Source organism: Chryseobacterium sp. SIMBA_038, assembly GCF_046535115.1.
Lineage (GTDB): Bacteria > Bacteroidota > Bacteroidia > Flavobacteriales > Weeksellaceae > Chryseobacterium.
On record NZ_JAWRXH010000009.1, the window covers coordinates 1 to 57671 of the forward strand.

The window sequence follows — 57671 nt, forward strand, 5'->3', positions numbered from 1 at the left end:
TGATTAATGTCTGAGAAAAAATCTATTACGAGAAAAAGTAATAAGAATGTACGATACCCTAGCCCGGATTGGAGCGGTATCCTTTTTGGGGGCGGCCGGAGCGAAGCGAAGGCCGTCACCAAAAAGATAGAGTGGAAAGCCGGATGAAGCTCCTAAGAAATGAGTTGGAGGGTTAATGCGTTGAGAATTGGAGAATTGGAGAGGGTTTGGAGAAAGATTGCTTCGGCGCTGCGCTTCTCGCAATGATAATTTAGGAAATAAAAAAGCCAGAGCAAAATGTCTTTGCTCTGGCTTGGTAGTTTAATTTTATCTGAATTGAACTTTCAGAAGTGATTAAAATCTGTAATTAGAATTTAATTACCGTTCTCATTCTTTCAGTTTCTTCAATTACTAACTCGTCATCTACAAGGATTTTCCCTGAGTGCTCATCAATAATGATTTTCTTTCTCTGAGCGATCTCCATTTGCTTTTGAGGCGGAATAGTGAAGAATGATCCTTTCGGAGCTCCTCTTTCTAATCCTACAACTGCCAAACCGGTAGGAGAACTTGTTCTGATTCTAGTATAAGAAGCTAGTAATCTCTCGTCGATTTTACCTGCGTATTCTTTTGACTGCTCGATCAAATAGTCTTCTTCTTTCTGAGTTTCAGAGATAAGACCATCTAATTCTTCTTTTTTGAATTTTAAGTGGTTTTTAAGATTACTGATCTTTGTATTCAGTTCACTTAAAGTTTCGTTTTTGTGAGCAATTTTAACTCCGAATTCTTTGATTCTTTTTTCAGCAAGCTGAATTTCAAGATCCTGGAATTCCATTTCTTTTCCTAATGCTTCAAACTCTTTATTGTTTCTTACATTGTCTTGTTGAGACTTGTATTTATCAATTAAAGCTTTTGCATGGTTTATCACTTCATGCTTGGTTTTGATCTGATCGTCCTGATCTTTGATATCAGCGTGAAATTTTTCAGCTCTTTTTTCAAGTCCTTCAATCTCGATTTCAAGATCTTCAACCTCAATTGGCAATTCTCCTCTTGTATTTCGGATTTCATCCAATCTTGAATCTATGATCTGTAAATCGTATAAAGCTCTTAACTTCTCTTCAACTGAAATATCGTTGGTCTTTGTTGCCATATCTAAAGGAAATAATTTACTGGGTTTGTTTTTTCGTTAGATTTCGAAATTGCAAATGTAGTGAATTTTTGTGACAAAATTTCAAATAATTGTTGAGTAACGAATTGCTCTGATTCATAATGACCTATATCGCAAATCAGCATTTTGGATTCTGCTAAGAAATAGTCGTGGTATTTGATATCTCCCGTAAGATAGGCGTCGCATTTCTTAGATAATGCAGATTTTATTCCACTTGCGCCGGAACCGCCCAACACTCCTACTCTTTTTATTTTTTTATTATTAAAATCTGAATGTTTAATGATTTCAAGGTTAAATTTTTCTTTTACAAACTTCAAAAAGTCCTTTTCATCCATCTCTTCATCGAATTCTCCGTACATTCCTAAGCCTGAATGTTGGTTTTCATTATCTAAATTATAGATCTGATACGCAACTTCTTCATAAGGATGTGCAGATTTCATCGTAGAAAGAATCTGACCTTGTTTATAACCTTCAAAAATGACCGAAATCATATTCTCATCTGCATTTTCACGGATATTTTGCTGTCCTGAAAACGGATTTGAGCCTTCAATTGGTCTGAAAGTACCGTTTCCATTCATAGTAAAACTGCATTCATCATAAAAGCCAATACTTCCTGCTCCTGCTGAGAAAAGTGCTTCTTTTACCTGTTCTAAATGATCTTTAGGAACGAAAACCGTTAATTGTTTTAAATTATTTTTCTTTGGTTGAAGAATTTTCAAGTTTTTTAAGCCTAAATGATTACAAATTCCTGCGTTCACTCCAAAAAAATCGTTATCCCAAGCGGTGTGAATGGCATAAATGGCAATTTTATTTTCGATCGCTTTTAAAACTGCTCTTTCCACATAGTTTTTTCCTGTCAAAGATTTTAATCCTGAAAAAATAATAGGATGAAAACATACAACAAGATTACAATTTCTCTCAATTGCTTCATCTATAACGTTTTCCAAGGCATCGTGACAAACTAAAATTCCGCTTACGTTACGAGTCGGAATTCCACACAGCAATCCAACATTATCAAAATCTTCTGCCTGCTGCAACGGAATACGCGTTTCTATTTTAGAAATTACTTCACTTATTGTCATTTTATTCTGTATGTTTGCTACGAAAATAACGATTATTTGTTAATTTAAAAAAAACATTAAAAAAATGGAAAGAGAGCACAACCTAGTTCCCGGAGACGCGCTCTGGAAAAGGCATCTTTACCGAATTATTTACCGTTCTGATACCAAACTCGGAAAATTATTCGACATTATTTTATTATCCTTAATTCTTGTAAGTACCTTCATCATTATGATGGAAAGTGTACCTAAACTTGATAAAAAGTTTCATTATACCTTTATTATTCTTGAATGGATCATTTCTATATTTTTTTCGGCTGAATATTTTAGCAGAATTGCTGTTGTAAAAAATAAAAAACAATATGTTTTCAGTTTTTTCGGAATTATTGATTTTCTGGCTCTGGTTCCGTTTTATTTGAGTTTTTTCTTTCCGGTGACGAAATATTTCCTAATTTTCAGAATGTTGAGAATGTTGAGGGTTTTCAGGGTTTTCAATCTTCTTGATTTTATGAATGATGGAACTGTTATTGTGAGAGCTTTAAAAAACAGTTCAAGAAAGATATATATTTTCCTTTTATTTTTAATTATTTTCTCTGTAATCGTTGGTTCTCTGATGTTTATGGTGGAAGGCGGAAGACCTGGATTTGAAACTATTCCGCAATCTATTTATTGGGCAGTGGTTACGGTGACAACGGTTGGTTATGGTGATGTTTCCCCGATTACTCCCATGGGTAAATTTTTTGCAGTTATTCTGATGTTGGCAGGTTATTCCATTATTGCAGTTCCTACAGGGATTGTAACTGCCGAAATGAGAAACAAAAGACAGAATCTTGAAAAGATATGCGAAAGGTGCGGAAATGAAGATATTGATGATGATGCAAGGTATTGCAAGCAGTGTGGCAAGAAATTAGCTTAATACTTTTTATAAGTTTATTCTATTAACCAAAATACCGCAAAATCATGGAACCAAAAAAGAAAAACAAGCCAAGCAGTTTAGTAATTATTCTTTTTGCTTTAATTGTATTAATGATCATTATTTATTTTATCCTCGTGATGTTTTTCCCGACAGTTTTTGAACATATGAATACGGGTGATATACAACCTGTTCCAGACAAATAATCTAAACATAAAACGAGACGACTTAATTGCCGTCTCGTTTTTATTTGAATTAATTGTAATTATTTTTTAATTGCTTTGATGGTTTGTTTAGAACCGTCTTTCAGTGTGAGTGTTATCAAATAGAGTCCGGATTTTAATTCTACTAAATGAATAACTGCCCCCGGATTATCAATAGTTTTCACTAATCTTCCAGACATATCAGAAATAATGACAGATTTCACTTTAGAAACATCTGAAATGTTTACTACATCAGTGAAAGGATTTGGATATACTTTAATACCGTTTTTAGCTCCGGCAACTTCAGAAGTTCCTAATGTTCCGTTAGTAATATTAATATTAAATGTTCCTTCAGGTTCATCTGAGAAACCGCTGTAATATCCTACGTTCACAAAATATTTATCTCCGGCAACTGTTGGTATCGAAATAGTTTCTGTACCACCCTGTCCGCTATTATCAACACGATCTACACAAACCAAATTACCACAAGTACCTGAATAAACACCAATTGCAGGATCAAAATTGCTTCCTGAAGGCATTGTTACCGTAATAACATGTGCATTACCATTACCTGAAAATGAGAACCATGTACCGTCATTCATGCTACTAGAACAAGCTGTAACAAATCCTGCATTATTGGTAGCACCTTCTCCATCAGATTGTGTATAATTATATGGGAAAGTAGTTGCCTGCAATGCTCCGGAGCACTCATCATTAGCTGGTGGCGGTGGAAATGTTCCAACACAGATATCAAAACTTTGGTTACTTCCTGCACCATAATAACTGTATACTCTTACATAATAAGTTCCTCCCACAGTAAGTCCTGAAACTGTAGATGTAGTATTATCTGAGCATAAAATACTGTTTAATGATCCACAAGATCCATCAAATACCTGGAAATAAGTATCTGTATCATCATCTGAGCCTACAGAAACAACATTGGAAAGCGAAACTCTATGAGAGGTAGCCGTAGCAACAAATTTAAACCAAACATCATCATCCGGATTACCATAACAAGGGTCAGGAATTAAACCTGAATCTGTAGCACCCAATGTATATCCTGAATTTACAGCGCCACAATTTAGATCAGTATTTACAGTTAAAGCAACTGCTGCCGAGCATTCGTTGTTTGCCGGTGGTGGAGGAACTGTTGTAAACATCGTATCAGAACAGCCTGAGGATTCCCCTGCTCCACTTACAGCTACAACTTTTACATAATAATTAACACCTGAATTAAGAGCTGTTGGAACCGTAAAACTGTTTACAGCTACTGATTGCTGATTAACAATATCTGTTCCTCCAGGAGTTGTACCGATAGAAATTTTATATCCTGTAGCTCCCGATGTATTATTCCAAGTGATTGTTGGTAGTAATGGAATAAATATAGAATTATTTCCAGGATATGTTACCAATGGACAAGCCGGAATTGGGCTTGGAGTTAATCCATTAAATGTAATCACAGATTTATAAGGTTCCAAGTTCCCGTCTGATGGAGAAAAAGGATCCGGATTTACATTATCATCTCTAAAATACAAGGTAGAATTTGGAGCTGAAGGATAAACATACATCACTTCATCATAATCATTAGAATCATAACCTGCAGAGTTTTCCTCGGCTGCAACTACTAAATTGCTGGTATTGTTGTAAGGAAATGGTGTGGCAAAAGTAATTTCCACTACTCCATTTGTGTTAGTTACGGTTCCGGAGAACACCTGTGTTAACTGACCGGCAGGAATCCAGTCTGATTCTGTAGCAAATGAAGTTTTTGCAGTTTGACCTAAATAAACCACCCAATCTGAAGAGCTGGCGATCGACATTGTAGGATCAAGATAAAACTTGAGCCCTGTAATATTTCCTGCCGCATTCGCATTAATTTCCTGTTTAGTGAAAATTTGCTGAACGTAAGAATATCCAAAATAGGTGCTTATTGGAGCGACTCCAACATCGGTACTTCCTGTACCCAAATTGATCTGGGCATTAAGCGTCATGCTTATCATTAATAAACATGAAAGTAAAAATTTTGTCATAAACGAATGTATTTTGCTGATTTGCCACTAAATTAATAATAATACCTTCATATCGCACTCTAAAATCTAATATTTAACTAAAAAAAATAACGGCTAAAAAATTTAGCCGTTATACAATTAATTATAGGTTATGAAATTTACTTCTTAATTGTTTTAATCGTTTGTTTTGTACCGTCTTTCATTTCTAAAGTTACCAGATACATTCCTGATTTTAATTCTCCTAAATGAAGAGTAGAACCTGGATTGCTGATCGTTTTAACCAATCTTCCAGAAATATCAGTTACTAAAACAGATTTCACTTTAGAGATATCTGAAATAGTAAGATCATCAGCGAAAGGATTTGGATATACTTTAATACTGTTTTTAGCACCAGAAGTTTCTGAAGTTCCTAAAACTGAAGCATCATAAGCTGAAATCTGGAACTGTCCATTTGTACTTGTTCCTCCTGCAGTTCCTGTATATCTCCATACACTAAAGTATAAAGTTGCTCCTGGAGTTTGCCCTGTTAATGACAACAATGAATAAACACCTCCCGCAGCACTATCATCATTACAACCTACTGAAGTTAATGATCCACATGTTCCGCTATGAGCAGAAAGAACTGTATCTAATAATCCTGATCCTGTAACCCCTTTAGTTTCTACTGTAATGCTTCCGCTTGCAGGCACCACTACTGAGAACCAAACATTATCTCCTCTACTAGTCTGACATGATGTTGTACCATCTGTCGTTGCTCCTGCATTTGAAGTTGTTAAAGGGCTCGCTGCAAAGTTATTACCAACTGTTAAAGCAACGGCTCCTGAACAAGTATCATTCGCAGGTGGCGGTGGTGGAGTTCCAACACAGATACTAAAGCTATTGCTATACCCTGAACCATTACTGTTATATGCTCTTACATAATACATTTGCCCCGGTGTTAATCCTCCAACAGTAGTAGAATTTGTAGTACCACAAGCAACACTTGCTAATGTTCCACAAGTTCCGCTAAACACTTGAGTATATAAACTTGTAGATGATGAGCTACCTGTAGAAACAACATTTGATAAAGTAATAACATGTGCAGTTGAAGTTGCAACAAAAGAATACCAAACATCATCATCAGCAGTACCTGTACAAGTACCAACCGCTACGTTAGAGTTAGTAGCACTTAGCGTAGTACCTGCAGTTGTAACACCACAAGCTAAATCTGGGTTAACTGTTAAACTTACAGCATTTACACACTCGTCGTTTGCTGGTGGTGGTGGTGGTGTTCCGATACAAATATTGAAACTTGCATTATATCCTGCACCTGCATAAGTATAAACTCTTACATAATATGTCTGACCAGCTGTTAAACCAGTTACAGTACCTGTATTTGGATCTGAGCACAATAAACTTGTCTGTGAACCACATACTCCGCTTAGTACCTGGAAGTACATGTCAGTAGTAGAAGTTGTTCCTGTAGAAACCACATTTGATAATGTAACAATATGTGCAGAACTTGTAGCTACAAATTTAAACCAAACATCATCATCAGGATTTCCTGAGCATGGTGCTGCTGCTAAAGAATTAGTAGCACCTAAAGTATTTCCTGCTGTTGTAGCACCACAAGCTGTATCTGGGCTTACAGAAACAGTCAAAGCATTAGCACATTCGTCATTTGCAGGAATTGCTGCAGTAGTCGTTTTAAAATTTCTTTCAGCACATCCTGTTGATACAGCACCACCGCTATAAGCAGTAATTGTATAGTAATACTGAGTATTTGGAGTAAGCTGTTGAGCAGTTGTTAATGTATACGTCAATACATTTCCAAGGTCAAAACTGTTTAATATATCAGTAGCACCTGCAGAAGTACCAATACTTAATCTATAACCAGTTGCACCAGCAATAGTAGACCAAGTAAATGTAGGTTTTACAGATAATCCTGTCTGGGCAGCAGTTGGAGAAGAAACTGAAGGACAAGCTAATGAAGCTGTTGTAAAGCTTCTTTCTGCACATCCCGTTGAGTTCCCTACCACATTAGTTGCATAAACTGTATAGTAATACTGAGTACTAAAGTTAAGAGCAGTCCCTAATGTATAAGTTGTTACGTTCCCTACATCCGTCATATTCATAACATTTGTACCACCTGGAGTAGTACCTATACTGATCTTATAAGATGATGCAGAAGCTGAAGCCGCCCAAGTAATGGTAGGCAAAACAGAAACGCCTGTTGCAGCAGCAGAAGGAGCAGAAACCACAGGACAAACCGGTGCTGAAGCTGGCAGAAGTCCTAAAAGAGTAACATTAGATAAAGTAGCTGCACGCCCTCCTGCAGCAACAGGTACTGCCGGGTTAAAATCCGTAGTGTCATTTCTATAATACATACTGCTGTTTGTAGTACCTGACGCAGATGTGTAAAAATAGTCTGATGAAGAATTAAAATCTGGCTTATTTTCATGTACTGCAATAACAAGGTTATCAGTATTATTATAAGCAAATGGAGTTGTAAAAGTAACTTCAACTACTCCTGCATTATTAGTGATAGTTCCTGTAAATACCTGAGTCATTGCTGATGTGGCAATCCAGCTAGCAGCTGTCGTTCCAGCAAAAGCAGTAAGAGTGGTATGCCCTACAAAAACCTCCCATTGATTTGACTTATCAAGTACTGCAGCGGCTGGTAAATAAAACTTTAAACCAGTAATATTACCCGCGGCGGCGGCGTTAATACTTGTTTTAGAAATAATTTGCTGAGTATAGTTATACCCCCAATTGGAAGCTATGGGATACGCTCCTGTAGTCGTTCCACTACCCAAAGTAATTTGAGCATTCACGATTGTGGCTATCATAAAGAATAGGCACGTGAGTAAAAGTTTTTTCATACGTAGTAAAATAAAAATTAGAGGGTAAATGTAGAAAATTTATTCAATTAATATCAAAAAATATCATAAATTTTTACATTAAGAAAAGTAATTTAACTAATTCATTATCAATAATTAAACAAACATTTGAACTAATTAAAATTATCCTCCTTATATGAATTATTTATTAATTATTAATTACCAAATAGTTAACGTAAAAAGTAGCGAATTTTTTAAATCAAACACAAGCAGATAAGTTGAAAATTATGAAGTATTAAATTTTAGTTAAAAACTACAATTCATTAATATTAATAACCAAAAAAAGTGACTTACGCCACTTTTTTAACTCTATTTTTATTCAAATTAGTTGAGATAAAACTCATATTTGTTGAGTAATTGTATTTCTTTTATCAAATCACCGTTGAGATCCACCGAATGTTTCATAGATTGTAATTCTAAATGAGAATCATCCTCAATATTTTTAATGAAAAATTTCAATTTCTGATCTCCTTTGTTTCTATCGAGTACTGTTCTGAAAAAATCAAGATCTTCAGGCCTGAAATCCATCACATCCATCACCAGCGAAATACTTTTTGCAAATCTTTCAAAGGCTTCCTGAAGCTCAATTACATCATTTACATTCACGAAAACACGTCCGTCTTTCACTTGGGCAAATTTTATTTTAAATATAACAAAACGCTGTACTTCAAGCTTCTCTTTCAAACGCATATAATCTCTGTCTCCCAATCGGAAAGAATACGATCCCGAATAATCTTCTAATGTAACAAAAGCTACTTTTTCACCACTTTTAAAACCATCTTTTACTACATATTCCGTGATCAAACCGGCAACCGTGTATTCTTTTCCGGCACCTCCATTTTCTCTTTCTTTTTGTAAAGTTTTCCAGTCTTTTTTCTTTTCCTCAAACAATTCTTCTCCCTTATTGGCAAAAGCCTGCTCTTTGTAAGCATCAACTTCATCAAGATTTAAGAATGAAAAATTACCTTTTGGCTCGGCTTTTTTGGTCACTTCTTCTATAATTTCCTCTTCACCGATAGACAATTCATCAGAAACAATTTCTATAAGATCTGCGACCTCATCAACAGTATCTTTTTCAAGGATCGGAACAACTTCTGCTACAACTTTTTCCTCTTCATCCTTTTCTAAAACCGCTTTTTTAGAAAGTTGCCCCTGCATGAATTGATAATGATATTTAAACTCATCCAAAGGGTGCGCAGAAAGATAGAAACCGATGATTTCTTTTTCTTTATTAAGCTTGTGCATGTTTGGCCATTCCGGGCAAGGTGCTAATTTGGGTTGTTCGATCTGAACTTCATCAGCAAAATCGGCAAAAAGAGAATGTTCCATCTCGTTTTTTCCTTCCTGGAAGCTTTGTCCATATCTTATTAACCGTTCCAAATTCGTTCTTCCAGCCATATCAATATCGAAATACTGACCACGGTGGAAAGAATCCAATTCGTCAAAAGCTCCGGCCAATACTAAACTTTCCGCTACTCTTTTATTCATTTGAGAAGGTAAAATCCTTTCAAAGAAATCATATATATTTTTAAATCTTCCGTTGGCTTTTTCTCTCGTAATTCCCTCACTTGGACCTTCTCCAATACCTTTAATCGCTCCCAACCCGAAACGGATCTGCCCTTTTTCGTTTACTGAGAACTTATATTGAGATTCATTAACATCAGGTCCTAAAACGTCCACCCCAATACTTTTACAATCTTCCATGAACATGGTAATCGATTCTGTATTGTTGATGTTGTTACTCATTACACTCGCCATGTATTCTGCGGGGTAATTTGCTTTCAAATAAGCTGTATGATATGCAATTAAGGCATAACAGGTAGAGTGAGATTTGTTGAAGGCATATTCTGCGAAGGCTTTCCAGTCATTCCAGATTTTATTTAACGGATCTTCGGCAAGGTTGTTTTTCTTACCACCTTCGATGAATTTCGGGTACATTTTATTCAATACATCGATCTGCTTTTTACCCATCGCTTTTCTCAATGTATCGGCTTCACCTTTTGTAAAGTTGGCCAATTTTTGAGACAGAAGCATTACCTGCTCCTGATAAACGGTAATTCCGTAGGTTTCTTTTAAATATTCTTCAGTTTCGGGTAAATCGTAAACAATTTCTTCAATTCCGTGCTTTCTGTTGATAAAGTTTGGGATATATTTAATAGGACCCGGGCGATAAAGGGCGTTCATGGCAATAAGATCGGCAAAAACTGTTGGTTTAAGCTCTCTCATGTATTTTTGCATCCCCGGACTTTCATATTGGAAAATCCCGACCGTTCTTCCTTCCTTAAATAACTGATATGTTTTCGTGTCATCAAGCGGAATTGTATCCGGATCGATATCAACATTATGTCTTTCTTTAATCAGCCTTAAAGCATCTCTAATGATCGTCAAAGTACGAAGACCCAAGAAGTCCATTTTCAGAAGTCCGGCACTTTCTGCCACCGAGTTGTCGAACTGAGAAACCAAAATATCGGCATCTTTAGCAGCAATCGTCACAGGAACCAGATTACTTACATCCTCCGGCGTAATAATAACTCCACAAGCGTGAATCCCTGTATTTCTGATACATCCTTCCATTTTTTTTGCACTCGCAAGTACATCAAAACGTGGATCTTCAGGACTGTCCAGAACATATCTCATCTCATCGACAAGCATCTGATCTTCAGGTTTTAATTTATCATATTTTGCTAAAGCTTTCGCAATATTCATCCCCGGTGTAGAAGGAATAAGTTTAGCAATATTAATCGTGTCTGGAATTGATAGATCTAAAACCCTTCCGGCATCTTTAATAGCAGATTTCCCCCCTAAAACCGAATAAGTAATAATCTGTGCTACCTGATTTTTACCGTATTTTTCAACAACCCATTTAATAATCTTGTCTCGACCTTCATCATCAAAATCGATATCAATATCGGGCATCGAAATCCTTTCCGGATTCAAAAATCTCTCAAATAGCAAATCGTATTTAATGGGGTCAACATTGGTAATTCCTGTACAATATGCAACGGCAGATCCTGCCGCCGAACCACGTCCCGGACCAACCCAGACTCCCATTTTGCGGGCTTCGTTACAGAAATCCTGTACAATCAAAAAGTAACCAGGATAACCTGTATTAGCAACAACTTCAAGCTCAAAATCAAGACGTTCTTTAATTTCGTCTGTAATTCCTGTATCGGCATATCTTTTTCTTGCTCCTTCGTAAGTTAAATGCGTTAAATACGCCATTTCACCACGTTTTCCGCCGTCAACTTCATCTTCTGCATAAATAAATTCTTCTGGAATATCAAATTTTGGAAGTAAAACGTCTCTTTTTAGAGTATAAGGTTTAAATTTTCCTGTAAATTCTTCATAAGCATCAAAAGCATCAGGATAATTTAAAAAAGCTTCTTTTATTTCATGAGAATTTTTAATAAAATATTCTCCAGAAACAAGACCTCTTCTCTTACCAAAACCTTTTCCTACAGGCGTTGTTTGTTTTTCTCCATCTTTAATACAGCTTACAATATCCTGAATATTGGAATCGTCTTTATCCGTATAATAAGTTTCGTTTTGAGCTAAAATTTTAACATCGTATTTATCTGCAAAATGCAATAAAACATCATTTAAATGCTCTTCTTCTGGAAGATTATGGTTTTGAATCTGAACATAAAAATCATCCTCAAAAGTTTCTTTCCACCATTTGAAAAGCTCCTCCCCTTTTTGTTCCCCTGTATTTAAAATTGCATCGGGAATATCTCCGTTGATTCCGGAAGTCAGGGCAATTAGCCCTTCTTTATATTGAGCAATCAATTCTCGGCTGATCCTCGGAACTCCAAAATAAAATCCTTTTAAAAATCCTATACTTGAAAGTTTTGCTAAATTTTTATATCCGTCAAAATCTTTAGCTAAAAGAACAACCTGCGTTCTTCTGTCCGGATCATCTTTGGTAAATTGCTTCTGTTCGTAACGGTCTGAAATATAAAATTCACAGCCAACAACAGGGATTAAAGGCTCAGAAATAGGTTCATCTTCATTAAATTCAGTTCCGTTTTCTTCCGCTTCCTGTTTTTTTGCTAAAAATTCTTTATGTTTTTTTGCTCTGTCTCCATTTGCACCTTCAACTGCCGAAACAAATTTGAAAGCACCCATCATATTTCCAATATCTACCATCCCAACGGCAGGGAAATTATCGTCAGAAGCTTTTTTAATTAAATCTGAGATACTCGAAGTCGCCATCAACGTTGAGAAAACACTGTGATTATCAAAATTGAAATATCTTCCAAGATCAATATCATCAATACTTCCAACGTCGCTTTGCTTTTTCTTATTATTGAAATCCGCAACCTGTCTTCTGATAACAATTCCGAAAGGTTTTATAGGATCGGGATATAACGTTTTAAAATACGCCAATTGATCCTCAGAAGTTTTCAGAACCTCAGCAGGAATGATCCCGATTCTCATCATTTCGAAGAAAACCTGAGCTGTTGCATTTACATCGGCTGCGGCATTGTGAGCTTCATCGAATTTATTTCCGTAGAGTTTTTCGTAAAGCTCCTCCAATTTCGGAGGTTTGAATCTTCCTCCACGGCCTCCTCCAAGTTGACAAAAGTTTGTACCTAAAATCATGGTATCCGCTTTTGGCTTTTCCTGAAGATTGTCTTTTATATTTTTTCTGAATAATTCTGCTCCAACAATATTGTAATCGAACTCAACATTGTGTCCGGAAACTACTCTTACTCTATCTAAAACTTTAGAAAATTCTTCTAAGATCTCCTGTAGATCACGACCTTCTTCATTAGCAATTTTTGTTGTAATACCGTGAATTCTCGCGGCGTTAAATGGTATATCGTAACCTTCTGGCTTTATTATATAATCCTGGTTTTCAATTAAAACTCCATTATCGTCATGTAATTGCCATGCGATCTGAACCATTCTTGGCCAGTTGTCTGAATCTGAGAGTGGTGCGTTGAAATTCTTTGGTAAACCTGTGGTTTCTGTGTCAAAAACTAAATACATGTAATTTTTCTAGCTTTTATTAAAAAAAGAGAATGTAAAGTTACTTCATTTTTTTGAAAATTTAAATCATTTGGGCAATGTCATTTAATTAATCAAATAACAGTTAAACAAATAAATTTTAAACATTTCTCATTTAAGCTCTAATTATTAGAATGATATAATTTTATGGTATTTTGAGTGTTTTCAAAACCTAACAATATTATTTTCAAATTAATTCATATAAAATGAATCCAAATAAATAATTTTATATACATTTGCTTGATATACCGTTTTTAAAAATTTACTAAAAAGTTATGAAGAAACATTTACTTTTGGTCGGCACTTTGGCAATTACATTATTAAGTGCGCAAAACAATGAAGGATTAAAAAGAGAGTTTGAAAAACAAAACAAAGAGAATACTGCAAAGTTTGACTCTTATGTTTCAAAGCATTTCGGAGCAAACAGGTCACCGGAAGCTTTAAAAGAAATTGAAGAGCAGAGAAGTAACTTAGCCGGATTTACGCCAAATGGATTACCATATTTTCTTAAAGCTGAGGATATGGATCAAATAAAAAACTCCAATTCTGATTTTCTTCAAAATGGTACAATAGCTGGTTTAACAGGTTCTTTTAACGGAGAAAATATTAAATTCACTATTTTTGATGGTGGTAGAGTATTTGGAGGACATGCATTCTTCGACAATCTTCCTAACAGGATAACCAATATGGAAGCCACTACTATGAATTATAGTGCACACTCTACTTCTGTTGCAGGGTTTATGGGTGCAAGAGCTCATACACAGACATTAACAATCAATGGTACTCCAAGATCGATAAATTTCCAAGGTATTGCTAAGAACTCAACTATGGATTCTTATGCTTTCTCAACGACAACTTTACCCGGCAATACTTCTACAAGTACAGTTTTCCAAAAAATTATAGCTGCACAACCAAAAATATCCAACCACTCTTATGGTGTAAATGCTGGGTGGTCTGATGCTTCAATAAGCGGAGCTTGGTTATGGACAGGTTATTATGATGCTGGTGAAACATATGATCTACAAGGTACTTATTATACAAATGATCAAACCTATGATCAGATCGTTTATAATAATCCTTCTTATATTATTGTAAAATCTTCCGGTAATTATTTCAATATGGGACCAACTGGAAATACAGCTCCCAAATATTATCGTAATTCTGCTGGAACTCCAGTTCTATTTGCTGCAACAGATACAGTTCCTGTAAATAACTGTTCTTTAGGATATGATTGTATCGGACCTGGTTCTTTAGCTAAAAATATTATTGTTGTTGGTGCAACAGATATCATTACAGCAAATAGTGGCAGATATGTAACTTCTGCTGATGTTGTGCATTCTGATTATAGTAGTGCAGGACCAAGAGATGATGGAGGTATCAAACCAGATATTTCAGCTGTTGGAACAAACGTAGGAAGCGGTTCTACTGCCGAAAACACTACAGGAAGTCAAAGTTTAACTGTTGGTAGCGGAACGTCTTATTCTGCACCAGTTGTAACCGGAGTAATTGGACTTTGGACACAAATCAACAAACAATTATTCAGTAATGCTGAACTGAATGCTGCTTCAGCTAAAACGTTAATGATACATTCAGCTGCAGAAGCTGGAAATATTGGACCAGATCCACATTTTGGATGGGGATTCATTGATGCTAAAAAAGGTGCTGAAATATTAGTTGCAAAATCTAACAATACTGTTATTTTTAACAACGAAACATTAACGAGTGGTACGCCTAACATGAAAAGAGTTACTGCATCAGGTACTGAACCACTAAAGGTTACAATCTCATGGACAGATCCTGAATATGTACTTCCTGCAAGTTTAACATGGGCTGCTGCGTATAACAACAGATCAACAAGATTGGTAAACGATTTAGATCTAAGAATTGTTGATACCGTAACAGGTACAATTTATCAACCTTGGAAACTAAACGCATTAGCTCCAATGACTCCGGCTATCAAAGGTGATAATACAGTTGACAATGTAGAACAGGTGGTAATTGATGCTCCGGTTCTAGGCAGAGACTACAGAATTGAAATCGGTAATAAAGGTACTTTGGTAAATAACGCAGGTGTAGCCGCTCCTCAAAACTATTCTATCATCGTTACAGGATATTCTCAACAAGTTTTAGCAACTGGTGAAACTGTTAAAGACAGTGGTATTGCAATCGCTCCAACAATTACTAAAGATATCGTAAACGTATTGAAAGCTCCTAAAAAATCTACTTTCACTATTTACGATCTATCTGGTAAAAGATTACAAAATGGCGTAATTAATAGCGACAAAGAAGCAATCGATATTTCTTCTTACACTAAAGGAATTTACATCATTGAAGTGAAAACTGATAAAGACGTAATTTCTAAAAAAGTTATCAAAGAATAATCAATACAATAAATAGATTACTACAAAACACTAACACTTGTTAGTGTTTTGTTTTTTTATGTATATTTGCTTCCTATGGAAAATACACTTCACGAAAAAGTTTCTCAGGATATTTTGCTAAAGGCTTACAACCATATGATGCTTGCGAAAGCAATGGCCGACATTTATGAAGAAAACAGAAACATCTGTAAATACGTTCATAGTACCTCTAGAGGTCATGAAGCTATTCAACTTGCAACAGCATATCAATTAAAAAAAGAAGACTGGGTTTCTCCTTATTACAGGGACGAAAGTATCCTTCTTGGGATTGGTTTTGAGCCCTACCAATTGATGCTACAGTTATTGGCAAAAGCTGACGACCCTTTTTCAGGAGGTAGATCATATTATTCTCACCCTTCGAGTAGGGATGAAAATATGCCAAAAATTATTCATCAAAGTTCTGCAACAGGAATGCAGACTATTCCGACAACCGGAGTTGCTCAAGGTATTAAATATATTCAGGATTTCGAATTACAACAATTTGAAAACAATCCTGTCGTAGTTTGTAGCCTTGGAGACAATTCCGTGACTGAAGGTGAGGTAAGTGAAGCTTTACAATTTGCAGCTTTACATCAACTTCCAATCATTTTCTTGGTTCAGGATAATGAATGGGGAATTTCTGTAACTAAAGAAGAAGCAAGAACTTGTGATGCGTACGATTTTGTCGCAGGATTTACCGGTTTAAGCAGAATGAGAGTTGACGGAACAGATTTCACAGAAAGTTTTGAAGTGATGAAAAAAGCCGTTGATTTTGTAAGAACAGAAAGAAAACCTTTAGTTGTTTGTGCAAAAACAGTTTTGATCGGTCACCATACTTCAGGAGTTAGAAGAGAATTCTATAGAGACGAAGAAGATTTAACAAAGCACAGAGCAAAAGATCCAGGAGAAATCCTTAGAAATCAATTGCTTGAATCTGGCGCTGACGAAGAATTATTAAAACAAATTACAAAAAAGGCAAGATTAGAAGCCGAAGAAGCCTTCCAAAGAGCTCAAAATGCTGAAGATCCGAAACCTGAAACTGTAATGCAACATATTTTCGCACCGACTCCAATTACAGAAGAAGTTGGAACCCGTGAGCCAGCAGGTGGCGAAAAAATTGTAATGGTTGATGCTGCGATTCACGCGATCCAAGAGATCATGTGGAAGCATCCAGAAGCTTTATTGTACGGACAGGATGTTGGTGAAAGAATCGGTGGAGTTTTCCGTGAAACGGTGACTTTAGGTAAGAAATTCGGAAGCAAAAGAGTTTTCAATACAGCGATTCAGGAAGCTTATATTATTGGTTCTACAACAGGAATGAGTGCAGTTGGCTTAAAACCGATTGTTGAAGTTCAGTTTGCAGATTATATTTATCCGGGAATCAATCAGTTAATTACTGAAATTTCAAAATCAAACTACTTAAGCAACGGAAAATTTCCGGTAAGCAATATCATCAGAGTTCCAATCGGAGCTTACGGCGGGGGCGGACCTTACCACAGTGGAAGCGTTGAAAGTATTTTAGCGAATATTAAAGGAATAAAAATCGCTTATCCAAGTAACGCAGCCGATTTTAAAGGTTTATTAAAAGCAGCTTATTACGATCCGAATCCGGTTGTAATGCTTGAACATAAAGGATTATATTGGAGCAAAGTTCCGGGAACGGAAGATGCAAAAACAATAGAACCGGCAGAAGATTACATTTTACCTTTCGGAAAAGGGAAAATCATTATCGAAGCTGATAAAAATGAAGTTGAAAAAGGTAGATCTTTATTGGTTGTAACCTACGGAATGGGAGTTTATTGGGCAAAAGAAGCTTCTAAAAACTTCAATGGAAAAGTTGAAGTGATCGACTTAAGAACCCTAATTCCATTAGATGAAGAATTGGTTTTCGAAAGAGTAAAAGCTCACGGAAAATGTATCGTTTTAACAGAAGAACAGTTAAACAATTCATTCGCAGAAGCCTTTGCACATCGTATTTCTAAAAACTGTTTCAAATATCTGGATGCTCCGGTAGAAACGATGGGATCTCTTGATACACCAGCCGTTCCGATCAACTTAATATTGGAAAAAGAAATGCTTCCAAATGCAGAGAAATTAGCCGCGAAAATCGAAGAAATGTTAAAAAACTAAACATAACAACAGAACCTCTAAATTTTTAGAGGTTTTTTTATGCTCTAATTTATTTTAATTAAAAAACTTGTCTTAAATTTAAATTGGTATTTATTTTGTTAACCTTATTTCCTCCACATTAAAAATTCACACAGATGATTACTACCAAATATGTCAATTACAAACAGGTCTTAAATTTATCCGGTCATCATTTGATATGGATTTCGGTCTGGTGTACATTGATCGCTGTTCTTTTCTATTTTTTCAACTGGCAATGGATGACAATTCCGTGGGTTCCGGTTGCATTGATCGGTACTGCGGAAGCATTTTTGGTTGGTTTTAAAAACAATCAGGCTTACGACAGACTTTGGGAAGCCCGAAAAATCTGGGGAGGAATTGTGAATTCAAGCCGATCATTTGCTTCGATGATCTATGCTTTTGATACTAAAAATGAAGAAATAGGCAGTTTTGATCTCGAAGATCGAAGAAAAAAAATCGTGTATCGTCATATTGCATGGCTTTACGCTTTCCGTGAACAGCTTTTGGTTCCTACAGAATGGGAGCATATCAGCCATGAAGATGATAGTTTTAAAAATGTTGATCATAAACGTAATAGACTGATCAAAGCTGGTTTTCCTGATTACGGAAGAACGCCGATTTTCCTGCATAAATACCTTTCAGAAGAAGAATTTGAACTGCAGTCTGATTATAAAAATTTCGCGACTTTCTTGATTTCAAAACAAGCAAAAGAGATCAACGAATTAAAAAATGATAAAGTTATTTCAGAATTCAACCAAGTTCAATTGCAAAATTGTTTAAACGAGTTTTATAATTTTCAGGGACAGGCAGAAAGAATCAAAAAATTTCCGTCGCCAAGACAATTTGCAAGTACTGCATTCGTTTTCAATATTCTTTTTATTCTCCTACTTCCATTAGGTTTGGTGAATGAATTTGCAAAACTGGGCGACTGGGGAATCTGGACTTCCATTCCTTTCTGTATTACCATCGGTTGGATCTATATTATCATGGAATTGGTAGGAGATTATTCCGAAAATCCGTTTGCAGGATTGATGTTTGACGTTCCGATGCTTTCTATTTGCAGAACGATTGAGATCGATCTTTTACAAATGACGGGAGAAACAGATCTTCCTGATCCAATTTCATCTAAAAACGGAGTTTTAGTTTAAAATTTAAAGAACAATCGCCGTCGTATTTTTCACCTCAGAGATCATAAAAGAACTGTGAGTACTTGCAATATGCTGTAAAGTAGTTAATTTGGTCAACATAAAATTACGGTAATCCGTCATGTCTTTAACACCGATTTTAAGGATATAGTCGTAATCTCCGCTTACATGAAAACATTCCGTGACTTCCTGTAAATTCATCACTTCACGTTCAAACTGAAGAACATATTCTTTTTTATGCTGACTTAATTTCACATGACATAAAATAATAAAATCTCTGTTAATTTTATTACGGTCTAGAATTGCTACATATTTTGAAATTACACCCGAATTTTCAAGCTTTTTAATTCGTTCATAAACGGCCGTTACCGACAGACCAAGCTTGTAAGAAAGCTCTTTGGTGGTTTGTTTAGCATCTTCCTGTAAGAAAAAAAGCAGTTTTTTATCAATTTCATCAAACGTCATAGATATATTTTTGGCAAAAGTTTATATTAATCAAATATAACAAACATTTTTTCGGTTTAAATTAAATTTAACAGTTTTATATTCTAATATTTTAAAATTCAGTTGTAATAATTCTGGAATTAATTCATTTTTAGCTCAACAAAATCGAAAACATCATGAAAGACTTTAACGCAGCAAATGAAATACAGGATTTACAATATTTTGGTGAATTTGGTGGAGTAAATCCATCGATTTCAGATAGTTCAACATATACTTTTCTTTCTGCAAAAACGATGTTCGATACTTTTGAAGGAAATGCAGAAGGTTGCTATTTGTATTCAAGACATTCATCTCCAATGAATCTTTATTTGGCTCAGGCACTAGCAAAACTTGAAAACACCGAAGCAGCCAACGTTACAGCTTCCGGAATGGGAGCCATTACTTCTGTTTTGATGCAGGTTTGCAAAAGTGGCGATCATATTATTTCGAGCAGAACAATTTACGGTGGAACGTACGCTTTCCTGAAAAATTTTCTTCCTCCTTTTCATATTGAAACTACATTTTTAGATATTAATAATTTCGAAGCTCTTGAAGCTTCTATTCAACCCAACACAAAAGTTATTTATTGCGAAAGTGTGAGTAATCCGCTTCTTGAAGTTGCCGATCTGAGAAGACTTTCCGAGATCTGTAAAAAACACAATTTAAAATTGATTGTTGATAATACTTTCTCTCCTCTTTCAATTTCACCAACATTGCTTGGAGCAGATATCGTTATTCACAGTTTAACAAAATTCATCAACGGAAGCAGTGATACTGTCGGAGGCGTATATTGCGGAACTCAGGAGTTTATCAATGATACAAAAAATGTAAATAACGGAGCTTGTATGTTACTTGGTCCAACAATGGACAGCTTCAGATCTGCAAGTATTTTAAAGAATTTAAGAACCTTACATATCAGAATAAAACAGCACAGCTACAACGCAATGTATCTGGCTGAAAGATTTGAAAAAGACGGATTAAGAGTCGTTTATCCCGGTCTGAGATCTCACAGAAATCATGAATTAATGAAAAGCATGATGCACGAGGAGTACGGATTCGGCGGATTATTGACCTTAGACGCAGGAACTACTGACAAAGCCAACGAGCTGATGGAGCTGATGCAACAGGAAAACTTAGGTTATCTGGCGGTAAGTTTAGGCTTTTATAAAACTTTATTCTCATGCTCAGGAAGCTCAACTTCTTCTGAAATTCCGGAAGAAGAACGCGCTGAAATGGGAATTTCCGATGGACTGATCAGATTCTCAATAGGACTGGATCACGATATCGAACGAACCTACGAAAAGATGAAGGAATGCATGCAAAAAACAGGCGTTCTCAACCATGAAACCATCTCTATATTCTAATTATTGTTGTAAAAGCTGTTGAATTTCGACAGCTTTTATTTTTTTATTTCGTTTAAATATTATTTTTTATGAAAATGTTTCGGGAAAGCGTCTTCCGGTTTCATTCTTAGGATATTTAATAAAACCCAAGATTTTAAAAATCCGTATCCGTAAGAAAACATTTGAATATAGGTTGAAATAACTGCCATTCCGGCAATGCTGATGTTTTTAGTCACTATTAAAGCATGGAAAAGAACCATAAAAGTGTATAGCCCATAAAAAGCGAGAATAATTCCTCTTCCGAGAATAAAATATTCAATAAAGCCCAAAATGTAACCCAACATAAATAAAGTTGGAAAAGCAAACGAAATCTTTACATAATTTGGATGTCTTTGATTAAGAATTGGTCTTGCACAACCAAATTGATAGACTTGTTTTGAAAATTTGCCGAAGTCTACCCTACGTTTGTGATATACTCCAATATTATCGAAAAAAGCTGTCGTAAAGCCATTTTCCCATAGTGTCATTGATAAATCCGGATCTTCACCGATTCGCATTTCAGAAAATCCGCCCACTTTTTCGAAAACTTCTTTCTTCACACCCATATTGAAACTTCTCGGTTGAAATTTTGAGACAGCCTTTTTACTTCCTCTAATTCCGCCCGTTGTAAAAACGGAGGTCATGGAATATGAGATTGCTTTTTGCATTAAATTGAAGCCTTTGTGCGCTTTATCTGCGCCACCAAAAGCATCACATGGAATTTCTACGATATCATTTTTAATATTTTCAATATAATCTTTCTCTACGATCACGTCGCTGTCAACAAAAACAAGCCATTCATTTTTAGCTCTTTTTGCTCCATAATTTCTCGATAAACCAGGCCCCGAATTATCTTTTCTGAAATATTTAATGTCTAAAATTTCTTCAAAATTCTTGATTGTCGGTTTAAGGTCAATCAATGAACCATCATCAACGATAATGATCTCAAAATCTTTATCTGTTTGTTGGGTAAGAGAATTTAATAACTCAAAAAGTTCATCTTTTCGGTTAAAAATAGCAACGACGATGGAAATTGTAGGTTTCAAATTGAAAATTTTTCAAAATTAATTATTCATGAAGGAACTCGCAAACTCTTTATCAGACATTATGATTTAATTATAAAAATATCTTGATTAATCATCTTTAAAAAATGACATTTTAAACAAAATAATTTGACATTTTAAACAAATTCAACCATGATTTTACCTCCTAATTTTGTCTCAACAAATTAAAACATTTAAAAATGGAACAGACAAATTTTCAGACAACAGTGCAACAACCTATCAATTCTGGCTTTATTACAGAATCAACAGCGCAGGAAGTTATTAATGGTATTGATCTCTCAGGAAAAATTGCCATCGTAACAGGAGGTTATGCAGGAATTGGCTTAGAAACTATAAAAACATTGGTTTCGGCAGGAGCAAAAGTAATTATTCCAGCAAGAGATCTTAAAAAAGCAGAGAAAAATCTAGTAGGAATTTCTAATATTGAATTAGAAAAATTAGATCTGATAAATCCAGAATCTATTGAAAGTTTTGCTGAAAAATTTCTTGCTTCTGGCAGACCACTAGATTTATTGATAAACAATGCGGGTATCATGTGGGTTCCGCTGCAAAGAGACAGAAGAGGAATTGAATCTCAACTGGCAGTTAATTATTTAGGTCAATTTCACCTTACTTCTAAATTATGGCCGGCTCTCAAAAAAGCGAACGGAGCAAGAGTAATCAATGTTTCATCTTTTGGACACCAGATGTCGCCTTTTGACTTTGAAGATCCTAATTTTGAGCAAAGAGAATATCAAACGCTTTTGGGCTACGGACAATCAAAAACCGCATGTAATCTTTTTGCTGTGGAATTAGACAAAAGAGCGAAAGAATTTAACGTAAGAGCTTATTCTCTACATCCAGGCTCTGTGTACGGAACCGATCTTGGAAGAGATGAACCGATTGATTTGTACATCCAAATGGGAACTCACGACGAAAATGGAAAGATAAAACCAGAAGTTGAAGCAAAATTGAAAACAGTTCCGCAAGGTGCAGCGACTACAATTTGGTGTGCAACGAGTCCTTTACTTGAAAATTTGGGTGGAGTTTATTGTGAAAATTGCGATATTGCTGAAATTGATTTAGGGCAAATCGAGCACAGATATGATGATCCATCAACAATAAGAGGCGTTCAACCTTATTCCATAGACAAAGAAAATGCCGAGCGTTTATGGAAATTAAGTGAAGAAATGCTGGGAATTCAATTTGATGTAGAATAATTTGTTTTAAATAAATAATTTTGTCATTAGAAATTAATCAAAATGGATTTCCAGATACAATATATCACACCAGACATCAAGCTTTCCTCTTATGAGGATAAGCTTTTCAAAACCGAAACCGTTTTTGAGTTTCATATGCTGGTGTGGTTTATTTCCGGTGAAACTAAAATCATTCAGGCTGACCAAACTTATGTTTTTAAAGCTGGCGATATTTTTCTGATTCCGAGAAATACGTTGGCAACTATTATCAATTACCCAAAAGATGGGCTTCCACACAAAGCCGTGGTTATGCATCTTACCACGGAACGATTGAAACAGTTCTACTCTACGATCGATTTACCACAAAACCTTAACAAGGAAGGCTCTAAAATTTTCAGTTTTGATAAACATCCGTTACTCGAAAGCTGTCTAGCTTCACTAATTCCTTATTTTGATTTAAAAGAGAACTTTCCTGAAAATATTGCTTCATTAAAAATTATAGAAGCCATCAGTATTTTAAGAATTATTGATAAAAATATAGATTCTCTGTTAGCCAATTTTGAAGAACCCGGAAAGATCAATTTAACCAACTTCATGGAAAAAAATTATATGTTTAATATGTCGCTGGAAAGATTTGGTTATCTCACAGGCAGAAGTCTTTCAACATTTAATCGGGATTTCAGAAAAATATTTAAAGTGACACCTCAACGTTGGCTTACCCACAAACGTTTAGAACTGGCCTATTATCATTTAACCGAAAAAAATAAAAAACCGACGGATGTTTTTCTGGAAGTAGGTTTTGAGGATTTATCGCATTTTTCTTATGCTTTTAAAAAGCAGTTTGGGTGCGCGCCGTCTGCTTTGAAGTAGATTAATTTATCAAAACAAAACAGATTTAAAATACAAAAACAAAACAGAAGCCGTCCACAATACAATCATCGAAGTACAGAAAAACAGCATTGACAAGAAACTTTTAAAGTAGAAAAATTCTAAAAGATATAAAGCAAAACAACATAAAAACGTAATTACCATACCAATCAGAATGGCAATACATACAGTTTGAAAAGAATTTTGAACTAATAAAGGATCTTTGAAAACGAAGAAAAGAAAAATACAACTTATCAATGTAAAAGCCGTACTGAACTGCTCTACAAGATATTTGGATTTCTTGCGTTTCAAAGGCTTTTCAGTTCCAGAATTTGATTCTGATGAATCACTACTCAAAAGACTCAAAGCATCAACTACAAACTCCACAACTTCAAAAATATTCCAAGACATATATTCGTTTTACATTTTAAACAAAAATTGAATTTTCAAAATAAAACAAAACCCTCCAAAATTGGAAGGTTTCATTTAAATATTTTTTATTGATTTTCAAGTTTATGAACTTTTTTCGTTCCCTCGTACATTTCGTATTGTAAAAATCTTGTTTCCAATTTTCCGTTGAAAAGTTTGATTTTTCTTGAAGGCCGAAGTCCAACTTTCTTCACAGCTTCTAAATCAGAAGAAATCAGCCAAGCCAATGTATTTGGATAATGCGTTTTGAAAGTATCTCCTATTTTCTTGTAAAAATCATCATCATTAATAGAAATTCTCTCGTCATAAGGTGGATTAAATACCATTAATAAAGGGAAAAGCTCTTTTTTAGTTTCAAAGAAATCCTGTCTTTTCACTTCAATGATATCTTCCATTTCTGCCGCTTCAATATTGGTTATTGCAGCGCTCAACATTCTTCCGTCGATGTCGTAACCTACAATTTTACCTGTAAATTCTTTAATTCTACCGATTCTAACTTCTTTAATTCTTGCAAATAATTCAGAATCATAATTTTGCCAGTTCTGGAAAGCAAATCTTTTTCTGAAAATCTGCGCAGGAAGATCTAAAGCAATCATTGCCGCCTCAATCAAAAGCGTTCCCGAACCACACATTGGATCCAGGAAGTTCCCTTTTCCATCCCAACCAGCTAATTGAAGCATTCCGCTTGCCAAAACTTCATTGATTGGTGCTTCACCCTGCTCTTTTCTGTATCCTCTTTTAAATAAAGCATCACCTGAAGAATCCAAAGAAATCGTTACCAACTCTCTGTCGATATGAAGGTGAAACTTGATTTGTGGACTTTTAGAATCCACATTCGGACGTTTTTTAACTTTTTCCTGAAAGTAATCAACGATTGCGTCTTTCATTTTCAAGGTTACAAACTGTGAATGTTTAAAAGTGTCAGAATTCACCGTTGAATCAATCGCAAAAGACTGATCCACATCCATGAACTGCTCCCAATCCACTTTAAACAATTTATCGTAAAACTGATGCTGGTTAAAAGCTTTAAATTCCAAAATAGGAACTAAAATTTTTAAAGCTGTTCTTGAAGAATAATTAATTTTATAAAGGAAACCCAAATCTCCCTCACAATTTACTGCACGATTTTTAATTTCGACATTACGCCCACCTAATTTTTTGATCTCTTCCGCCAAGATCGGCTCCAGACCGAAGAATGTCTTGATCTGAATCTTTAGATTTTCTATATCCATAATTTTATAATTAAAAGATTTAATGATTTAAAAACGAAAAGATTAAGGCTTCAATTCTACAATTTATTGAAATTATCAATCCTTTAATATTCAAATACATTTCTTTTAAGACCACAAATTTAGTTATTTTTGCATTATGGAATGGTTTGAATCTTGGTTTGATACACCTTATTATCATTTGCTTTACAGTAACAGAGATTATACTGAGGCAGAAAACTTCATTACAAAGCTTACTGAGGAGCTGCATTTACCGCCTTCTTCGAAGATCATCGATCTGGCTTGTGGCAAGGGAAGACACTCAGTTTTTCTTAATAAATTAGGCTATGATGTGTTGGGATTAGACCTTTCCAGACAGAGTATAGAATTTGATAAACAGTTTGAAAATCAGACCTTACTTTTTGATGTTCACGATATGAGAAATCCTATCGATGCGGATCCGATGGACGCAGTTTTCAATTTATTTACAAGTTTTGGATACTTTAATAACGAAAAAGATGATAAAAATGTATTCCAATCGGTTTATAATGTTCTAAAACCAGGAGGATATTTTGTTTTGGATTATCTGAATGAAGAATATGTAAGAAAAAACATCGTTCCAGAATCTATCATCACTCGTGGTGATATTGATTTTAAAATTTGCAAAAAAATTGAAGGAAGACATATTGTTAAAGACATTCAGTTTGAAGCGGACGGAAAACCTTTTCATTTCTTTGAAAAAGTAAAACTTCACACGTTGGACGCCATCAATTCTTACGCAACAGATTGTGGTTTTGAAAGAATTAAAATTTGGGGAGATTATCAATTGAATGATTTCAACAAAGACGTTTCAACTCGTTGTATCAATTTATTTAAGAAAAAAGCATGATAACCGTTTTTTTACTGATTTTAAGTGTAATTGTAGGCGTATTTCTTGGAAAACATTTTGGGAAAAAGGAAAAATTGGCGAAAAATTTATTGATTTTAAGCGCTGGTTTCCTGATCACGATTTGTTTAAATGAAGTATTCCCTCAGGTTTACGCTGTTGAAGGAAGTAGCAATTTGGGAATATTTGTCATTGCCGGCGTGCTTTTACAAATGATTTTGGAAGCTTTAACCAAAGGTTTCGAACACGGGCACGTTCATCATCACAGTGATCATAATATTCTTCCCGTTGCTTTAATGGTGGGACTTTTCGTTCATGCATTTATCGAGGGAATTCCTTTGGCGAACGAAGAACACGAGCTTTCACCTTATCTTTTGGGGATTTTATTTCACAATCTTCCGATCTCGTTTATTTTGGGAGCTTTTTTATTCAACAGAAAGGAAGGTTCTAAAGGATCGTCTTATCCATCGATGTTGATTGTAGCATTATTTGCTTTAGCTTCACCTTTGGGAATGCTGTTGGGTAACTATTTCAACCCTGATTTACAGCCTTATTTCCTAGCTATCGTGGGAGGAATCTTCTTACATATATCATCCGTAATTATTTTTGAGAGCAATAAAAACCACAATATTGACTGGTTGAAAATTGGACTGGTAATTTTAGGAGTTTCCCTAGCTTTATTAATGCATCTTTTCCACAATCATGACCATGTTGGACATCATCACTAGAATTTTTCATCTTTTTTCATCGTAAAAAAGAACGATATATTTTATAAAAAAACATCTTAGCCATTTTCTACAAATGGCTATTTTTTATTGATTTTCTTCTATCTTTTATTTAACATTTAATTATTTAAAAATATTCAGGAAATAAAAGATTAAGAATAATCTTAAGCAACAAATTTCAAAATATATCTCTTCATATTGATTTAAGTTATAATAAAAATTATTTTTAACATAAAAAACATTAACGTTAAGAAAGAAATAAGTTAAAATTCAATTTAATTATTTGTAAAAAAGTATTTATTTTACATTTATTTTTGATAATTAATTAATATTTAAACATTATAATTATTTATAATTTAATTAATTAACATAATTTAAGATTTAAAATGTAAACAATTTGACATTTTTTGTACATTAGCAATTATAAATAGCACATGTATGAAAAACCAAATCAAAAATTTTAAAAAAGTGGGAGTTTGCTTTTTCCTAATGTCCGGCATTGTAACCGCACAGACAGTAAAAGACAAAGATTCCCTAAGAGAAAAAGAAATTGAAGACGTAGTTATTATCGGCTATAAAGCACAGAAAAAATCGAGTCTTACTGCAGCTGTTTCCACAATTTCTGATAAAAAACTAAAAGATGCCAGCACTTCCGATGTAGCCAGCATGCTGCAAGGAAAAGCTGCCGGAGCTCAGGTTAACTTAGGTGGTGGCGCTCCGGGATCTACCGCTTCAGTAAAAATCAGAGGAACTTCTACGATCAATGGTCCAAGTCAGGCTTTATGGGTGGTAGATGGCGTAATGATGACTGGAACACCTAATTTAGATCCCAGCTAAATTGAAAGCATTAATATACTGAAAGACGCTACCTCAACAGCTTTATATGGATCCAGAGGTGCCAATGGTATTGTACAGGTATTCACAAAATCCGGAAACTCAGGAAAGGGTGCACTGAGCTTTTCAATGAATAAATCTTTCAACACATTTACTAACGGCCGTTTCAAGCTAATGAACGGAACGCAATTATACGATAACTTCACCTCATTAAAAAACGCTCCTCCTCTACCCGAAGAACTTAGAAAGGATGGTTATAACTGGTTGAAAAACGGTACACAAACGGGAGTTGTCCAAAATTATACTATCGATTTCAGAGGCGGATCTGAAAACTCTAAAACCTATATTTCCGGTAATTATTACAATGAGACAGGAACAGTTAAAACTTACGAATTCAACCGATTATCTTTCAGAATCAATCATGAACAAAAAATAAAACCATGGTTAACTTTAAAACCAAAAGTTAGCTTATCCTACACAACAGGGAAAGATAATCAAGGATCTCTTTACGAAATGTACCTCAATATGCCTTGGGATAATCCGAAAGACAGCAATGGAAATTTAATTAATCCAAATACTTATACAGGGGATTGGTACGGAAGAGATTACAGCAATTATCTATACGATCTGCAATGGAATTATGGTAAAAGTAATCAATTGGATCTCTTAGGAAATCTTGATGCAGAAGTTAAGATTACCGACTATCTGAAATTTATCACAACCAACAACGTCACGTATAAAAACTACGATGACATGTACTATACAGACCCAAGGTCTATTTCCGGGGAAAGCAACAAAGGAGGATTAACAGAATCATACGTAAAAGACATCAGTAAATTTTTTAATCAGATGTTGAGATTTGATAAAGATTTTGGCGTTCATAATGTAAATGCACTAGCAGCTTACGAATATTCGGACAGGTTTTATAAAATATCCCGAGCAGGCGTATATGGCGTAGTTCCGGGAACTGATATTTTTGATGACGGAGCTACAACAGGGCAAAAGCCTTCTGGGTCAAAATTTGAAAGAGCCTATAACGCTCTTCTATTCAATGCAGAATATGTTTATGATAAAAAATATTTTGTTCAGGGATCTTTACGAAGCGAATCTTCTTCCGCATTTGGTAAGGATCACAGAAATGGATTATTTTATTCTTATAGTTTAGGCTGGAATATTCATAAAGAAAAATTTTTCAATGTAAAAGCTATCAATGAATGGAAATTAAGAGCCAGCCGAGGGCTTGTAGGAAATACTCCATCACCAAATTACGGATGGCAGGATTTATATGCTTTGACACAAGTATACGACGGACAAATTGGAGCAACATGGTACCAACTAGGAAATCCGGATCTAACTTGGGAGTCTATTTATCAAAATAATCTTGGTACAGATATCTCAGCATTTAATAATAGATTGACTTTAAATGTTGACTATTTTAATAATAAGACTAAAAACTTACTAATATTAGCTACACTTTCTTCATTAACAGGGGTTGACAGACAATATTTGAATATTGGCGACGTGCAAAATAAAGGTTGGGAATTTAACTTTAATTATGCCATCATTAAATCTCCAACAGTGACTTGGGATCTGGGATTCAATATCAGCACTTATAAAAATGCTGTTCTTTCTACAAGAAATAATGCAATTCAACCTTTAAATAACAGTCAAGCAGCAACCGCAGGATATGATGTCACCTCCTTCTATATGAGAAAATGGATGGGTGTAAATCCTGATAACGGTGCAGGCCAGTGGGAAGTTGTAAATTCAGATGGAAGCAGAACTTTAACATCCAATTACAATCAGGCAACACCACAGATCGTTGGTCATGCTACACCTGATTACTATGGATCTTTCAACACTAATCTTACTGTGAAAAACTTCTACATGAATGCCAGTGTCTATTTTTCACAAGGAGGGCAGATCTACAATTCAGACAGAGAACGATTTGATTCAGATGGAGCTTATCCATATTACAACCAAATGGTGTTACAAGATGGATGGACAAGATGGGAAAAACCTGGAGATATAGCAACACATCCTGTAGCAAGCTATAACAGCAGCAGTTTAACCAACAGACCTTCATCCCGATATTTAGAAGATGCAAGCTATGTTAAATTAAGATCTTTAAGATTGGGATATAATTTCCCAACTTCTTTAACAGAAAAGATAAAAATTAAATCTGCAAGCATTTATATTATGGGTGAGAATTTATTTACGATCACTAAATTTTCAGGCGTAGATCCGGAAGTTGGAGCAGTAGGCGGCCAAACTACATATTCTGGTAGAGCAGAATCAATTTACCCTATTCCAAGAAGATTTTCTTTAGGCTTTAATTTCTCTTTTTAAAATTTAAAACATTATGAAAAAAATATTTATACCATTCATAGCATTAACATTAACTGCGTGTAATATAGACCGATCACCATTTGATTCTAAGGAGTCTGATGTAATATTAAATGACCCAACAGGACTGCAAACCATAACCTTAGGAAATTACGCTCTTTTGAAAGGCGACGCTAACGGAGGAGGATTTTTTAATAACTTATACAGAGTTGGAGAATACGGTGGAGATAATATCGATATTAGTGGTACAACATCCGATCAATTTTTCTATTATTACAATTACAGAAGCATTAAAAACAACGGGCGATCTAACGTAATATGGAATGCAGGTTACAAAGCTATTATAGGCTGTAACAGAGTTATATCTAAGTTTTCTGAAGGAAAAGATGCAGACACAGATCAATTAATTGGTGAAAATTATTTCCTAAGAGCCTATGTTTATTTCTCTTTAGTGAATGTGTTTGGAAAACCCTACAATCAAGGAACAGGAAACCTCGGAGTACCATTAAAAACTTCAGATGATGTGAATGAATTGCCACCAAGAGCAACAGTCGGAGCAATTTACGATCAGGTTATCAGTGATTTGAAAAAAGCAGAACAGTTAATGACGCTTGATAAAAAAAATATTTATGCCTCAAAAGAAGCTGCTCAGGCGTTACTTTCCAGAGTTTATCTTTACATGGAAAACAATGACAAAACCATTGAATACGCTGATAAAGTAATTAATTCCGGGAGATACATGATGCTTTCTAATTCTGAGCTTCCATCTTACGCAACCAAAACACCGGAAAATAATAATGAAACCATTTTTGCATTTAAATACAACAAAGACGGCGATTATAGCGATGGCTGGTACACAATAGGTTCGATGTACGCTAACATACAAAGTGTTGGTTGGGGTGAAATGTATGCGTCTTCTTCATATTTAGACCTGATCAGACAAAATCCTCAGGATGCAAGACTGAAATTTATTTCTCCTAAATATAGCAGTCCGCTAACTCCAGTTGCTTATTGGGTACAAAAAGGAACGAATGCAACGGGCGGAACTACTTATAGTTATGTTTTCCAGAAAACGTTTCAGCAAGGCGGAAACACTTATTTCACCATGAATAGCGTGAATTATCAGGTATACAGTGAGGTTTTACCCAATAAAACGAATTATTATTTTAATAATTCAAGTGGTGTAAAAGTCTACGTTACTTTAGATAACGATATGGATAAAAGAAACGGATATCCTAAGTTTTATATCCTAAAATGTTCATTACAGGAAGGTGTTGCACAACTATGGTCACCTGTTGTAATAAGATTGGCAGAAATATACCTGAACCGAGCAGAAGCCTACGCAAAAAAAGGAATGACAACTTCTGCATTAGCTGATGTAAATATCATTAGAACAAGAGCCGGAATTCCAACATATGCTTCTACCCCTGCAGGACAAACAATTTTAGATGCCGTTCTTCAGGAAAGAAGACTTGAACTAGCGTTTGAAGCACAGAGAAAATATGATGTATTCAGAAATAAATTAAACTTAAACATGGAATATCCGGGATCTCATTTAAATGGAACTAATCCGTTTTACACAATGCCTTATACCAACAACAGAATTATTGAATATATTCCGGAACAGCAGATTCAAATTCAACCAAATTTGATTCAAAATCCTGATTAATAATCAATTAAAATAAATTGAAATAAATTGAAATAAATTGAAATAAAAAGCTCCGAATCAAAGATTCGGAGCCTCAATTTAATCACTCATTACATATACCGGAGGAAATTAAAATTTCCATCCCAATGTAAGAAAGAAGTTATTTCTGATATTCTTCACATCCGAAACAATGAACGAATCACTCGCTACACTATTCGTTGCAGAGTAATAAGCAGAATTATTATTATCATCCAATACACCAAACATAAAAGGATTGGTATATTTTGAAGTTATATTCTGATAAGCAGCATCGATATAGAATGATTTGAAATCATATCCGATACCGAATGACAAGGCATTTCTGTTATTAAGAATAAGGTTACCATAAGACTGATCAACCTGATCTCCTCCATCCGTATATCTTCCGATAGTCAAAGCATCAAACGGTGTTGAAGCGTAAGAATACCCACCTCTCAATCTCACTTGTTTTACTCTGTATTCTGCACCAACTCTTAATTCAGATAAGTTTTTATAATTATCCTTGAAGAAATTATTGATGTCGGTTTCAGTCTGAGTATATACTTTATACTTAGGCTTTGTAAGCCCTAATGTATAATCTACGTCCAAAGAGAAATTTTTACTGGCTACAAATGCCGCACTCACCGTTGCTTTAAGAGGCGAAGTGAATTTATTGCTTTCAAGGCCAATATCATCTCCGTAAACAGGATCATTGTAGAAATTATAGCTTTTATCGATAGTCCAGAAAGTAGGCGTTTCAATAGAAGCTCCTAATCTAAAGTTCGGGCTCAATTTGCCAATCACCCCTAATGAAGCTGAAAAACCATTAGATCTTTCATAATAAGGTGTTCCGTTCTTGCTGAAAAATTCTGTAGAATTATTAGTTGTAGAATTTAAAGAAGCCGTATCTGATTGATCAAGCGATGCATTGAAGAAATTCAAACCCGCACCGATATACAAATTATTATTATAGTTTGCACCTACTCCAAAACTTGTTTTAGATAAATTACCATATCTATTGTACGCATGTCTACCGAATGATGACGAATTACTTGTATCTACATCAGTAAAAAGTATATTGCTGTTTCCAGAAGTTTCAACGTAATTATCAAGTGACTGATTCGAGAAATTTACCCCAACATTAATGAACTTCCAAGCGCTTTCTGTCATCAATTGGAAAGTCATTACACCACCAATATTTCCAAGATCGCCTTTCGTATTATTATAACTTGTTGAAGCACCTGCCAATGTTGAAGTATTTTTGTTACCCATAATTGACAATGTTCCGGAAACCTCACCAGAGATAGCAACTCCCAAACCTGCTGGGTTGGTTAATAAAGAACTGGCATCTCCACCCAAAGCTCCATTAGCTCCTCCCATCGCATTAAACTTGGAAGACCCGATCATTGGAGAATTAGAGTAAACATCAACAGAATTTCTTAATATAGAAATATCCTGAGCCTGCGCAAAAAATGCCGCAGAAATACTCATCATTACTAAAGATTTTTTTAACATTATTTTTTTGAATAGTTATTAAATTTTGAAATATTATCTACCGCCTCTGAAGCCACCGCCTCCTCCGCCACCGGAAGATCTGAAACCTCCTCCACCGCCAGAAGAACCTCCTGATCTGAAGCCACCGCCTCCTCCGGAATTGTAACCTCCGCTAGATCTGAAACCTCCACTATCATTGGATCTGAATCCGCCATCATTTCTTCTAGGTTGTGATTGTTGATTATAATTGTAGTTTGGTCTTGGTTGAGAATTTCCATTACGGAATCCACCAGCTTGCCCATTATTTCTAAATCCGCCGGCTTGTCCGTTGTTTCTGAAACCACCATTGCTTCCTTGCTGTCTGAAACCTCCGTTGTTAGATCCATTTCTGAAACCTACATTATTTCCAGTATTGTTTCTGAAAGCACCGTTGTTATTTCTAAAGCCGTTTCCACCGTTATTACCAGTTTTGAAACCGTTGCTCATTCTGTTAAAGCTGTTTCCGTTAGAACCGCTTCTTCTGTAAATACCTCTGTTGTAATAACCATTACCCCAGTATCCACCGCCGTACCAACCTCCATAACCGTACCCGTAAGGGTTTCCGTAGTATCCACCACCCCAGAAAGGATCATAGAAACCTCCGTATCCATAACCCCAAGGGCTATATCCCCAAGAACTTCCCCATCCCCAACCGAATGAGCTACCCCATCCGAAGGACATTCCCATGCCCCAACCTCTGTTCCAACCCCAATAAGGGCTGTAACCACCATACCATCCCCAAGGAGAACCCCAAGAATTGTCGTAATAGTTAGTTTGAGCGCCGGCAAAATTACCCCAGTCAGAATCTGTGGCATTTGAGTTCCAGTTATTGTCACTCCAAGAGTCGTATCTGTTATTTTGATCCTGAGAATTCTCCTGTGCATTTTGCACAATATTTGAATCCTGGTAATAATCATAATATTCACCTACTCTATTACCGTTATCATTATTAATAATAACGCCTTCAGGTAGTGTATCTTTATTCGGGTCATAGTAAACCCCATCTGTCTCCGTGTATCCGCCCATCTGAGCCCCACAAGACATAAGCAGTAACCCACCTGACACCGCCAAAATCCCTTTAGATTTCAACATACCAAGCAAATTTTTATGTATATTTCTTTTCATGATAACGTAAAGATTTTTAATTTAAATTATATTTGCAATCGGTACCAAAAATGTACCAAAATATCCACAATAAAATCTATTAAAAATAGATTTTATTTTTTAGATAACAATAATAGGGAAAAGTTAAAAAAAATTTTAAGAATAATGGCAAAATTAACCTCAAGAAGCGAAGATTACAGCAAATGGTATAACGAATTGGTTGTAAAAGCAGATTTAGCTGAAAACTCAGGGGTGCGAGGATGCATGGTTATAAAACCATACGGATATGCGATCTGGGAAAAAATGCGTGATGAAATGGATAAAAAATTCAAAGAAACAGGTCACGTTAATGCTTATTTCCCGCTTTTTGTGCCCAAAAGTTTGTTTGAAGCTGAAGAAAAAAATGCTGCCGGTTTTGCAAAAGAATGTGCTGTTGTTACCCATTACAGATTAAAAACAGACCCAAATAATCCTGCGAAACTTATCGTAGATCCGGATGCTAAATTGGAAGAAGAATTGATCGTTCGTCCAACATCAGAAGCAATTATCTGGAGTACTTATAAAAACTGGATTCAATCTTACAGAGATCTACCTATATTAATTAACCAATGGGCAAATGTTGTACGTTGGGAAATGAGAACCCGTTTATTTTTAAGAACGGCAGAATTCTTATGGCAGGAAGGTCACACCGCTCACGCTACAAAAGACGAGGCGGTTGAAGAAGCTGAAAAAATGAACAAAGTATATGCAGATTTTGCAGAAAACTTTATGGCAATGCCCGTAATTCAGGGGGTAAAAACGCCATCTGAAAGATTTGCAGGAGCTGATGAAACGTATTGTATCGAAGCATTAATGCAGGACGGAAAAGCTCTACAGGCAGGAACTTCTCACTTTTTAGGTCAGAATTTCGCGAAAGCTTTTGATGTAAAATTCACCAACAAAGAAGGTAAGATAGAACACGCTTGGGCAACATCTTGGGGAACTTCAACCCGTTTGATGGGAGCTTTAATTATGACGCACTCTGATGATTTAGGATTGGTATTGCCTCCAACTTTGGCGCCAATTCAGGTGGTGATTGTTCCTATCTTTAAAGGAGAAGAGCAATTAGAGCAAATCAGTGAAATTGCTTTAGATATTCAGGCTAAACTGAAAGCTAAAGGCATTTCTGTGAAATTTGATAACGACACTCACAACAAACCAGGTTGGAAATTCGCAGAATACGAATTAAAAGGTGTTCCTGTAAGAATCGCAATGGGACCAAGAGATTTAGAAAACAAATCTGTTGAGATCGCAAGAAGAGATAATCTTACGAAAGAAACTCAGCCAATTGAAGGTTTAGATTCTTACATTGAAGAACTATTAAAAACAATTCAAAAAGATATTTATACTAAAGCTTATAACTTCAGACAAGAAAATATCACTAAAGTTGATACTTATGAAGAATTTAAAAAAGTTTTAGAAGAAAAAGGCGGTTTCATCTCTGCACATTGGGATGGTACGGAAGAAGAAGAAGAGCAAATCAAGGACGAAACAAAGGCTACCATCAGATGTATTCCTTTGGATGATGACATTGAAGAAGGTATTTCTCTTGTTTCAGGAAAACCATCTAAACGTCGAGTTTTATTCGCAAAAGCCTATTAAAATTTAACATAATAAATTGATAAATCTTTAAAAATTTTCGTGATTTTTAAAGATTTTTTCATTTAAATCTATATTTGGACAGATTTTTGTTTAATTTTATATCAACATTAATCTCAAAATAATTTATTATGTCTTTAAATGTCATTGATTTAATTAAAGGACAATTAGGTCCTGCTTTGGTCTCTCAGGCTGCATCTCAGCTTGGAGAAAGTGAATCTGGTATTTCAAAAGCAATTGGAGGTTTATTACCTGCGATCGTGGGCGGATTAGCTAATAATTCAGATAATCCTGCTGTTTTGGATGCCATTTCGAATGCTTCTTCCAGTGGAATCTTAGGGAATTTATTGGGTAACTCTGCAAATAGCTCTTGGATAAGCACTTTACTATCTTCCATCTTTGGAGACAAAGTAAGCGGAATAGTAAACGCCATTGCAACGTATGCCGGAATTAGTAATAATTCTTCAAACTCACTATTAAATTTAGTGACTGGAGCTACGCTTGGATCGGTTGGAAAATACGCGGCAGATAACAATTTGGACAAATCAGGGATCTCAAATTTATTGGGTGAACAAAAAGGGATTGTTTCAACATTGTTGCCTGCAGGACTTTCTTTAGCTTCATTAAATATTGGAGACTGGGCGAAAGGTTATAAGTTTGACAATGATGCTGATACAATAAAACAAACGGTACGTGAAGAGCCTAAAGTAGAGGTTACAAGAAGTACGACTCCTGTAGGAACAGACCCGGACAGAAACAATTCTGACGGTGGCGGATCTATCTGGAAATGGTTACTTCCTTTATTATTACTTCTTGCAGCTGGTTATTTCTTATGGAAACAGTGTGAGAAAAAAGAAACCACTACGACAACAGTAGCAACAGATTCAACTGCGGCGCCTGCTGATACGGCAACGACAGTTACGTCAACTGATACTACAGCCGGAGTTGCAGCAGCTAAAGTTGATGAAAACATCGACCTTAACGGTACAGCTCTTAAAGGCTACAAAGGTGGAATGGAAGATCAAATGATCGCTTTCCTAAAATCCGACGGTTATAAAAACGCTGCAGATGATGCTGCTCTAAAAACGACTTGGTATAATTTTGACCACGTAAATTTCAAAATTGGTAGCGCCAATCAACTTGAAGCAGGTTCGGAAGGTCAGTTACAGAATTTAGTAACAATTTTAAAAGCATATCCGGATGCAAAAGTAAAAATTGGAGGATATACTGATAAAACAGGAGACGAAGCTAAAAACTTAAAATTATCTGCTGACAGAGCCAATTTCATTAAAGGCTGGTTAGATAAGCAAGGTGTAGGTTCTCAAGTTGCAGGAGCTGATGGTTACGGAAGCCAATTTGCAACAGTAGATGCAAAAGCTTCTGATGCTGAAAGAGCAGTTGATAGAAAAATGGCTGTAAGATTTGCAAAATAATCTTCATCAACACATATTTAAGATCCCGAAAATTATTTTTCGGGATTTTTTTGTTATATACATTGTATTTTCATTTATTTAATTAAATTTGTTAGTCATTTCTAACATTTATGAATTTGAATTTAAAAAACGCTTGGCGTAAAGATAAAACATCCCACTCTTTATCAGAAGTTTATGCTTCAATAAAAGTCCCTAAAAACGGAAGTTTTTGGAGGAAATATCTGGCTTTTGCAGGCCCCGGATTAATGATTGCTGTGGGATATATGGACCCTGGAAACTGGGCTACAGATATTGCCGGTGGTGCACAATTTGGGTATACTCTCCTATCCGTAATTCTTATTTCTAATATTTTCGCAATGGTTTTACAGCATTTGTCTGTGAAATTGGGTGTTGTTGCAGAAAGAGATCTTGCTCAAGCTTGTAGAGATCATTTTGGTCCGAAAACCAATTTTATGCTTTGGGTATTTTGTGAAATAGCCATTGCCGCCTGTGATCTAGCCGAGGTTATTGGTTCAGCGATTGCGTTGAACTTACTTTTCCATATTCCTTTGACTTGGGGAATTGTGATTACGACTGTAGATGTTTTAATTATACTTTTACTTCAGGCAAAAGGTTTTAGATGGATTGAAAGTATTGTTGGAGGACTTATTTTCATCATTCTAGCCTGTTTTATTTATGAAATTGTAATTTCTCAACCTGCTTTTAACGAAATTTTAGGTGGATTGGTTCCTCAAAAAGAAATCCTGCAAAATCCTGCAATGCTTTATATCGCAATTGGAATTTTGGGAGCTACCGTCATGCCCCACAACCTTTATTTACACAGCAGTATTGTTCAGACCAGAGATTACACCCGTGATACAGAAGGTAAAAAAGAAGCGATAAAATTTGCAACAATTGACAGTACGGTTTCTTTGATGCTTGCTTTTTTCATTAATGCTGCGATCCTTATTTTAGCCGCTGCGACTTTCCATACTACAGGAAATCATGATGTTGCAGATATTCATGATGCTTATAAAATGTTGACTCCAATTTTGGGGGCTTCCATGGCGAGTATTGCTTTTGCGATTGCTTTATTGGCGTCAGGTCAAAACTCGACATTAACAGGAACTCTTGCCGGACAAATTGTAATGGAAGGCTTTTTAAATATTAAACTAAAGCCTTGGTTAAGAAGATTGATCACAAGATTGATCGCAGTAATTCCGGCCTTGATTGTAGCCATTTTGTATGGTGAAAAAGGAACTACGGAATTATTAGTTTTAAGTCAGGTTATCCTTTCTATGCAATTGAGTTTCGCTGTTGTTCCGCTTGTAATGTTTACCAATGACAAAGCAAAAATGGGCGAATTTGTGAATAAACCTTTAATGAAAATCTGCATCTGGATTATTTCATTTGTTATTATTATTTTAAATCTTTATTTATTATATCAAACTTTTTTCGGAGAATAGATTTAAAGGTGAATGGTGAATTGTCAATGGTGAATTGTGAATTGTGAATTTACAATTAAGCTGGAAAAATTGACGATTGACCATTCACCATTCACTTTTTAGCCTCGATAGTAACGGTTACCCCACAGCAAGAAAATGGGAGCGTTGGAGGATTTTAGCGTTGGCGTGCGCTGGCGCGAGGAGTATGAGTGGATAGCGAGATTAAGCTCCTGAAAAATATTTTACCTGAAAAAGGAAACTAATTAAATAGGAAAAATTGACAATTCACAACTCCCAATTCATTCCTAATCCTGCCTTAATGTCCTGATTTTTTCTTTGGCAGTATCTTTGCCAAACAATTCATTAAAATAGTTATTGAAAATGGAAAATCAGGATATCAACGAAGAAAACATCAATACACAACAAGATACAAATACTCAGAACGAAACAGTTGCTGAAGAAAATGTGACAAATACTCCTAGTCCGGAAGAACTTTTGGCAGAAGAGAAAAACCGTTACATCCGTCTTTACGCTGAGTTCGAAAATTATAAAAAAAGAACTTCTAAAGAGAAAATGGAATTTTTCCAATATGCAAATCAAGACATGATGGTATCTATGCTTGGTGTGTTGGATGATTTTGAAAGAGCTTTAAAAGAGATCGCTAAAAACGGAAACGAAGCAGACCTTCAAGGCGTTGAGCTTATTTATCAGAAACTTAAAAATAAACTTACTGAAAAAGGTTTGAAAGTAATGGAAGTAAGAGCCGGAGATACTTTTAATGTAGATCTTCACGAGGCAATTACTCAAATTCCTTCACCTTCTGAAGACTTGAAAGGTAAAATTGTAGATGTTATCGAAACAGGATACATGTTAGGCGAAAAAGTAATTCGTTTTGCAAAAGTAGTAACAGGAAATTAAAAATATAAGCAATGAATAATTGGTAATAATCAATTTTGAATATTACCAATTACCCATTACAAATTACTCATATAAAGACATGTCAAAAAGAGATTATTACGAGGTTCTTGAACTTAGCAAATCTGCATCAGCCGAAGAAATAAAGAAAGCGTACCGTAAAATGGCGATCAAATTTCACCCAGATAAAAATCCGGGAGATAAAGAAGCCGAAGAAAAATTCAAAGAAGCAGCAGAAGCTTATGAAATATTAAGCGACGACAATAAACGTGCAAGATACGACCAATACGGTCATGCAGGAGTTGGCGGAAACGGTGGTTTTGGCGGCGGAGGCGGTTTCGGCGGCGGAATGAATATGGAGGATATTTTCAGTCAGTTTGGAGATATTTTCGGTGGTCATTTCGGCGGTGGCGGTGGCTTTGGCGGAGGACAACAGCAAGTGAAAGGTTCTAATTTAAGAATCAGAATCAAGCTGAACCTTGAAGAGATGGTAAACGGAACCCAAAAAACTCTTAAAGTAAAAAAAATGAAGACGGCACCTGGTGCTACTTCAAAAACGTGTCCTACATGTAACGGTTCTGGTGTTCAGCTAAAAGTTATGAACACAATGTTCGGACAAATGCAGACGCAGACTACGTGTGGAACTTGTCAGGGAATCGGTAAAGTTGCTGATAAAATTCCTGCAGGTGCCAATGCACAAGGTTTAATAAAAGATGAAGAAGAAATCACGATCAACATTCCTGCAGGAGCTAGAGACGGAATTCAGCTTAATGTAAGAGGAAAAGGTAATGACGCTCCTTTCGGAGGTATTCCCGGAGATCTATTGGTGATTGTAGAGGAAGAAGTAGATCAAGTAATTAAAAGAGAAGGTGACAATCTTCACCAAGAATTATATATTTCATTTGCTGAAGCTTCATTGGGAACTAAGAGAGAAATCCCTACTGTTGGCGGAAAAGTAAAGATCACGATCGAACCTGGTACACAATCTGGAAAAATCCTAAGGCTAGCAGGAAAAGGCTTACCAAGCATCGACAGCTACGGAAAAGGTGATATGTTCATCCACATCAATGTATGGACACCGCAAAAACTTACGAAAGAACAAAAAGACTTCTTCGAAAAGCAGATGTCTAGCGGAGAAATGGTTGCAGAACCTTCCGGAAAAGAAAAAACTTTCTTTGATAAAGTGAAAGATTTATTCAACTAAAAATATTTAAAAGAGACTTATTCCAAGTCTCTTTTTTTTATTCCATTAATTTTTTCTTCTATATTTGTTTCTACACTGAATTATTCAATAGTAATGGAGACAAGAACAATATTTTTAAACGCCTGTAATGCGATAGCAGAAAAATTGGATGGTTTTGAAATTTATCAGAAAGGACAGAGACTTAAAAAAATATCCTCAGACAAAGATATGTTTTTCGAGATAAGTTTTGACAGCAGTTTTACGAACAATTCATTTCATGTTATAATCATTCCGCATATCGCTGTTTATTCTAAAAAATTGAAAAAATGGCAGATTGAGAACTTAAAAAATGAATTTTCGAGCGGAGTCGTTTATGCAGAACACCTTGGCTATATAACTCCGTATAACACATGGAAGAGATGGAACCTTGCAGGATTAAGTTTTGAAAAATCAGTGGGTGAAATCTCAAATAATCTCCAAAAATATGTACTGCCTATTTTTGAGCTATTCAATTTAAAGGAAAATGCAATAGAATTTCTTAAAAATAATGGAACCAAATTCAATAAATATTGTGAAGACACTCTAGTTCCACTTGACTTTTTATTATGTTTTTCAAATAAAGAAACATCAGAAATATTTTTTAATAATTTTATTAAAAACTCTGATAATAATGGGAAAATTGTAAGTTTTTATAATAAATTGAAGACAGAAAAAGAGATTGATCTCAACCACTCAGAATTTGTCTCTGCCAATAAGCTAAAGTTGGCGTATGTAAACCATCTTTCAATAAAATAATTTAACCAAGAACTCTTAACCATGAAGAAAATTTTATCTTTTTTATTACTTTCACAGTTGGCATATTCACAGGAAACGCCAAGATATTTATTTGATGATCTCTACTTTGCAGATCCGTCGATTCATATTTTTAATAATAAAATCTACATCTACCCTTCTCATGATATTGATACGGAAGTAAAAGATCCTACAAACGGAGGTCATTACAATATGAAGGATTATCATGTGTTATCAATGGAAAATATTCAGCAGGATAAGGCAAAAGATCTTGGAATTGTTTTAAAATTAGAAGATATTCCGTGGGCAGAAAAACAACTTTGGGCTCCTGATTGTGTGGAGAAAAACGGTAAATATTATCTTTATTTTCCTGCAAAAGATAAAAATGGATTATTTAAAATCGGTGTGGCAGTAAGCAACAGGCCGGAAGGACCTTTTAAAGCAGAAAAAAATCCAATCAAAGGAAGTTACAGCATTGATCCTGCAATTTTAAAAGACAATGGTAATTACTACATTTATTTTGGTGGTTTGAAAGGCGGACAATTGGAAAAATACCGAAACAATAAAGCTCTAGAAAATTCCATTGAACCTAAAAAAGATGAAAATGCCTTATCTCCAAAAGTAGCTTTATTAAACAAAAACATGACCGAATTTGCGGAAGAATCAAGAGACATCCAAATCCTAGACAAAGATGGAAATCCGTTGAAAGCAGGTGATAACGACCGCCGTTTTTTTGAAGGAGCTTGGGTTCATCAATATAACAACAAATTCTATCTTTCCTACTCTACCGGAGATACTCACAAACTTGTTTACGCAATCGGTAGCACACCTTACGGACCGTTTACTTTTCAGGGGGAAATATTGACTCCAGTAGTTGGTTGGACGACTCATCACAGCATCGTTCAGATCGATAATAAATGGTATTTATTTTATCACGACAGCAAACCTTCTGGCGGAAAAAATCATTTAAGAAGTTTAAAAGTAAGAGAACTTTTTTATGATGAAAATGGTCTGATCAAAACAATGAACGGACAGGATTAAAGTAAATATTTCACCTTTCTATTAATAAAAACCAAGAGTAGACTTACAATTAATAGAACTGCAATAAAAATTACAAATTCAAATGAAGGCAAGTGCAGATCAAAAATCCAGTTCATGATTAACGGATGTACCAAATAAATTGCAGTCGATAAACTTGCTAAAATTTTAGAATCCGTTTTAAAAGGCAAATTTTTACAGTATAAAAATACCAGCGGACAAGCAATTAATAAAGAAATCAATAAATCAATACTCTCTTTTTGGTTTAAATGAATGACTTTATAATTTAGAAAAGATTCAAAAATAACAAGAGCGATCGACGCTAAAACTAGCAATAATGAAGGTTTTTGTTTGACATCGATATTCAGTTTTTTAATTAAAAAACCTATTCCTAAAAAGGGAAAACATACAAATAAAAAGTTTCTATAAAACGGATATAAATTCAATGTTGAATCCAGTTCACCTGTAAAATAATGCAGATTTCCAAAAAGCTGAATGGTATAACCGATGCCGAATAAAATAAGAATAATTGCAACCAATACGGAAGTTGATTTTTGTCTTAAAGCAAACAATAGAATTCCAGCAAATAAAGTCCCGATCAGATACCATAAATGGTGATAACCGAAAACAATATTAGTAAAAACCATCCCCTCTTTCCACAACGGAATATAAATTACCGACCATATTGAATAGAGTAAAAATGTTCTTATTATCCATTTTTTCAACTTATCAAAAGTATCAACAAAGTAAAAATAATATCCCGTGATGATAAGGAAAACAGGCACTCCAATTCTAAAAAGTCCGTTGACGAGAACATAACTTAACGACGGATACTCATCTCTCAAAAGATGCATGTGCAAAAAAACGACAAAAAATGCCAGAATTATTTTTAATACATCAATTGATAAGCTTCTCATAAAATTATTTCCTAACCGCTGAAACCACTTTTTTCCCTAAAGTGAAAAGTGCCACAGCTCCCAATCCGCCAACGATTCCAAAAGCAAGTTCTTTCAAGACATCCGGCCATGTTGGAAGTAAATGGTGAAGAAATTCTACTCTGTGTACAAAAATCCCACCAGCTACCATTATCAAGGCAATCGTACCAACTACACCTAAAATTTTAATAACAATAGGCAAAGCCTTCACTAATAAATGTCCTAATGTTCCGAAGAAGCCTTTATCATTACTTTTTTTGATCAATTTAAATCCGGCATCGTCCATTCTTACGATTAAAGCCACAATTCCGTAAACTCCCACAGTAGCAATAAATGCAACCAGACTTGTTACTAAAATCTGCGTAATGAAAGGGTGATTTTCTTCCAAAACAGTTCCCAAAGCAATAATTACAATCTCGATTGACAAAATAAAATCCGTTGTAATGGCCGATTTAACTTTAGCTTTTTCTATTTCTTCAGAGCTTTTTCCGTCTTCTTCAATTTCTTCTACCACTTCATGACCTTTTTTGTCACGGTGAAAAAGAAATTCTATAACCTTTTCAACCCCTTCAAAAGCTAAATATAGTCCTCCAAGAATCAACACATAATTAATTGCCGGAGCATATAACCAATTGAGTAAAAACACGATAGGCAAAATAATCAATTTATTGATAAAAGATCCTTTTGTGATCGCCCATAAAACCGGGATCTCACGTGAAGAAAGGAAGCCGGTAGCTTTTTCTGCATTTACAGCCAGGTCATCTCCTAAGATTCCTGCTGTTTTTTGAGTCGCTATTTTACTTGTAACCGCCACATCATCCATCAAAGCCGCGATATCATCCAAAATTGCAAAAAAACCAGATGCCATATTTTAATGTTTTTTTAATAATTGTTAAAGAGCAAAAATAATTATTTAATTCGACTTTTTCATGATTATTAAAGGTTTTAAGAGACAACTTATTGAAACTTTTATTTGAAGCTTTTTCCCGCTTTTCATTACAATCTTTTTTTTCAAAAAAGGATTTTCATTGCAATCGGGGCTAGGGTTTCAGTCGTCAATTTAAAAATTAGTCGAAACAACATCAACAATTAAAACAACATGTAGATTTAACAAACAAGAAATAATTTCATCAAAAAGGAGACTTTAAAGTACTATTATGAAGATTCTCATTCTATTTTTTTCAATTCTTATTTCAAATTTCGCATCAGCTCAAACAAAATATATTTTAGCATTATCAAAAGCAGATAGAAAAATGGTCGTTTTAAATTACAATACGCTTGAAATTATTGCTAAAATACCTGTAGGAGAAGATCCGCATGAAGTCATAACTTCTGATGATGGCTCGGTTGCGTATGTTGCCAATACTGTTAACGGAACTGCACATGAAATCAATGTTATAGATTTGAAAACTTTTAAACCAATTAAAAATATTGACACCAGACCTTTGTACGGCTCTCATGGATTAGCTTATGTAAAAGATAAACTCTGGTTCACCGCCCAAGGTTCCAAAGCCGTTGGAAGGTATGATATAAAAGAAGACAAACTTGAATGGTCAATGGGAACCGGACAAAATATCACCCATCTTTTGTATGTAACTCCGGATGCTGAACATTTTTATACAACCAATGTAGAATCGGGAACAGTAAGTATTTTCGATCATGTTTTGTTGCAGCCTACTATGCCACCAACCGGAGTTTTACCTCCTAATGCAAAACCGAGATGGGACTGGATTCAAACTTTAGTGAATGTTGGAAAAGGTGCAGAAGGTTTTGATGTTTCTCTCGATGGAAAAGAATTATGGACCGCAAGACCCGACGGACATATTGTAATTGTTAACCTCGAAAAAAGAGAAGTTAAGGCTGATATTGATGCAAAAGTGTTGGGACTTCATCGGTTAAAATTTACTCCAGATGGTAAATATGTTTGTATTGTAAGTGTAAAAACCGGTGAATTGTTATTTTATGACAGCAAAACGAGAAAAGAAATTAAACGAATAAATGCAGGACAAGGCGCTGCCATGCTGATGGATAAAGAAAAAAACCGACTTTTTATGTCTTGTACTCCCAACAATTCTGTCTCTGTAATTGATCTCAATACCATGGAAGTTATAAAAAAATTAGATATTGGCGGAAGACCAGACGGTTTGACGGTTGCTGAATTGAAATAATTAGTTTAAAATATAAAATATTTAACTCATCAAATTAATGGAATAAAAAAGCAAAGAAACATGGAGTTCCTTTGCTTAAAATCTATATAGCTAGCTATTTTTATATACTTTTTTAATATTAAAAATCCTTCATAGTAACATACCATATTCCTCCAAAAATATTTGAAGCTCCTACAATAACTCTTTTACCTGCCGGTATTACGCTTATTGAAGTAGTTCCAGTTACAAATAATGGTGCACCACATACACTTACACTTTGAGTATCACTAGCTGCAACTATATTGATAACTCGTCTTTGCTGAGTAGTAGCTGCAGGTAACTGAACATCACATCCTGAAGTTCTTGGATGAGTAACCCAAATTGTATAGTTAGGAGCATTGGTCTGATCTAAAACATATGTTCCATTATCTCTACTGTTAACATTTATTACTGGATGTGCTACATTGGCAATATTAACTGTACCATCTGCATCAATTGGCGAATCAGCCCATTTAGGCGCTCCCCCAGCTCCGTTTGATGTAAGAATCTGTCCGGCAGTTCCCGGATTACCTCCCGTTGTAGCATTACCCCCTACGTTAAGTTCACTAGCAAGTTGCATAGTACCATTAACATGTAATGTCTCTTGGGGAGTTGATGTATTGATACCTATTCTTCCGGCAGAAGTAATTCTCATACGTTCTAAATAAGAAGATCCTAAAGAGTTTCCAAAGAAGAAATCTTCACCAGTTGCAGTACGTAAACTTCCTATTCCCCAGTTTGCACCCCCACCTGTAGGTCCTGTATTGGAAAATCCTAAAAGAGCAAAATTACCAGTTGCCACTGGAGATGTATTTCTTATTGCCATAATAGATTGCTGATTAGTACCTGCAGGAGCATCGAAAAGTGAAAATCTATTAGCAACAGCTGCTGTACTTACTACATGAAACTTATTCTCAGGCGTTGCAGTACCAATTCCCACTCTATTGTTTGCGGCATCTACAGACAGTGTAGTTCCATCAACAGAAAAAGCATTAGCTGCAGTTCCGTTAAAAGCTAAAGTATGCGCTCCCTGAGTTACAACTCTATTTCCTGTAAGCGTACCATCCGAATTATAAATATTTACACTAGCTGTTGGTGCTGCTGGTGTTTGCCAAGTAGGAGCTGCTCCTGCCCCTGCTGAAGTAAGGATTTGCCCTGCTGTACCAGCACTTCCTGCGGTAGTTGCATTTCCTCCAACATTCAATTCACTTGTAATCTGCAAATCTCCATTAACATGAAGTTTCTTTTGAGGTGTTGCAGTTCCGATACCTGTATTTCCTGTATTTGGTCTTATTGTAAAGAATTTATTATAAGCTCCTCCACTACTGAACAATATATTAAAGTTACTATCAATATTTGTTGTACTATTCTGAATACTCCCCATACCCCAAGTTGCTCCACCACCGTTATAAGAATTAAAGCCCATCAAAGCGGTATTATTAGTAGCTACCGGTGAGGTATTGATAATACGGAACTGAGTTGCTTCGGATGTACCAATTGCCTGAGCTACATCTAGCTTAACTCCAGGTGAAGAAGTACCAATCCCTACATTTCCAGTACTTTGCGTCTGCATCACAACATTACCTGTATTCTTTGCATTAAGAGAAAGGTCTGCATTAGTGTTGGTTCCTATAGACTGAATACCATTCCAACCAATTCCAACTCCTTGAGTAAGGTTATTAGCTAAAATTGAAGCAATCCCTTGAAATTGATTAGTATTAGTAGCATCTACTACAGTTAATTTGTTTGTAGGATTTGTATTTCCTATTCCAACTCTGTGATTAGCAGCATCTACAGATAGTGTAGTTCCGTCTACAGAAAATGCGTTGGCAGCAGTTCCGTTAAATGCCAAGGTATGTGCGCCTTGAGTTACAATTCTGTTTCCTGTAAGAGATCCATCTGAGTTATAAATATTTACAGAAGCAGAACTAGAATTGCTTGGGTTATCTAATTTCACCCAGACAGAACCATTAAAAAAGTAGTACCCTACAGCATCTACATTCACAGTTGTTCCGGTTTGGGTACCAGTACTTACACTGTTAATAAATACCATCGTGGAAGTCGGAGTTCCTGTCATGCTTTGAGCTCTTTGCCTATCTACACGGGGAACCAAAAGACCATCTACATTACTAGAAGTACCTGTAGAATTTGTTGCCGTGACATCTAAAGTAGATTTAGGATCAGAAGTTTTAATTCCTACTTGCGCGTAGGAGAGCGTCCCTAATAGTAATAGGGAGCCTAAGTAAGCTTTTTTCATCTTTCGTTTATGTGTTTGTATTTTACATGGCAAATATATAAAAAAAAATGATTTTTCAATATAAAAATTACGAAATCATCAATATTTTTCAATTATATTAAATTATACGCAATAAAACTTATTAATATTAATTTTTTACATAAATACTGCAATAAACAAATATTTTATATTAGTCTCTAAGTATTGTATTGGGAAAATAATTTTAGCCAACAGTTATGAATGCTAAAAATCATTTATTTTAGCTTTTTCTTTATCTAATATTTTATGTAAATTTAATCTATGAAAAAGCTTGTTCTCAGATATCATTTTTTTGTTTTAGGGTGTATCAGCTTTTTATTAAATTCTTGTAATACAAAATTCAGAGTCTGGGTGGGAACCAATAATCAACAGAAAATATATAACCTAAAATACGGAGAACACAAAAGACAAAAAATGGATGTTTTCTTACCAACAGAGTATTCTGCTGATTCTCCTGTCGTTCTTATTGTACATGGCGGTGCGTGGACGTTAGGAAAAAAAGAACACATGATTCAGGTTCAGAAAATGCTATTTGAAAATAATATTCCGAGCATTAATATGAATTACAGACTGGTTTCAAAATCTAAAAAAATTACGTACCGAGAACAGTTGGAAGATATAAGCTTTGCAATTACTAAATTTAATTCTTTAGCCGAAAAAGCCGAGCTACAACCCAACAATTATATTCTTCTCGGAGAAAGTGCGGGTGCTCATTTAGCATTGCTTTATGGTTATCAACATCCCGATGAGATAAAAAAAATCATTTCCCTGAGCGGGCCAACGGATTTTTATTCTAAAGGTTATTTAAATTCATTTTACTCAAAATATACCTCTCCGACTTTTCAAAAAGTGGTGGGAATAAAATTTGACCGAAAAAATCTGTCTGAAGAATTTCAAAAAGCAAGTCCAATTGCGAATGTTTCTAATGTTCCTACCCTTCTATTTCAGGGAAATACGGATTTCCTGGTTAATCAACATCAGGGATTATCATTAGATTCTGTTCTTACTGAGAAAAATATTCCTCATAAATTAGTCTTTATGAAAAAAACTGGTCATGTTCCACGATTTTTCAATAAAAAGAAAAGAGACAGCATCATCTATCCCAATATTCTTGAATGGATAAAAAAATAACCCACTTCAAAAGCGGGTTATTAATTATTTTATAATGTTTTTATTTATTCAGGATCTTGATCTTGATTTTCATATTTAGAATGATCTTCTTTTTTACCGAATAAGAATTTAACAATTACCGGAAGTGTTGTTACTAAAACGATAATAATGATAATATATTCCAGTTTTTCTTTTAAATTAATTCCAAACTGGTCCATGAATAATTTATCAAGATAATGTCCTGCAAAAATCAATAAGAACGACCAAAGAACAGCTCCGATCACGTTATCTCTTAAAAATTCTTTTTTATCCATTTTCACAATTCCGGCAACCATTGGTGTAAAAGTTCTTACAACAGGTAAAAATCTAGCCATAATAACAGCCAAAGCTCCATGTTTTTCGAAAAAATCATGCGCCTGATACAGATATTTTTTCTTAAACAACATCGTATCTTTCTTTTTGTATAAAGCAGGTCCTGCTTTTACTCCAAAGTAATATCCCACTTCGTTACCAATAATCGCAGCCAGGGCAACCGCCGAAGCCAAAATGGTGGTATCTAAGAAATCGCTCCCTGTAGAGCCGAAAGTCTCTTTGATGATATCAACAGCGTAAATTCCTGAAACAAACAGTAAAGAATCTCCAGGTAGAAAAAATCCTACAAAAAGACCAGTTTCAGCAAAAACAATAAATAAAACAAGCCAAAACCCTCCCATTTTTATATAAAGTTCAGGGTTTAATAAATCTCTCCAGCTATTGAAATCTTCCATATATATTGATAATTAACAAAAATAAGTCTAATAAACTTCAAAAGGAAATTAATTATAAGAATTTAACTAAAAGATGACATGATATTTATAAGTCCAGGTCTTCGGCCGAGCCTCCCGTTCCGTCTGCCATCAGATATGCTTTCAGGAAAGGCGTAAGATTTCCGTTCATCACAGAATCTACATCTGAGGTTTCGTGAGCTGAGCGTACATCTTTTATCAATTTATAAGGATGCATGACGTAGTTTCGGATCTGGCTACCCCACTCGATCTTCATTTTATTGGCTTCAATTTCGTTACGGGCTTTCAAACGTTCTTCCAATTCCTTTTCATATAATCTTGAACGAAGCAACTGCATTGCTTTTTCTTTATTTTGAAGCTGTGAACGGGATTCTGAGTTTTCAATGATAATTCCTGTCGGTGCGTGACGAAGACGAACAGCAGTTTCAACCTTGTTAACGTTCTGTCCACCTGCACCGGAAGATCTCATCGTTTCAAATGAAATATCGGCAGGATTAATATTAATTTCAATAGTATCATCCACCAAAGGATAAACATATACAGAAACGAAACTTGTATGACGTTTTGCATTACTGTCGAATGGCGAAATTCTTACCAATCTATGAACTCCATTTTCACCTTTCAAGTAACCGAAAGCGTATTCCCCTTCAATTTCTAAAGTAACGGTTTTTACTCCCGCAACATCACCTTCCTGATAGTTCAGTTCTTTGATCTTGTAGCCTTGCTTTTCTGCCCACATTGTGTACATTCTCATCAGCATGGCCGCCCAGTCGCAACTTTCTGTACCTCCCGCTCCGGCTGTAATCTGTAACACGGCAGAAAGTTCATCACCTTCGTTAGAAAGCATGTTTTTAAACTCAAGATCTTCGATTTTCTCTACTAATTTAGGAAAGGTTTCGTCCAATTCTTTTTCAGAATCTGGATCTTCTTTGGCAAATTCAACCAAAACCTGTAAATCTTCAAACTGAGTGCTGATTTCGTCATAACCTTCCACCCATTTCTTCTTGGAACGAAGTTGTTTCAGGAAAGTTTCGGCTGTTTTCGGGTTATCCCAAAATTCAGGTGCAGCCGTTTTTTCATCGTCATTGGAAATTTCTATCTTCTTTTTTTCTATGTGAAGATATTTATATAGGTCTTCAATTCTGGATTGAACTTCTTTTATCTGGTCGTTGTTGATCACGAAATTATTCTTTTTTGCAAAAATAAGCATTTTTATTCCCACAGATTTCACGAATTTACACAGATTCTCTTACCACGAACAAATTAAATCATTTCAGCAACAATTTCTCCAATCTTCGGAGCCAAAGCAACGCCCATTCCTGACAATCTTACCGCGCAAAACTGTTTGTCAGAGAGTTGTTTTACAATCGGAGTTTTTTCAGAGCCCATTGCCATAATTCCCGACCATCTCAGGGAAATTTTAAAATGATGATTCGGAAGGATAACTTCTTTGAGGAAATTTTCTAAATGATCTTGCAGAAATTCTGTTGTTTCAAAATTAGTTGTTTCCTCGGTTTTAAAATCCTGATTTCTTCCGCCACCTAATAAAATTTGATCTCCTAAATTTCTGAAATAATAAAATCCTTCATCGTAATGAAAAGTTCCTTTTAACTTTAAATTTTCAATAGGTTCAGTTAATAAAATCTGTCCGCGAGCCGGAATAATATTTTCTTTGTCTAAAAATTTTGAGCTAAAAGCATTCGTACAATGAATAATTTGATCTGATTTAATTGATAAGTTTTCAGAAAGTAGAACTTCAATTTCATTAGGCTTTTCAATAATATTTTCAACTTTGGTTCCAAAAAGGAATTCAACTTTTAATTCATGACATTTTTCTAAAAGCTTCTGTAATAATTTTCCGGAATGCAAACTTCCTTCACATAGATTTTCAATTAAAAACTCAGATTTTCCCAATCCGAATTCTTTGATTTTTTGCTGTTGTAAAGAATATGTTTTTTCGATTCCGGTTACTGATTTCAGCTTTTCATTAACCTCATAGATTTTCTGTAAAGGTTGATCGTTATTCAGAATTTCGTAGCCTCCGCTTAATGCAAAATCAATTTCTGAATTTTTAAAATAATGTTGAATTTTTTGAAGTCCATCAAACCTCATTTTCACCAATTCTAACGTTTTTTTCCAGCCCATTTTTTCAGAATCGGCAATAATTTCGGTAAGGCTTCCAAAACAGGCAAAACCTGCATTTCTTGTTGAAGCTCCCAACGAAACAGAGTTTCTTTCAATAATTAAAACCAATTTTTCGGGATATTTTTCTTTAATGGAAATAGCAGTCCAGAGTCCGGTAAAACCACTTCCGACAATGATAATATCCCGTTTTCTGTAAAATGTTTCAAGCTCCCAAATGCTGTTCATGAATAATAAGTAATTGGTAATAAGTAATTTTGTGAATGGTTTATTTAGTGAATGGTCAATGGTCAATTTGCTTCGCTTGTGAATTTTTTATGCCTGAAAATTTTCACTATTAATTTGCAAAGTAAAATTCACAATTGACCTTTTAATTAACCTTTATTTTTCTCGTCTTCGTTATGCTGAAAGCCAATTTCTCTTCTTGGTTCTTCAACGATTCTATAAGATTCCAGCTCAACTCTTAAAGATTGGATTCTATATTGAAAATCGTCAGAATTATTGATAATTACATCACTTAAAAATCTTGCGATTTGTTCAAGATATTCTTCCGTTAGCTTTCCTTTGGCATCTCTTAAAGCACCATTCAGAAGCGTTTCATCGATCTTAAGATTTTCATTTCTTGTTCTCTGATAAAGATTTTTGATGCGTTTTTTTAAGCTTTGCGTAAAATCGATCAACATTGTATTGCTGAAAACCTTCATTTCAGAGGAAATCCCCTGCCAGAAAGGGATTTTATCCGCTTTGTTATTTTTAAGAATTTTATAGAGTAAAGAATCCTGTTCAAGACCTCTTGTCATCGCATACAGAATGATTTCCGAACGTTCCGAAGCATTGGGCGGAAAAACGGGAATCATCACATCAAACCTTCCCGGAGCCAGAATTTCTTCATCAATTTCAGAAACTGTATTGGCAGAACCGACCATCAACATGTCTTCTCTTTCGAATTTTCCGATGTAGTGAAGAATAATTTCCTGAGTTTCAAGATTGCATGAAGCAATGTCGGTTTCCGCTGTTCTCTGCATCATAATTTCATCAAAATCATCCATGAAAAGCAACACTTTATCTTCTTTCATCATTTCTAAAAGAAAATCGTTGAAATTAGTCTTGTTTCCATCTACGAAAGAGGTTCCCAAGTAGTGTTTTTTAACTTCTTTGAATTGATAATTAATGATTTCAGCAATTTTATTAGCCCAGAAAATTTTTCCGCTTCCCGGAGGGCCGTACAAAATCATTCCGGCAGGTTTATTAATTCCCCAATCTTTAATCTGTTGTGGATTTAAAAATGGTTCCAAAACACTCGAAATGTAAAAGAACAAATCTCTGTATCCAATAAAATCCCTGTGTTGAAGACTCGTTTTATGCCCAAAATAATTATAGACAAACTGATAGTTTCCACCTAATTTATTATCAATTCCGTAGCTTGAAATAGAGGATTTAAAGAAACCGTTATCGAAAATATTCGGATTGGATTCCTTTATGGCCTGTTCTACCTTTTGCTTTGATTTATTAATGGTTTCCGCGATTTGCTCGGACGTTTTGTTTTCATCAAGATCTTTTTCATACTCTTTTAAAAAATCTGAATTTTCACGGGCGAATTTTTCAAAATCTTTCTTCACTTCAAAATTGGTGCTGATGCACACTCCAAGTTCAAGATCAAAATCCTGTATAAATCGTTTTATAGCTTCTGCAGAAATGTGGAGCTCCTTTGCCAAATCAATTAACTTCATAATTACCGATTAATTCTATCAAATTTAGTATTTAAAATATGAATGAGCAATACCTTGTAGGCAGTAGGTTATAAGCTTTAGGCAATAAGCTGAAAAATTCACAATTCACAATTCACAATTCATAACTTAAAATTTAAAAATTTTGTAACAATTTCTAATTTATATAGACTACTACTATGTAAAACAAATTACATGGAAAAAATCTTATCAGTAAAGAATCTCACCAAAAAATTCAAAAGAGTTGTGGTAAACAATATATCTTTTGATGTTGAGAAAGGCAATGTTTATGGTCTTTTAGGACCTAACGGAAGCGGAAAATCAACCACTTTCGGAATGTTGCTATCAACCATAAATCCTACAAGCGGCGACTGGTTCTGGTTTGGAAAAAAGGGAACCGATTCTGATACTCTGAAAAAAATCGGAGCAATTATCGAACAACCTAATTTCTATCCTTATCTAAGTGCAGAAACCAACCTGAAAACTGTTGCCGAGATCAAAGGAACACCTTATGAAAGAATTGATGAAGTCCTGAAAACTGTCAATCTTTATGAAAGAAAAAAAGATACTTTCAAAACGTTCTCGTTGGGGATGAAACAACGTCTCGCAATAGCTTCGGCGATTTTAAACAATCCTGAAGTTCTTATTCTCGACGAACCTACCAACGGACTTGATCCTGAGGGAATTATCCAGATCAGAGATATCATCAATAGTATTGCTAAACAGGGAATTACGATCATTATTGCAAGTCACCTTTTAGATGAAATTGAAAAAATATGCAGTCATGTTATTGTTTTAAAAGAAGGAACTGCCATCTATTCCGGAAGAGTGGATGAAATGACCAGTGACAAAGGATATTTTGAATTAAAAGCAGACAATAATACTCAACTTTTAAGTGCACTGGAAGAACTCCAATGGTTTACTTCGGTAAAAATAGACGGTGAAATTATTAAAGCTCAAATTCGTGATGATGCTTCAATTTCGGCTTCAGCTTTAAATCAAAAACTGGCAGAAAAAGGTATTTTCTTATCCCATTTAAATAAGAAAAAATTATCTCTTGAAACTCAATTCCTTGAACTTGTAAAAAACACGAATCATGCTTAAATTATTAAAACTCGAATATTATAAAAATCTGAATTACAAGCCATTCAAGATTTTCACCATCCTATATTTTGCAATTTTGATTGCATTGCTTTTTATCGGTCTCGTAGATTTGGATCTTTTCGGGAATCCAATCAACTTAAAACAACAGGGAATTTATAATTTTCCGGAAATCTGGAATTTCACGACATGGATTGTCGGTCTTTTGAAGATTTTCTTAGGATTAATCATTGTTTTCTCGATTTGTCAGGAATTCAGCAACCGAATGTTTAAACAAAATACCATTGACGGGCTGAGCAGAAAAGAATTTATTAGCTCAAAATTATTGACGCTAACGATCTTCACTGTAATTTCTACCCTTATTGTATTCGTTATTACCTTGTTTTTGGGACAGAAATATTCTGTTGTGACGGATTCAGAAAGTATGTTCAAAGAAATATTTTACATCGGAAATTACTTTTTAAAACTGTTCACATTTTTCTGTTTCTTAATGTTTCTTTCTATACTACTGAGAAAATCGATGTTTGTATTTTTGACATTCTTTATACTTTGGATCGTAGAAGGAATTCTTCAGGCAATAGAAAAAAACATCGTTCTAACCGGATTGAGCGGAACAGCATTGGAAACAAAATTCCAGAGTCATTTCTTTTTCACTAAAGTTTTGCCGTTGGAAAGCATGTCCAGCCTGATTCCGAATCCAATGTTAAGACTTAATGCTGTAAAAATGCTAGGCTTAAAATACGAATTTACTTACCCAACAGAAAGTCTCGTTGCCTGTCTTATTTGGAGTGGAGTTTTCATTATCGGATCTTATTGGATCTTGAAAAAGAGAGATTGGTAATTCAACTATAACTTTTACATTATAAAAAATTAAAGTGGTTCATATTTTGAATCACTTTTTTGTTTAATTTTAACTTTCTTTGAATCTAATGATGAAAAACTTATCCTTCTTTTTTATAGCAACATTTTTAATATTATCATTAATTGTAATTACTTCATGTAATCAAAAAGTTGAAAATTTTGTTGAAAAAACAGCTTCAATTATAAAACCAAAACCTGTTACAAAACCTTCAATCGACCTCAATAAAACCGATAAAAAAGGACAAGAAGCTCTTAAATTTTGTAAGAAAAATAAGTTTAATACAGAGTTTTGTATTTTGATTGACATGAGTTTACATTCAGGAATCAATCGGTTTTTTATTTATGATTTTAAACAAAAGAAAATTACTCAGAAATATTTGGTTGGTCATGGATGCGGAAATAATATCTGGAGCTGGGATCAATCAAAAGATAAACCCGATTTCAGCAATGAAGATGGAAGCCATCTTTCAGCTTTAGGAAAGTATAAAATCGGAGAAAGAGGAAGAAGCGAATGGGGAATTAATATAAAATATTTAATGCACGGCTTGGAAAAGACAAACGATAATGCCTTAAAAAGAACCATTGTTTTTCACTCATGGGATAAAATGAGCAATGATGAAGTTTTTCCAAAAGGATCGCCTGAAGGCTGGGGTTGTCCGACAGTTTCTAACGATGCGTTAAAAAAGATCGATCCTATATTGCAGAATTCTTCCAAGCCAGTTTTGATGTGGATTTATAATTAAAAATATGAGAAACGGTACGAAAATATATTATTTCCCGGGATTGATAAGCGCTTTGTTGATTCCAATTTTATTTTGGTATTATGCGAGTCAAAGAGTTCATCCACCTTATACTGCACTTGACCTGGGAATTCCTGCAAAACATAAATACAATGACAGTATTGATAATACTTTTGAGTCCGTCCGAAACTGGAAATATCAAAAGATCATTGTAAAACCTAATACAGTGCTACAAAACCAACATTATTATATTTCTGAACTTAAAAAGCTTCAGCAGAGAAATCAAAAAGAAACAGGAATTGAATTTGTAATTGATGATAAAAATAATTATCAAGATTTAGTGAGTTTGATCAATACCATGCAATTAGCAAAACAAGAAACTTACGGGGTTGATGTAGGAAATACCGGTCATTTTTTTGCGGTTCATTTTTATAAAGATCAAAATAAAAATTATGCTATTTGCGGTGGCGTAGTTGGTGGAGAAACAGATTATAAACAAAAAGAAGGTCTTAATTTCACAGATATTAAAAGACTTCCTAAGCAATCTTATTACATTATCTTCGGATTCTTATTATTTCTAAACATCTCCATGTTGAGCATTAAAGAAAGATTTCAATTAAATTTAAAATAAAAAAAGGTTGCCTTTCGACAACCTTCCTTTCACATTACTTTTTATCTAACAGGGAAAGATAATCTCCGTACCCTTTTTTCTCCATTTCTGCTTTTGGAACAAACTTCAAAGAAGCACTGTTGATACAGTAACGAAGTCCGCCTTT

Annotated in this window: 45 protein-coding genes (1 of these 45 running past the window's edge); 26 read left to right on the top strand and 19 right to left on the bottom strand. The window is 34.9% G+C overall.

Annotation, left to right across the window (positions count from 1 at the left end):
• Positions 1-346: 346 nt before the first annotated feature.
• Entirely contained in the window at positions 347-1126 is a 780-nt protein-coding gene (locus SB689_RS19550) for a zinc ribbon domain-containing protein (protein ID WP_410693761.1), read from the bottom strand.
• A gap of 2 nt (positions 1127-1128) precedes the next feature.
• Positions 1129-2226: a Nif3-like dinuclear metal center hexameric protein gene (locus tag SB689_RS19555; RefSeq protein ID WP_410693762.1), complete on the bottom strand. Its 1098-nt coding sequence runs from the start codon at positions 2224-2226 to the stop codon at positions 1129-1131.
• Positions 2227-2290: 64 nt separating this feature from the next.
• Between SB689_RS19555 and SB689_RS19560 the strand changes: the two genes are divergently transcribed.
• Together SB689_RS19560 and SB689_RS19565 are read left to right on the top strand one after the other, a co-directional pair.
• Complete coding sequence (locus tag SB689_RS19560; RefSeq protein WP_410693763.1) at positions 2291-3118, top strand: ion transporter; 828 nt, start codon at positions 2291-2293, stop codon at positions 3116-3118.
• A 44-nt stretch (positions 3119-3162) separates the two neighbouring features.
• The gene (locus SB689_RS19565; RefSeq protein WP_410693764.1) at positions 3163-3321 is read left to right on the top strand and encodes a hypothetical protein; all 159 of its coding nucleotides are present in this window, start codon (positions 3163-3165) and stop codon (positions 3319-3321) included.
• A 59-nt stretch (positions 3322-3380) separates the two neighbouring features.
• Here the strand turns inward: SB689_RS19565 and SB689_RS19570 are convergent, their stop codons facing one another.
• The 3 genes from SB689_RS19570 to dnaE all read right to left on the bottom strand — a co-directional run bounded on the left by SB689_RS19570 (position 3381) and on the right by dnaE (position 13195).
• Positions 3381-5345: a T9SS type A sorting domain-containing protein gene (locus SB689_RS19570; RefSeq protein ID WP_410693765.1), complete on the bottom strand. Its 1965-nt coding sequence runs from the start codon at positions 5343-5345 to the stop codon at positions 3381-3383.
• Between the two features lie 137 nt (positions 5346-5482).
• Positions 5483-8185: a T9SS type A sorting domain-containing protein gene (locus SB689_RS19575; protein WP_410693766.1), complete on the bottom strand. Its 2703-nt coding sequence runs from the start codon at positions 8183-8185 to the stop codon at positions 5483-5485.
• 342 nt (positions 8186-8527) lie between these two features.
• Positions 8528-13195: a DNA polymerase III subunit alpha gene (dnaE, locus tag SB689_RS19580; protein ID WP_410693767.1), complete on the bottom strand. Its 4668-nt coding sequence runs from the start codon at positions 13193-13195 to the stop codon at positions 8528-8530.
• A 293-nt stretch (positions 13196-13488) separates the two neighbouring features.
• On the opposite strand from dnaE, the gene SB689_RS19585 reads away from it, so the two are divergent.
• The 3 genes from SB689_RS19585 (at position 13489) to SB689_RS19595 (ending at position 18908) form a co-directional block, all read left to right on the top strand.
• The gene (locus tag SB689_RS19585; RefSeq protein WP_410693768.1) at positions 13489-15594 is read left to right on the top strand and encodes a S8 family peptidase; all 2106 of its coding nucleotides are present in this window, start codon (positions 13489-13491) and stop codon (positions 15592-15594) included.
• A gap of 75 nt (positions 15595-15669) precedes the next feature.
• On the top strand, positions 15670-17742 hold the full coding sequence (locus SB689_RS19590) for a thiamine pyrophosphate-dependent enzyme (RefSeq protein WP_410693769.1): 2073 nt from the start codon (positions 15670-15672) through the stop codon (positions 17740-17742).
• A gap of 134 nt (positions 17743-17876) precedes the next feature.
• Positions 17877-18908: a bestrophin family protein gene (locus SB689_RS19595; protein ID WP_410693770.1), complete on the top strand. Its 1032-nt coding sequence runs from the start codon at positions 17877-17879 to the stop codon at positions 18906-18908.
• A 3-nt stretch (positions 18909-18911) separates the two neighbouring features.
• Here the strand turns inward: SB689_RS19595 and SB689_RS19600 are convergent, their stop codons facing one another.
• Positions 18912-19370: an Lrp/AsnC family transcriptional regulator gene (locus SB689_RS19600; RefSeq protein WP_410693771.1), complete on the bottom strand. Its 459-nt coding sequence runs from the start codon at positions 19368-19370 to the stop codon at positions 18912-18914.
• Positions 19371-19525: 155 nt separating this feature from the next.
• Between SB689_RS19600 and SB689_RS19605 the strand changes: the two genes are divergently transcribed.
• Positions 19526-20752: an aminotransferase class I/II-fold pyridoxal phosphate-dependent enzyme gene (locus SB689_RS19605; RefSeq protein WP_410693772.1), complete on the top strand. Its 1227-nt coding sequence runs from the start codon at positions 19526-19528 to the stop codon at positions 20750-20752.
• Between the two features lie 59 nt (positions 20753-20811).
• Here the strand turns inward: SB689_RS19605 and SB689_RS19610 are convergent, their stop codons facing one another.
• Positions 20812-21816, bottom strand: a complete 1005-nt coding sequence (locus SB689_RS19610) for a glycosyltransferase (protein ID WP_410693773.1) — start codon at positions 21814-21816, stop codon at positions 20812-20814.
• A gap of 197 nt (positions 21817-22013) precedes the next feature.
• On the opposite strand from SB689_RS19610, the gene SB689_RS19615 reads away from it, so the two are divergent.
• Together SB689_RS19615 and SB689_RS19620 are read left to right on the top strand one after the other, a co-directional pair.
• The gene (locus tag SB689_RS19615) at positions 22014-23033 is read left to right on the top strand and encodes an SDR family NAD(P)-dependent oxidoreductase (RefSeq protein ID WP_410693774.1); all 1020 of its coding nucleotides are present in this window, start codon (positions 22014-22016) and stop codon (positions 23031-23033) included.
• A gap of 42 nt (positions 23034-23075) precedes the next feature.
• Positions 23076-23882 (top strand): helix-turn-helix domain-containing protein, encoded by an 807-nt coding sequence (locus SB689_RS19620; protein ID WP_410693775.1) that lies wholly within the window; start codon positions 23076-23078, stop codon positions 23880-23882.
• A 9-nt stretch (positions 23883-23891) separates the two neighbouring features.
• Here SB689_RS19620 and SB689_RS19625 read toward each other — a convergent pair whose 3' ends face one another.
• Positions 23892-24290 (bottom strand): branched-chain amino acid ABC transporter substrate-binding protein, encoded by a 399-nt coding sequence (locus SB689_RS19625; protein ID WP_410693776.1) that lies wholly within the window; start codon positions 24288-24290, stop codon positions 23892-23894.
• Positions 24291-24376: 86 nt separating this feature from the next.
• Entirely contained in the window at positions 24377-25540 is a 1164-nt protein-coding gene (locus SB689_RS19630; RefSeq protein ID WP_072411937.1) for a class I SAM-dependent RNA methyltransferase, read from the bottom strand.
• Between the two features lie 136 nt (positions 25541-25676).
• Here SB689_RS19630 and SB689_RS19635 point away from each other — a divergent pair, with 136 nt between their 5' ends.
• The 5 genes from SB689_RS19635 to SB689_RS19655 all read left to right on the top strand — a co-directional run bounded on the left by SB689_RS19635 (position 25677) and on the right by SB689_RS19655 (position 31976).
• Entirely contained in the window at positions 25677-26405 is a 729-nt protein-coding gene (locus SB689_RS19635; protein WP_410693777.1) for a class I SAM-dependent methyltransferase, read from the top strand.
• Positions 26405-27130: a ZIP family metal transporter gene (locus SB689_RS19640; protein ID WP_410693937.1), complete on the top strand. Its 726-nt coding sequence runs from the start codon at positions 26405-26407 to the stop codon at positions 27128-27130. Before SB689_RS19635 ends, SB689_RS19640 begins: the two co-directional genes overlap by 1 nt.
• A gap of 435 nt (positions 27131-27565) precedes the next feature.
• Positions 27566-27964 (top strand): TonB-dependent receptor plug domain-containing protein, encoded by a 399-nt coding sequence (locus SB689_RS19645; protein ID WP_410693778.1) that lies wholly within the window; start codon positions 27566-27568, stop codon positions 27962-27964.
• Between the two features lie 9 nt (positions 27965-27973).
• Positions 27974-30310 (top strand): SusC/RagA family TonB-linked outer membrane protein, encoded by a 2337-nt coding sequence (locus SB689_RS19650; RefSeq protein ID WP_410693938.1) that lies wholly within the window; start codon positions 27974-27976, stop codon positions 30308-30310.
• A 13-nt stretch (positions 30311-30323) separates the two neighbouring features.
• Entirely contained in the window at positions 30324-31976 is a 1653-nt protein-coding gene (locus tag SB689_RS19655; RefSeq protein WP_410693779.1) for a RagB/SusD family nutrient uptake outer membrane protein, read from the top strand.
• A gap of 108 nt (positions 31977-32084) precedes the next feature.
• On the opposite strand, the gene SB689_RS19660 is transcribed toward SB689_RS19655, so the two are convergent.
• Both SB689_RS19660 and SB689_RS19665 read right to left on the bottom strand, forming a co-directional pair.
• Positions 32085-33488: an OmpP1/FadL family transporter gene (locus SB689_RS19660; RefSeq protein ID WP_410693780.1), complete on the bottom strand. Its 1404-nt coding sequence runs from the start codon at positions 33486-33488 to the stop codon at positions 32085-32087.
• Positions 33489-33521: 33 nt separating this feature from the next.
• Positions 33522-34631 carry a prolyl-tRNA synthetase gene (locus SB689_RS19665; RefSeq protein WP_410693781.1) on the bottom strand — a complete coding sequence of 370 codons (1110 nt, stop codon included), beginning with the start codon at positions 34629-34631 and terminating at the stop codon, positions 33522-33524.
• A 144-nt stretch (positions 34632-34775) separates the two neighbouring features.
• On the opposite strand from SB689_RS19665, the gene proS reads away from it, so the two are divergent.
• From proS to SB689_RS19700, 7 genes are all read left to right on the top strand, one after another.
• On the top strand, positions 34776-36251 hold the full coding sequence (gene proS, locus SB689_RS19670) for a proline--tRNA ligase (protein WP_410693782.1): 1476 nt from the start codon (positions 34776-34778) through the stop codon (positions 36249-36251).
• 128 nt (positions 36252-36379) lie between these two features.
• Positions 36380-37681, top strand: a complete 1302-nt coding sequence (locus tag SB689_RS19675) for a DUF937 domain-containing protein (RefSeq protein WP_410693783.1) — start codon at positions 36380-36382, stop codon at positions 37679-37681.
• Positions 37682-37791: 110 nt separating this feature from the next.
• A complete protein-coding gene (locus SB689_RS19680) occupies positions 37792-39126 on the top strand; it encodes an Nramp family divalent metal transporter (protein WP_410693784.1) in 1335 nt (444 codons plus the stop codon).
• A 360-nt stretch (positions 39127-39486) separates the two neighbouring features.
• Complete coding sequence (locus SB689_RS19685) at positions 39487-40023, top strand: nucleotide exchange factor GrpE (RefSeq protein ID WP_410693785.1); 537 nt, start codon at positions 39487-39489, stop codon at positions 40021-40023.
• Positions 40024-40102: 79 nt separating this feature from the next.
• A complete protein-coding gene (dnaJ, locus tag SB689_RS19690; RefSeq protein ID WP_410693786.1) occupies positions 40103-41224 on the top strand; it encodes a molecular chaperone DnaJ in 1122 nt (373 codons plus the stop codon).
• Between the two features lie 93 nt (positions 41225-41317).
• Positions 41318-41998 (top strand): hypothetical protein, encoded by a 681-nt coding sequence (locus SB689_RS19695; RefSeq protein ID WP_410693787.1) that lies wholly within the window; start codon positions 41318-41320, stop codon positions 41996-41998.
• Between the two features lie 21 nt (positions 41999-42019).
• Entirely contained in the window at positions 42020-43036 is a 1017-nt protein-coding gene (locus tag SB689_RS19700; protein ID WP_410693788.1) for a glycoside hydrolase family 43 protein, read from the top strand.
• Here SB689_RS19700 and SB689_RS19705 read toward each other — a convergent pair.
• A complete protein-coding gene (locus SB689_RS19705; protein WP_410693789.1) occupies positions 43033-43950 on the bottom strand; it encodes an acyltransferase family protein in 918 nt (305 codons plus the stop codon). The genes SB689_RS19700 and SB689_RS19705 overlap by 4 nt on opposite strands.
• Positions 43951-43954: 4 nt before the next feature.
• Entirely contained in the window at positions 43955-44836 is an 882-nt protein-coding gene (locus SB689_RS19710) for a DUF808 domain-containing protein (protein ID WP_410693790.1), read from the bottom strand.
• Positions 44837-45125: 289 nt separating this feature from the next.
• Here SB689_RS19710 and SB689_RS19715 point away from each other — a divergent pair, with 289 nt between their 5' ends.
• Entirely contained in the window at positions 45126-46136 is a 1011-nt protein-coding gene (locus SB689_RS19715; protein ID WP_410693791.1) for a YncE family protein, read from the top strand.
• Between the two features lie 118 nt (positions 46137-46254).
• On the opposite strand, the gene SB689_RS19720 is transcribed toward SB689_RS19715, so the two are convergent.
• Positions 46255-48411, bottom strand: coding sequence for a beta strand repeat-containing protein (locus SB689_RS19720; RefSeq protein ID WP_410693792.1), 2157 nt, complete (start codon positions 48409-48411; stop codon positions 46255-46257).
• A gap of 279 nt (positions 48412-48690) precedes the next feature.
• Between SB689_RS19720 and SB689_RS19725 the strand changes: the two genes are divergently transcribed.
• The gene (locus SB689_RS19725; RefSeq protein WP_410693793.1) at positions 48691-49560 is read left to right on the top strand and encodes an alpha/beta hydrolase; all 870 of its coding nucleotides are present in this window, start codon (positions 48691-48693) and stop codon (positions 49558-49560) included.
• 44 nt (positions 49561-49604) lie between these two features.
• Here the strand turns inward: SB689_RS19725 and SB689_RS19730 are convergent, their stop codons facing one another.
• The 4 genes from SB689_RS19730 to SB689_RS19745 form a co-directional block, all read right to left on the bottom strand.
• Positions 49605-50306 carry a DedA family protein gene (locus SB689_RS19730; protein ID WP_410693794.1) on the bottom strand — a complete coding sequence of 234 codons (702 nt, stop codon included), beginning with the start codon at positions 50304-50306 and terminating at the stop codon, positions 49605-49607.
• An 85-nt stretch (positions 50307-50391) separates the two neighbouring features.
• A complete protein-coding gene (prfB, locus tag SB689_RS19735; protein WP_410693939.1) occupies positions 50392-51504 on the bottom strand; it encodes a peptide chain release factor 2 in 1113 nt (370 codons plus the stop codon).
• A gap of 83 nt (positions 51505-51587) precedes the next feature.
• Positions 51588-52694, bottom strand: a complete 1107-nt coding sequence (locus SB689_RS19740; RefSeq protein WP_410693795.1) for an NAD(P)/FAD-dependent oxidoreductase — start codon at positions 52692-52694, stop codon at positions 51588-51590.
• A 146-nt stretch (positions 52695-52840) separates the two neighbouring features.
• Positions 52841-54196 carry an AAA family ATPase gene (locus tag SB689_RS19745; RefSeq protein ID WP_410693796.1) on the bottom strand — a complete coding sequence of 452 codons (1356 nt, stop codon included), beginning with the start codon at positions 54194-54196 and terminating at the stop codon, positions 52841-52843.
• Between the two features lie 192 nt (positions 54197-54388).
• Here SB689_RS19745 and SB689_RS19750 point away from each other — a divergent pair, with 192 nt between their 5' ends.
• The 4 genes from SB689_RS19750 (at position 54389) to SB689_RS19765 (ending at position 57526) form a co-directional block, all read left to right on the top strand.
• Complete coding sequence (locus SB689_RS19750) at positions 54389-55297, top strand: ABC transporter ATP-binding protein (protein ID WP_410693797.1); 909 nt, start codon at positions 54389-54391, stop codon at positions 55295-55297.
• Entirely contained in the window at positions 55290-56135 is an 846-nt protein-coding gene (locus SB689_RS19755; RefSeq protein WP_410693798.1) for an ABC transporter permease, read from the top strand. The genes SB689_RS19750 and SB689_RS19755 overlap by 8 nt, the downstream gene beginning before the upstream one ends.
• A 91-nt stretch (positions 56136-56226) precedes the next feature.
• A complete protein-coding gene (locus tag SB689_RS19760; RefSeq protein ID WP_410693799.1) occupies positions 56227-56898 on the top strand; it encodes a murein L,D-transpeptidase catalytic domain-containing protein in 672 nt (223 codons plus the stop codon).
• Positions 56899-56902: 4 nt separating this feature from the next.
• Complete coding sequence (locus tag SB689_RS19765) at positions 56903-57526, top strand: hypothetical protein (protein ID WP_410693800.1); 624 nt, start codon at positions 56903-56905, stop codon at positions 57524-57526.
• A 34-nt stretch (positions 57527-57560) separates the two neighbouring features.
• Here SB689_RS19765 and msrB read toward each other — a convergent pair whose 3' ends face one another.
• Positions 57561-57671: the end of a peptide-methionine (R)-S-oxide reductase MsrB gene (gene msrB / locus SB689_RS19770; protein ID WP_410693801.1), read on the bottom strand. Its footprint extends 993 nt past the window's final position; only the last 111 of its 1104 coding nucleotides appear in the window; the start codon falls outside the window, past its right edge; its stop codon occupies positions 57561-57563.

What these genes read in the sequence shown, in the direction of transcription:
- SB689_RS19725 (WP_410693793.1), top strand. Translation starts at nt 48,691, where the DNA reads ATGAAAAAGCTTGTTCTCAGATATCATTTTTTTGTTTTAGGGTGTATC.
- SB689_RS19765 (WP_410693800.1), top strand. Translation starts at nt 56,903, where the DNA reads ATGAGAAACGGTACGAAAATATATTATTTCCCGGGATTGATAAGCGCT.
- SB689_RS19625 (WP_410693776.1), bottom strand. Translation starts at nt 24,290, where the DNA reads ATGTCTTGGAATATTTTTGAAGTTGTGGAGTTTGTAGTTGATGCTTTG.
- SB689_RS19605 (WP_410693772.1), top strand. Translation starts at nt 19,526, where the DNA reads ATGAAAGACTTTAACGCAGCAAATGAAATACAGGATTTACAATATTTT.
- SB689_RS19745 (WP_410693796.1), bottom strand. Translation starts at nt 54,196, where the DNA reads ATGAAGTTAATTGATTTGGCAAAGGAGCTCCACATTTCTGCAGAAGCT.
- SB689_RS19715 (WP_410693791.1), top strand. Translation starts at nt 45,126, where the DNA reads ATGAAGATTCTCATTCTATTTTTTTCAATTCTTATTTCAAATTTCGCA.
- SB689_RS19675 (WP_410693783.1), top strand. Translation starts at nt 36,380, where the DNA reads ATGTCTTTAAATGTCATTGATTTAATTAAAGGACAATTAGGTCCTGCT.
- SB689_RS19760 (WP_410693799.1), top strand. Translation starts at nt 56,227, where the DNA reads ATGAAAAACTTATCCTTCTTTTTTATAGCAACATTTTTAATATTATCA.
- SB689_RS19660 (WP_410693780.1), bottom strand. Translation starts at nt 33,488, where the DNA reads ATGTTAAAAAAATCTTTAGTAATGATGAGTATTTCTGCGGCATTTTTT.
- SB689_RS19705 (WP_410693789.1), bottom strand. Translation starts at nt 43,950, where the DNA reads ATGAGAAGCTTATCAATTGATGTATTAAAAATAATTCTGGCATTTTTT.
- SB689_RS19620 (WP_410693775.1), top strand. Translation starts at nt 23,076, where the DNA reads ATGGATTTCCAGATACAATATATCACACCAGACATCAAGCTTTCCTCT.
- SB689_RS19700 (WP_410693788.1), top strand. Translation starts at nt 42,020, where the DNA reads ATGAAGAAAATTTTATCTTTTTTATTACTTTCACAGTTGGCATATTCA.
- SB689_RS19555 (WP_410693762.1), bottom strand. Translation starts at nt 2,226, where the DNA reads ATGACAATAAGTGAAGTAATTTCTAAAATAGAAACGCGTATTCCGTTG.
- SB689_RS19750 (WP_410693797.1), top strand. Translation starts at nt 54,389, where the DNA reads ATGGAAAAAATCTTATCAGTAAAGAATCTCACCAAAAAATTCAAAAGA.
- SB689_RS19695 (WP_410693787.1), top strand. Translation starts at nt 41,318, where the DNA reads ATGGAGACAAGAACAATATTTTTAAACGCCTGTAATGCGATAGCAGAA.
- SB689_RS19645 (WP_410693778.1), top strand. Translation starts at nt 27,566, where the DNA reads ATGAAAAACCAAATCAAAAATTTTAAAAAAGTGGGAGTTTGCTTTTTC.
- SB689_RS19595 (WP_410693770.1), top strand. Translation starts at nt 17,877, where the DNA reads ATGATTACTACCAAATATGTCAATTACAAACAGGTCTTAAATTTATCC.
- SB689_RS19585 (WP_410693768.1), top strand. Translation starts at nt 13,489, where the DNA reads ATGAAGAAACATTTACTTTTGGTCGGCACTTTGGCAATTACATTATTA.
- SB689_RS19570 (WP_410693765.1), bottom strand. Translation starts at nt 5,345, where the DNA reads ATGACAAAATTTTTACTTTCATGTTTATTAATGATAAGCATGACGCTT.
- SB689_RS19730 (WP_410693794.1), bottom strand. Translation starts at nt 50,306, where the DNA reads ATGGAAGATTTCAATAGCTGGAGAGATTTATTAAACCCTGAACTTTAT.
- dnaE (WP_410693767.1), bottom strand. Translation starts at nt 13,195, where the DNA reads ATGTATTTAGTTTTTGACACAGAAACCACAGGTTTACCAAAGAATTTC.
- SB689_RS19600 (WP_410693771.1), bottom strand. Translation starts at nt 19,370, where the DNA reads ATGACGTTTGATGAAATTGATAAAAAACTGCTTTTTTTCTTACAGGAA.
- SB689_RS19655 (WP_410693779.1), top strand. Translation starts at nt 30,324, where the DNA reads ATGAAAAAAATATTTATACCATTCATAGCATTAACATTAACTGCGTGT.
- SB689_RS19710 (WP_410693790.1), bottom strand. Translation starts at nt 44,836, where the DNA reads ATGGCATCTGGTTTTTTTGCAATTTTGGATGATATCGCGGCTTTGATG.
- SB689_RS19740 (WP_410693795.1), bottom strand. Translation starts at nt 52,694, where the DNA reads ATGAACAGCATTTGGGAGCTTGAAACATTTTACAGAAAACGGGATATT.
- SB689_RS19560 (WP_410693763.1), top strand. Translation starts at nt 2,291, where the DNA reads ATGGAAAGAGAGCACAACCTAGTTCCCGGAGACGCGCTCTGGAAAAGG.
- SB689_RS19720 (WP_410693792.1), bottom strand. Translation starts at nt 48,411, where the DNA reads ATGAAAAAAGCTTACTTAGGCTCCCTATTACTATTAGGGACGCTCTCC.
- proS (WP_410693782.1), top strand. Translation starts at nt 34,776, where the DNA reads ATGGCAAAATTAACCTCAAGAAGCGAAGATTACAGCAAATGGTATAAC.
- SB689_RS19635 (WP_410693777.1), top strand. Translation starts at nt 25,677, where the DNA reads ATGGAATGGTTTGAATCTTGGTTTGATACACCTTATTATCATTTGCTT.
- SB689_RS19550 (WP_410693761.1), bottom strand. Translation starts at nt 1,126, where the DNA reads ATGGCAACAAAGACCAACGATATTTCAGTTGAAGAGAAGTTAAGAGCT.
- SB689_RS19680 (WP_410693784.1), top strand. Translation starts at nt 37,792, where the DNA reads ATGAATTTGAATTTAAAAAACGCTTGGCGTAAAGATAAAACATCCCAC.
- SB689_RS19665 (WP_410693781.1), bottom strand. Translation starts at nt 34,631, where the DNA reads ATGAAAAGAAATATACATAAAAATTTGCTTGGTATGTTGAAATCTAAA.
- SB689_RS19565 (WP_410693764.1), top strand. Translation starts at nt 3,163, where the DNA reads ATGGAACCAAAAAAGAAAAACAAGCCAAGCAGTTTAGTAATTATTCTT.
- SB689_RS19685 (WP_410693785.1), top strand. Translation starts at nt 39,487, where the DNA reads ATGGAAAATCAGGATATCAACGAAGAAAACATCAATACACAACAAGAT.
- SB689_RS19755 (WP_410693798.1), top strand. Translation starts at nt 55,290, where the DNA reads ATGCTTAAATTATTAAAACTCGAATATTATAAAAATCTGAATTACAAG.
- SB689_RS19590 (WP_410693769.1), top strand. Translation starts at nt 15,670, where the DNA reads ATGGAAAATACACTTCACGAAAAAGTTTCTCAGGATATTTTGCTAAAG.
- SB689_RS19575 (WP_410693766.1), bottom strand. Translation starts at nt 8,185, where the DNA reads ATGAAAAAACTTTTACTCACGTGCCTATTCTTTATGATAGCCACAATC.
- SB689_RS19630 (WP_072411937.1), bottom strand. Translation starts at nt 25,540, where the DNA reads ATGGATATAGAAAATCTAAAGATTCAGATCAAGACATTCTTCGGTCTG.
- dnaJ (WP_410693786.1), top strand. Translation starts at nt 40,103, where the DNA reads ATGTCAAAAAGAGATTATTACGAGGTTCTTGAACTTAGCAAATCTGCA.
- SB689_RS19615 (WP_410693774.1), top strand. Translation starts at nt 22,014, where the DNA reads ATGGAACAGACAAATTTTCAGACAACAGTGCAACAACCTATCAATTCT.